The sequence below is a fragment of the Nocardia sp. NPDC004340 genome (assembly GCF_053602575.1).
In genome coordinates, this window is the sequence record NZ_JBSGDW010000007.1 from 56552 (window position 1) to 114222 (window position 57671).

Consider the following 57671-nt stretch of genomic DNA (forward strand, 5'->3'; position numbering starts at 1 on the left):
CGCCTGATCCACCTACCCGAGCACAAGGCCGATATCGAGGCCGCCCGCGGCCGGCTGCGGTTCGACGAGGCGATGGCCCTGCAGCTGGTGCTGGCCGAGCGCCGCCATCAGACCGAGGGCCGCACCGCCAAGCCGTGCCCGCCGCGCACCGACGGCATCGCCGCCGCCTTCGACAAGCGGCTGCCGTTCGAGCTGACCGAGGGCCAGCGCACGGTCATCGACGAGATCTCCGCGGACCTGTCGCGTCCGCACCCCATGCACCGGCTCTTGCAGGGTGAGGTGGGTTCGGGCAAGACCATCGTGGCCCTGCACGCCATGCTGCAGGCGGTGGACAACGGTCAGCAGTGCGCGCTGCTCGCCCCCACGGAAGTCCTTGCCGCCCAGCATTATCGGTCGCTGTCGAAGATGCTCGGCGATCTGGGCACGGCGGGGGAGCTGGGCGCGGACGAGAACGCCACCAAGATCGTGCTGGTGACCGGTTCCATGTCGGCGGGCCAGAAGAAGGCCGCCCTGCTGGACGCGGTGACCGGTGACGCCGGTCTGGTGATCGGCACCCACGCCCTGATCCAGGACAATGTGGAGTTCTTCGACCTGGGCATGGTGGTGGTCGACGAACAGCACCGGTTCGGCGTGGAGCAGCGGGATGCCCTGCGCGCCAAGGCGAAAGGCGCGGCGAGCCCGCACCTGCTGGTGATGACCGCGACCCCGATTCCGCGCACCATCGCCATGACCACCCTGGGTGATCTGGAGACCTCGGTGCTGACCCAGCTGCCGCGTGGCCGGTCGCCGATCACCTCGAAAGTCGTTCCCGCCAAGGTGAAACCGGCGTGGGTGGATCGCGCGTGGGAGCGCATCCACGAAGAGGTGTCGCAGGGGCGGCAGGCGTACGTGGTGTGCTCGCGCATCGGCGACGAGGAGGAGAACGGGAAGGGCAAGGGCCGCAAGGCGAAAGCCGAGGAGGAGAAGGAAGGACCCACCACCCATTCCGCCGTCGACATGTACGAGATGCTCGGGGCGGGCCCGTTCAAGGATCTCCGCGTGGGCCTGTTGCACGGCCGGCTGCCCGCGGACGAGAAGGACCGCGTCATGCGGGATTTCAACGACGCCGAGATCGATGTGCTGGTCTGCACCACGGTGGTCGAGGTCGGTGTCGACGTCCCGAACGCCACCGTCATGGTGATCGTGGACGCGGACCGATTCGGCGTCAGCCAGTTGCATCAGCTGCGCGGCCGGGTCGGTCGTGGCAAGCACGCGGGCTTGTGCCTGCTGATCACCGAGACCAATCCGATGGGGACGGCCATGGCCCGGCTGGAGGCGGTCGCGGGCACCACCGACGGTTTCGAACTCGCGGTCCTGGATCTCAAACAGCGTCGCGAGGGTGACGTGCTCGGGTCGGCCCAGTCCGGAACCGCCCGCAGCCTGCGCCTGCTGTCGCTGCTCGACGACCTCGAAGTCATCACCGCCGCACAGGAAGTGGCGCGCGAGATCGTGTCCTCGGATCCGGGCCTGAAGAACCATCCGGGTCTGGCGGGCATGATGCGCGCGGCGGTGGACGGCGAACGTCTGGAGTATCTGGCCAAGTCCTGACGGACTATTCGGCGGTGGCGTCGTCGGGGGCCAGCCCGGCGAGTTCGCGCCACCGCGCCATCTCCTCCTCGTGCGAGCCGGACAGGGTGGCCTCGGTGACGTCCACCGCGGCGGCGTCGTCACTGTCGCCGTCGCGGGTGAGCAGCATCAGCGGCCAGCTCGGTTCGTCGGTGGCGGCGGGGCCGAACGGCTGCCAGTCCCAGGGTCCGCCGAAGCGCCAGGCGCGGCCGGAGGAGTCGGCGACCTCGTCGCCCGGTTCGAGGAAAGCGTAGGGGCGGAATCGCAATTCGACGGTCCGGGGGATGCCGTCGTCGGGATCGAACACCGGTTCCTGATCGGTTGCTCCGGGCTCGTCGGCGAGTCCGGCACGCAGGTAGGCGATCTCCCGGCGCGGCCGGGGCAACCGGCCGGTGGCGCGCGGCGGTTCGTGCTCGCGCAGCCCGGTCACGCGCACCAGGGTCGGCGGAATCCCGACCCGGCACGGCGCGTCGGCGGCGAGTTCGCCGTCGGCGGGCCGGATTCGGAACAGTTCGTGTTCCCAGCCGGGTGCGCCGGGGCCGGTCGGCACCGTGACGACGCCGTTCCAGCCGTCGCCGTCGGGATCGTCGGCCCACCAGGGCCATTCGACGCGGACCTGGTCCGCCGTCAGCTCGGTGACCCGTGCCGCGGTGAACGGACAGGACAGCTCGAGGATGTCACCGACCCGGTATTCGAACGCCACAGCCACCGAACCTAACCCGTTCGTGGCGTGGACGTCCCATTCGCCGGGCTAAACGGCGGCGGGGAATTCGTCGGCCTTGACGCCCTCGATGAAGGATTCCCACTCGCGCACGGTGAAGAGCAGCACCGCGCCGTTGCTACCCTCCTTGCTGTGGGCGACCACGATGCCGCGGCCGGGCCAGTAGCCGACCTGCACGCAGCTGCCGTTGGCACCGCCGACGGTGCTGGTCCGCATCTGCAGTCCGTCCGGCAGATCTGCCTTGGTAGTCATGAGCGGGTTCCCTTCGTCCTTTCACAGTCGGGTTCGGACGCGAGGCGAAGAAGAGCAGCCGGGGTCCTCGATGCGGGACAACGCCGTCTGGCATCGGCTGACGCGGTTCACACTACCGGCTCGGTGCTGGAAGTGTGCCCGGTATCGGCTGTCAAAATGGTGACCCGTCATGGGGATTCACAATGGTGTTCGCCCGTACGGGGATTCGGCGAATTCGCCCGTACGGGCACCCGGGTTCGGCGCGGAACAGGTCACACCTCGAGGTCTTCCTCGATGCCCTTGAGGCGGTGGCGCGCCATGGCCAGGTTGGCCCGGGCGCGGTCGAGCGCCAGATACAGGAACAGGCCCTTGGATTTCCGTCCGGTCATCGGCCTGATGATGTGATACTGGCTGCTCAGGGTGATGAGGACGTCCTCGATCTCCTCCTTGATGGCGAGCTGGTCGATGGTGCGCATCTTGGCCCGCACCACCTCGGTGTTGCCCGCGGCGGCGACCTGGAGATCCAGCGCCTTGGAGCTGCCGAGCATGCCGAGCGCCATGCCGCTGTTGTAGTCGACCACGGCCGCGCCGATCGCGCCGTCGATCACCATCATGTCCTTCAGTGCGATATCCATGTTGGACATGGGGTTTCCTTTCAATCGGTGTTTCACTTGGGGTTCGAAGTCTGTGTTCCGGGCGGCAGCGCGGCGGCGGGATCGGCGTCGCCGGTGACGGCCGCGAGATGGTCGGCGATGGCCCGGGCGGTGGGCCGCGATTCCAGGTGCACGCGGCCGATATTCGTGCCGGGCCCGGCGAGAACGGTGAGCGAGGCGGTCCAGCCCACGGCGTAGATGACGACGTCGCCGCTCTCGCCGTGCACCACCACCTCGTGGAAGCCGCCGCCGTGTGCGGTCGACGCGAGCCGGTGCGAGAGCGAGAGCTGTGCGGCGGTGAGCGCCGCCATGCCCGCCGGCTCGATGTGCGCGGGCAGATCGTGTGCGATGAGCAGCCCGTCGGTGGACGCCACCAGCGTGCCGGTCAACTGCGGCACCCGGTCCCGCAGCGCCTTCAGCTCCCTGAGTACCTGCGTGTTCGGTTCTGGGCCGGACATCGCCACTTTGGTCAACCTTCCTATCAATTCGCCGAGCCGCCTTCGCCGCGCGGTCACGCGAGCTCCTCCAAGGCCGCCTCCCTATCCGTTCGCGGTCATGCCAGTTCCTCCAGTGCCGCCCGTAGCCGGATGAGGACGTCCCGGTCGGGCGGTTCCCAGCGGTCGGGGACGGCGACCGCCGCGGCCTGCCGCACCCGGCGGCGCAGCGGCGGGGCGGAATTCGTTGCCGCCGCGGAGTTCTCGTCCGGGCCGGCGGATCGTTCGGCCGGTGGCCGGTCCGGCTCGATGGCGGCGCCGATGTGGTCGGCCAGGGCCACCATGACCGGCGCCTCGATCAGCCCCGCCGCGGTGAGTTCGCGCACCGCGAGCAGGCAGCCGTAGGTGGTGCGGCCCAGATCCTCGGCGAGCCCGGTGATGCTGCGGCGGGCGTCGACCGCGGCGAGCACCTCGGCCTGGCCGCCGGTGAGCACCACCCGCCGTCGCTGCACCCGTCGTACCGGGACCACGGCGACGCGATCCACAAGCTCCACCGGCCATACGCCGGCGGTCGGGTCGCCGCGGCGGGCGCATTCGTGGATCAGCGCGCCCGGGGTGATCCGGCAGGCGTGGGCCAGCCAGTGCGCCGGCCCTTCCCGGAACTCCACCCGGGCGGGTGCGGCCAGCAGCAGGTAGGCGGCGTCGAAGACCGACAGCAGCGCAAGGGTTTCCAGCCGCGGGCCGGTCGGTAGCTGGTCGGGGGTTCCGGACCGGGCGCGGCGCCAGCCCTCGGCGTCGGTGAGCCCGGCGGTTATCGCCAGGCGATCGAGTCCGGTGGTGCGCCGGCAATCGGCGGCCACGATCGCGCCCTCGACGAGATGAAATGCGCCATCGCCCACGGTGAGCACGCCGGTGCCGCGTTGCTGTTCCAGTCGCCGCAGTTCGATGACGAGTTCACTGTCCATGATCATCCTCGGAGAATTCGGCGAGAATAATCCGCAGCTGGTATCGGGCCATGGCGAGATTTCCGGTGTCGCCGTCGAAGAGAACGTGCACGAAAAGCCGTCCGTCGAAATCGCCGTCGATCAAATTCAGCAGGTGATATCCGCCGGTTCCGCACACGATGATCTCGGTGATGTCGTCGCCGGGGCGGCCGGTGGCCATGGCCGGGGAGGTGAGCACCGAGCGCACGACATCGGTTGCGGCAGCTGCGTCTTCGTGTTGATCGACGACGTCGTGGCGACCGGCGGCGGCGATGGCCAGCCCGCTCGCGCCGTCCACGAGGGTGACGCTGCACGCACCGGGAATGTCCATGATGCGTTTGAGGCATCCGTCGATACCGATCACTGCCGCCCACCGCTTGTTCCGAGAAATCTTCGAGCGAATCCAGACGCTACACAGGATGCGCGGGAGATGGGGAGCAAACGCCGGATTAATCCGGGTAACTCATGATTTTCCAGGTGCGCGATCAAGAATACTAGACAGTATTAATACCTTTCGGTATTTGATGCAATCGGGCGAAATGGATATCCAAAATGGATGAGGGCAAGCATGATGCAAGCCCCACTTCCGGCTCACCGGCCTCAGTGGGGCAGACGGGGGTACGGCAGATCCGAACTGGTGTGCTCGTCGATCGCCAGCGGCCGCCCGATCTGCGGGAAGGCGCGCTGGGCGCAGGACGGGCGCTCGCACACCTTGCAGCCCGCTCCGATGGGTATCGCCGCGGCGGGATCCTCGATCTCCAGGCCGCGTGAATAGACCAGGCGGTCCGCGTATTCGATATCGCAGCCCAGTCCGATGGCGAATTCGCCTCCGGCGCCGCCGAACCCGCTCGGCGTGGGCGCGGTGGTGCGGGCCACCCACAGGTAGCGCCGCCCGTCGGGCATGGACGCCACCTGCGACAGCATCCGGCCGGGCTGGTCGAACGCCTCGTGCACCACCCACAGCGGGCAGCTGCCGCCCACCCGGGAGAAGTGGAAGGCGGTGGCGGACTGGCGTTTCGAGATATTGCCCGCCCGGTCGCTGCGGATCAGGAAGAACGGCACCCCGCGCTGCCCCTGGCGTTGCAGCGTGGCCAGGCGGTGGCAGACGGTCTCGAATCCGACCTCGAAGCGCAGGCCCAGCAGGTCGATGTCGTAGTGCAGTTCCTCGGCCGAGCGCAGGAACTTGCCGTAGGGCAGGATCAGCGCGCCCGCGAAGTAGTTGGCCAGCCCGATCCGGGCCAGTGTGCGGGATTCGCCGCTGAGGGCGGGGTTTTCGTCGAGCACCTCGTCGAGCAGGGCGCCGTGCAGCAGGAAGGCCAGGGTGGCGGCGATCTGGAAGGCGCGCTGGCCGGGCCGCAGCCGGCGGGCCAGGGTGAGGGTGCGGGTCTCGGGTTCGTAGTGGCGCTTGGGGATGTTCGGGTCGGCCCCGTCGCCGCGGACCAGGACGGTGACGCCCGCGCGTTCCTCGGCCACCCGCGCCAGCTGGCGGTCGAGCGAGCCGATGGTCAGCCCGCTCTCCTCGAACAGCCGCTCGGCGGCCAGATCCAGCTGGGCGATGTGATTGTGGTGGTCGTAGAAGAAGTCGCGCACGTCCTCGTAGGGCATCGCGACGCCGGGTGTGCCGGCGGGGGTGGCCACCTTGGAGGACAGAAGATCCAGCTGGTCGGTCGCGGCCCGTAGTCGGCGATGCATGGCCACAACGATTTTCGCGACCTCGGGCATGCGGGTGGCCAGATCCTCGACCTCGGCCACCGGCGCGGCATTGCCGCCCGCGGCCTCCACCAGGATCTCGTGCAGGTCCGAGACCAGTCGCGCGTCGGAGTCCGCGGCGAAGAACTGCACGTCCAGGTCGAAGGTGGAATTCAGTTTGAGCAGCACGGGAATCGTGAGCGGTCGCTGATCACGCTCGAGCTGGTTGAGGTAGCTGGGCGACAGGTCCAGGGATTTGGCCAAGGCCGCCTGGGTCATCCGCCGTTCCTCGCGCAACCGCCGTAGTCGGGCCCCCGCATACATCTTGCGCACGTGGGGGATGCTACCGATTCGGCTTCGCAAACATCGCAATTTGAGGAGACTCGCGGTGATTTCGCAGACACTGCGTGGTACTTCACCGTGCCGTCCAGCATGCGTAGCATGCGAATTCGAGACTACCGGCGGTTTTACGCGCGAGTGCCCATCGTACGACCAACGCCACGCCGACGGGCTGGAACGGCGGTCGGAATGTGCCCCGAAATCGGCGGGCTCACCCCAGAATCAGGTGAACCTGGAGTTCGCCGACCAGGAATCCGAGCACCGCGCCGATCGCGACCAGCTTCCACTCGTCCTGTTTGAAGGCGGGTCGCAGCAGGCCCTCGTACTCGTCGTCGGACAACTGCTTGGTCTTCTCGATGACCAGACTGCGGACATCGAGGGCCTCGATGGCGTGCTGGTCGAACCCGGAGTGGGCGGCGGCCTTGACGTGGTCGAGGACGAAGGTGACCGCGTCGCGTTCGATGGCGGTGTAGCTGTCGCCGGCGACCATCATGACCAGCGGGCGGGCCGGGCCGGTCTGTAGTTCCAGGAACTCGCTGACGTGGCGGCTCAGCAGGGATGCCAACCGGTCGGCTCGTTCGCCATTGAGGACGGCCTCGAGAATGCGTGCGGGGGTGAGGATCTCGGTGGCGATCAGGTCGCCGTAGTCGGTGCAGACCTGCTCGCGGCGCTTGTGGAACAGGCCCTGCCATTTGAACGGGCCGATACCGACCGGACGGATCGGGCGGAAGATCATCTGCAGCGCCAGCCAGTCGGTGAGCAGGCCGGTGAAACCGCCGAACGCGGGCATGAGCAACGGATTGTGCGTCAGCGACCAGGTGAACATCTGCACGAAACCCAGCACGGTGCCGAAGATCAGCCCGGAGCGCACGATGAAGCGCAGCTCGTTGTTGCCGACCCGGCGCACCATCTCCACCAGCAGCGACTTGTCGTCGACCAGGGCGTTGATGGCCATGCCGCGCAGGTCCATCACCTGGTCGATATTGGTGCGCAGGTCGAAGACGATGTCCTCGATCAATTGCGGCAGATCTCGTTGCGCGCGTTCGATGATGGCGCGTTGCGCGGACTCGGGCATGTTCACCCACAGCCGCGGCTGATGCTTCATCATCATGGCGCGCACCATGTAGTCGACGCCCGCGTCGAGGGGTTCGCGCAGGCGCGTGGTGAGTTCGCCGATGTCGATGCGGGCGATGATGTCCTGCGGATCGATCAGCTTGCCGAACATGAGGTCCACCGCGATGGTGGCCATGCGCGGCGCGGAGCGGGGGATGACGCCCTGCCAGCCCAGCCACGGCGGGATGCCCTTGAACTCGAGCGGTTTCATGAGCATCTGCACGGCGACGATTTTGGTCACCCAGCCGATGAGCGCCGCGACGAGCGGGATGGAACAGTACAGCAGCCAGTGGTCGGCGAAATCCGCGATCACGACCCGCTCGGCCCCTGTGCCCTGGTTGCCATGCCCTGCTCCTCGATGCGACTATTCGTACCCAGCCGTACGGCTATTTGTGCCGCGGCTCAGGCTAGGAGACCGTGGTGCCCACAGGCAAGACCGAGAGTTCGCCCCCCACCCAGCGTGTGGTGGCCATCGTGGAACTGCTCGCCGCCCAACGCGACTCGCTCACCGCCGCCGAGATCGCCGACACCCTCGGCCTGAACCGCTCCACCGCGGGCTCCATCCTGGCCGCCCTGGCCGACCGCGGCTGGGTCCGCCGCCTCCCCGACCTCAGCTACGAACTGGGCGGCCGCCTCGCCGCCATCGGTGCCCGCGCCGCCGCGAGCCGTCACGATCGTGCCTGGTTGGAGCGCGAATTGGAGGAACTGGCTGACCGCGTGAATTGCGGTGCCGCCCTCACCGCGCTCAGCGGCGGCCACCTCAAATTCGTCGCGGTCACCCGCGACCGCCTCACCGTCGGCATGGAATCCGGCGTCCGCATCCCCCTCCTGGCTCCCGCCGGCGCCGCGATCATCGCCCACACCGGCAAGGCCCGCCAACGCGACTGGCTCGACACCCGCGGCACCGAACGACGTGACGAATATCGCGCCGTCCTCGACACCCTCCGCACCGCCGGCTACTGCGCCTGGCGCCTGGAACCCGACAGCCTCCCCGGCCTCCGAGTCCTCTCCGACGTGGCCACCCACCTGGCCGAACACCCCGGCGACAAGGACCTCCGCGGCCGAGTCCTGGCCCAGCTGGCCACTTTCGGCGGCAGCGCCTACGACCAGCCCACCTTCGACTCCGACGCCACCCTCCCCCTCAGCTACATGAGCGCCCCCGTCTTCGACGACAGCGGCCACGCCGTCATGGAACTCCAGATCGGCCCCCTCCGCCCCGACGTCACACGCCAAGAACGCCGCCACTACCTCGCCGAACTCTCCGCCGCCGCCCGCCGCATCGGCGACGGCCTCGAATCCATCCCCTCCCGAACCCACCGATTGCCTTCCTGAACCGCTGGGGCGCGCGGACTACGGCGTCGGGAGCAGGTATCCGTTGCCGGTGCGAGCCATCACGGTGTCGGGCACCAGGACCTCGCGACCGCCCATCTTCAACTGAAGCTTGTCCCCGTACCAGCGCACAGCGTGAACGAACTCCGCCCCGCCGACGCCGTCGTCCTTGGTGAAGATGTAGTAGCCGGACGGCGGTCCCTCACTCGCATTTCCATTCCCGGCCCCGCTGCGCCCGGTCCCCTGCCAGCAGTGCCCGGTCGTGTGAGCCCGCTGGTTGATCTGCTCATCCGTGGAACCCGCCCGCACCTCGGTCAGACGATCCCAGTCATCGGCCCAACCGGCCGACCGGGTGATGTCGATCATCGCCACCGGTTGCCCATCCCGCCCGGCTCCCGCGAGCGCCGCATCGAAACGCCCGCCCGCCTCAGTCTGTTTCGTCGCCTCGACACCGAGCTGATGAGTCACCGTGCACGTCGCCTGCGGAGAACTCCGCGTCTCCGCGCCCCCACATGCCACCGCCAAGGGAAGCGCCACGGCCAGTAGTCCTATGGTTTTCGCCTTCACCGGATCACTTCACCCCCGGCAGTGGAATCTCCGCGCCCGCGGGCGATGTAGTCCGATCCGCCGGGATATTGCTCCAGGCGATCTGCGGTGTTTGTCCGTTTCTGCCGTCGATGACTACCATCTCGCCCCGATCGATCGCGTTTTCGATTTTGATCCTCAACTCCTCTGGCGACGCATCCATATTGGCCAGGCCGATATCCCGGCCCATCTTGTTGTTGTAGATGTCCATAGCCTCTCGGTGGACCGGATTTCCGCCCGATCGTTCGTGGGCATTGGTGAACTTCTCGGTCCACTCCGATCCGAACTCCTGCGTCAGGAGCGCGTTCCAATACGCGTGGCGTAGTGCATCTCCCTGGCCGTCGGCTTCGGTGTCCGGGTTCTGACCTTCCCACTTGGACTGTTCGCCCGCATCCTTGGCCATCTGCTTGATGTCATTGAATTTGTTCAGACCGAGCAGGCCGTGGCTGAGTACCAGCTCGTCGAGCAGGTCCTTCTCTTCCATGGTCATCACGGTCGGCTCGAATTCCGGATTGGCGAGCCGAATCGCGTCGAGTAGGGCTCCGTCCGGGTACAGCTGCACGGGCTGATCCGTTGCCTTCACCTGGTTGGTCTTGAGGATCTCGGCGAGCTTCGGATCCAATGGGACGTTCCGATTGCCGAGTTCGATCTTGACCGGGTCGGCGACCCGTTCTACCAGGAGAGCAACTTCGGCCTGGGCGATCTGATCAATATCCTTGAGGCTCGCCAGTGCATCTTTGAGCTCGCCACTGAGCGAATTCTGATCGGAAGTCTTCTGGAGCACGGCGGACGGATTCCAGGGGTACTGCTTCGCTGTCTCCCAATTCGATTTGTACGAGAAGACATTGCCGTTCTGCTGATAGAAGAAGTCCCACTTGGATTTCTTGATGCGCTCGACGACATCGCGGATGTCCTCGATCTTGTTCTTCATGGAATCCAGTGCTGGAGCGACGATGTCGGCCATCGCCGTATAGATGCCCACCGTTTGCTTCCATCTGATCGAACACGTCAGCATCCTGCCGAGCCTTGTCGGCGAAACCGGTAAGCCTCCCGGCGTGGAGCTTCAACACCTCGTCCAGCGCCTTCAGGGTCTCTTCGACACGAACCGCGGTCTGTGATTCCGGCATCCCGACCGCACCTTCCAAACCTCGCGCCCATACCCGGCTGTGCCCCGCGACAGGCGCGTACCCGCCGAGATCGGTGCCGCACTGCGCGACGACATTGGCCAAGGCTCGAATCTTCCCGGTATCAACGGGGATTGTCATGGGAGTCCTCGGCGATCACGTGTAGAGGTTGGACGACAGGCGGTACGGCTGGCCGTTCTCGTCGTCGGACCATTCGGGTTCCGGCCGGACCGGGGCGGTTGCTTTCGTCTCCTCCCGAACAATGTCCTGATAGACCTTGTTCGCTTGTGTTTCCGCATCCAACCGCGCCAAACGGTACTGTCTGACGATTTCCGCTTCGAGCCGTTCGGTGCCTTCGCTGACCGCATGCGGGGACAACTTGATCTGAGTGATCTGCCCCCACGCGTCCACCTCGATCGCCATGGTGCGGTCTTCGGCCCGCGCTCGCGCCCTCGCCTCCCCGATCGCTTTGTCGATCTTCGCGGCTCGTGCGCCCCCCTCGTCCACGTTGCTGCCCCTACCCTTCATTCAGCTGAATCGTCGGCCAGGCGACCTCCCCCCGGCTGAATCGCAACTCTACCGAACGATTTCATGGCGTCAGTGGGGCGCGCGAACGATGGCGTGCCCGGCGGGCGGACCTTGGAACACCTCGGCGGCTACGCCGCGCAGTGCCGGTAGCGGCGCTGTCGGTGCGTGGCGCTATTGGAGTTCGCGGGTGGTGGCGATCAAGAAGGTGATGGTGTCGCGGACTTTGGCGTCGGTCATCTTGAGGGGGACCGAGCTGGTGGCGGCGATCTTGTCGTCGATCGCGATCATGCCTTCCCAGGTGCCGATGCGGGTGAGGAAGGAGTCGTCGGCGGAGCGCCAGACTTCTTCGTCGAAGCCGTCGAGGCGGTGGTAGCGGCCGCCCTCGGGGTCGGTGTGGTCTGGTTTGCGCATATTGCGGAGGGTCAGCCAGGCCACGTAGGGGGCTCGGGGCTTCAGGTTGAGGTAGCAGGAGCCGTTCATGCCGATGGTGGCGTTGATGGTGCCCTGGCTGAGTTCGGCTACCTGGGCTTCGGGGACGCCCAGGGTGGTGTGGAAGAAGTCGAGCATGCGGGTGCACACGTCACGGTTGGAGTGGGCGGAAGGCGTTGAGCCGGGGTCGGATTGGGAGGCCGGGGACGAACCGCAACCCGTCAGCGCGAATACGACTGCGACCAGCAGGTATCGGAGGATCCCCCACCGTCTTCCGAGCACCACGACCTCCTGTTCGGGGCGGAGCGTAACAGGATGGCGGGGGCCCGCCAACCGGAGTGGCGCAGTTGCGCCTGGACGCCCAACGCTGCGTGAGACGCGGATCACGCTGGCGCGCAGTGACTTCCGGGAAGCGGTATGGAGAGGGGTCAGAGCACCTTGGCGATGGCGGGGACGATCTTCGCTATCGCGACATCCGTGGAATTCGGGGTCCAGGTCTGGAAGGCCTGGGCGGTGGCCGGGTCGTCGACGATGACCAGGCGGGCGTGGGTGAGGCTGGAGGACAGGAAGGAACTCGGCAGGCCACGCAGGCCGCCATTGCCCGCCTGCTTGTCGGTGCGCACGATGATGACCAGGTCGACGTCGGGGACCGTCTCGCCGGACGCGGACAACGGGCGCGGGGACGTCTCGTCGGGCTTGGCGCGGAAGTCGGTGGCGTAGCGGAAGCCGATGTCCTGCAGGAACTTCGCCTGCTCGCTCGAATCCAGGTCGACGGACAGCGAACTGTCGCCGAGGTTGTAGGCGGCCACCGTCTTGTTGAGGAACGACGGATGCGCGGCGCGGACCTGGGCCGGGGAATCACTGGGTGTGGAGGTGGTCTGAGTGACGGTGTCGCCGCCGGAATCCTGGTGTGTGGCCAGGTAGACCGCGGTGCCGGAAACACCCAGCAGCGCAACGGCCGCCGCCACCGCGAGGGCGCGCCAGCGGGTGGTGCGGGAGCCGCGGGTCCCCGAGTGGATCGGCTGTGGCCGGGTGATCCGCTCGGTCGGCCGCTCGCTCTCGACGATCGGCGGCGCGGAGGGCATCCGGCCCTGCAAGGCGAGCGCGGCGTCCTCGGTGAAGTCCCGGCAGGTGGCGTAGCGGTCGTCGGGATCCTTGGCCAGCACCTTCGCGATCACCGCGTCCAGCGCGGGCGGCAGATCGGCGCGCAGCGTGCCCAGCGCGGGCGGCGGATCCTGGAGGTGACCCAGCGTCGCCTGGGCGATGGAATTCACCGGGAACGGCGTGCGCCCGGTGAGCAGCTTCACGAAAGCGCAGCCGAGACTGTAGATATCGCCGCGATGATCCAGCGGCCCGGCGACCAGCCGTTCGGGGGCCGCGTAGGCGAGGGTCGCCATCATGGCGTCGGTGGCGGTGAGTTCGCGGCCGTCGGTCACCGACTTGGCGACGCCGAAGTCGGTGAGCAGCACCCGTTCCTCGCCCGGATGCGCGTCCTCGTCGCGGGAGAGCAGGAAGTTGGCGGGCTTCACATCCCGGTGCAGCAGCCCGCGCCGATGCGCGTAATCCAGGGCCTTGCCCACCTCGGTGACGATGCGCAACGCCCGCTGCGGCGTCATCCCCTCGGGATGCTGTTTCAACTCCACGGAGGCGTCGGTGCCGGGGACGTACTGCATCGCGATCCACAGCCGCCCGTCCTCCTCACCGCGCGCGTACACCGTCACGATGTTCGGATGATCCATTTCCGCAGCGAGATTCGCCTCGCGCGCGAACCGCGCCCGATACACCTCGTCGTGAGATAGGTCGTTGCTGAGCACCTTCAGTGCGTCGAGCCGCCCCGGAAACATGGGATCCTGCACCAGATAGACGGTCCCCATCCCGCCACTGCCCAGCACCCGGATTATCCGATGTCCGCCCACAACAGTGCCGGGCCGCAACGGCATTCGCATCCTCCTAGCGCGCGGCCGGGATTCCGGCCTTGTCGAATGTAGCAACCTTCACGATGCCCGTCCGGGCTCAGATGTGCCCGTACGCGAGCAGCTTGTACTGGGCCGAAAGCCGTTGGCGCAGATCCTGGGACTGGTCGGCGGACACCTCGGCCACGTAGCGCTGGTAGGGCAGGTAGCACATGAACTTCGCGCCGATGGCGTACTTCACGTCCTTCAACTGCAGGCAGCGGGCCGTCGCCAGGCCGGGTGGCGGGTCTACGGGCTTGTAGCGGTCGAGCAATTCGTCGACGAAGGCGGCGATGAAGCGCTGGGCGGCCGCGTCGTCCTTCGTCCGGTAGATATTGCTGAGCGAACTGGCCATCACGTCGATTCCGGCGTCGGCGTACGCGCGGCGGGAGGCGACCGGTCGATCGTCGTGGCTGAGGGCGGCGTGCGGGCCGTACAGTCCCTCGCTCGCCCGGGACTGGCCCTTGCCCGCGGGCAGCACGCGACTGAGCAGGTCGTCGGGGTCGCTGAACAGGCCCGCCAGCTGGTCGGGCGGGGTGGGGCGATAGTCCCGCATCGATTCGATGGCCTTGTCCAGCATCCGCTTCGCCACGTCGATCAGGAAGGCGGGACCGTCAGGCACGGTCAGGTCGTCCTCGACGTACAGCCGGTACAGGTACTCGCCCTGCGGGTACAGGGCCCGCACCGATTCGAGGGAGGTGAGCGCGGCCCGCGCGGCCGGATAGCCGGGGATCTGCACCGGTCCCTTGTCCGGATACTCCGGACTCGCCTGCGAGGCAAGGAAATCCGCGGCCGTCGCGGCCTGCGCGGGTTTGCCGAAGCGCAGCACGGTGATATGCACGCTCAGCCCGAGCGTGGTGTCGTACCGATGCCGTCCCCCGGTCTGCCAGCCCGCGACCAGCCCGGGGGCGCGATCGTTGAAGCCGTCGATCCCCATCGGCGGATAGTCCGCGGTGATCGCCGGCCCGGCGGACCCGTACCCCAGTCGCTCGTCGATCTCCAGCGGCAGCGGGACGTGCTCGCCCAGCCGGATCGCCTCCTGCACCACGTCCGCGACGCTGATGTCGGGCTTCATGGTGGTGATCTGCCGCGGCACCACCGGATAGTTCCCCGGATCCAATTGCGACACATCGACGGTCGCGGCGGGCGACGCGGGCGCGGCGGGGTCGGTCGGGCCGGACCCGCAGCCGCCGGCCAGGACGGCCGCCACCGTCAACGCCAGCAGCCGGGTGCTCGATCGTGCGATCCTCATGGCGCTATCCGCTCCTGGCCAGCATCGAATACTGCGCCGACACCCGCTGCTCGAACGAGGCGGGCGCGCCGCCACTGAACCGGGCCTGCGCCCCGATCACCGCCACATACCGGCCGTAGACCACCGCGCACAGATAGGTGGCGTCGCGGATCGGCTCGGGTTCGTCGAGCCGCACGCAGTGCGCGTCGGTGATGCCCGCGGGGTTCGGGACCTCGTCGTCGTCGCGGCCCAGCCGGGTCAGCGCGGTCTGTAGACCGAAGGCCGCCTTCAGATCCCGGGTGCGGTACACGGTCGCCCCGTTGCGGGCCACCAGATCCACCCCGGCCGCCTCGAACGCGGGCCGCGCCACCGCGGTGTCGCGCTCGAAATGCAGTGCGCCCGCGGGCGTGTAGACCCCGCCCCGACCGCGACCCCCGTATTGGTCGGAGTCGGAGCTGTCGTACTGATTGGGCAGCGTCAGATCCAAAATCTTGTCCGGATTGCCGGGCAGGTCCGGAAGATCCTCGAGCGGTGTGGGTTTCAGGTCCGCCATCGCGGTGAGCTGGGCGCGCAGCATGTCCCGCAGCCGGGTGCCGAGAGCCGCCGGATCGTTCTGCGGGATCACGGCGTGGCCGATGATCACGTACACGCCGCGCGCCGCGACCACCTCGCCCTTCTCGTCGGTGCGGGAGGAGGCCCGCACACTGTCGTGGGTATCGGCGGGCAGATCGGCGGTGTCGATCGGAATCGGGTGCCGCCCAGGGTCGTTCAACGCCTCCCAGTACCCGTCGACGGCCGCGCGGGCGGCCTGCTCGGTCGGGAAGCGCTGGATGGCGAGGGTGATGTGCTTGCGGGCCCGCACACTGTCGTTGTTGCGCCAGATGTAGGCGCCCGCGATGAGCCGATTGCGTTCCGCGACCGGCTGCCAGTTCTTCGGGAACGGCCCGTTGTCGTCGTCGAAGTCGCCGCCGGAGCTGCTCAGCAGCCGTGCCCCGCCCAGATACCGGACGTCGGGATCGATGCGGTCGGGTCCGGCCAGATACGACATCATGCGCCGCGATTCGATCGCGTACGCGTCGGCGACCGTGCCGGAGAACGGCACGAATTCCGCCGGGGCCGACGGATAGGGCCCGACCTTCAGTTTCGGCAGATCGGCTGCGGTCATGCCGGGCACCGCGTGTCCGGACACCGGCCACGACCCGACCGCGTACCCCGCGCCGAGGACCGCCACGGCGGCCGCCGCCAACGCCACTGTCCGCAGTCGTCTCATCCGGTCACCCGCTCGTCAACAGCACGTACTGCGCGGCCGTCTTCTGATATAGCTCGGCCAGGTTGGACGCGCCGACCTGCACGGTGTACTTGTCCACGTGGAAGGTGCACTGGTGGAACATGACCCGCCCGTTCTCCAGATCCGCGAAGCAGCCGATATCGCCCGGGAAACGCGGCGGCGGGTCGATGGCCCGATGCTTGTCGGAGGGTTCGTTGGCCGGATTCCACTTGTCCCACAGGGCGCGTGCCGCCGCGCCGGTGCGGCTGTGGAACACCAGCGCGTCGCCGTAGCCGACCAGATCGACATCGCCGATGGTGAGGAACTCCAGGTCCGTGCCGTCGAGACTCTGCAACGAGCCGCGGCCGGTGTACACCCCGTCCGGGTCCGGGCGCAGCGGCAGTTCCGGATTCGTCGGCAGGGTGCGGCCGAGAATGCCGTCCGGGTCGAGCGGAATGTGCTCGAACTGGTCGGCCGGCGTGGGCTGGAACTTGTCGAGCAGCGGCAGCGCCACGTCGAGCATGCGTTCGGTGCGCGCGCTCAGATCCGCCAGATCCGGCGCGGCGGCCAGCTCGTCCACCAGCTTGATGTACACGACGTAGCGGTCGCGCACCGTCCACGAGCCCAGCGACGCCACGTTCGGCCGCCAATGCGCGGTGCTCGCAGGGTATTTGGCCAGCGTCACCGGTTGATTGCCATTGTTGTAGGTGAAGTCGTCGTGTTCGAGCACCGGACCCACCGCCGCGGCGCGCCCGGCGTCGGGCAGTTCCAGCACCGCGATGCTGAGCCTGCGGTGCTTCTCCTCCCTGCTCTCGCCGGTGCACCAGGTGGTGACCCAGCCACCGCGCAGATCGTGGGCGACCTCGTCGAAGGTGTCGTTGATGACGATATTGCCCAGGCCCTTGTGGTTGGTGACGACGTGCGGGCGGACATTGTTCGAGCACTCGTAGGTGTAGTCGTGGTCGGCTTCGAACGGCAGCGCCACGTAGTCCGACAGCCGCTGCGACTCCCGGATCCGGGATTGCTTGCCGGTCTTGGCATTTCCCACCGTGCGCGGCGTGGTCTGGTAGTTGCCGACCTCCAGGCTCGCGGGGTCGGTCGGCTGCCGCACCGGGTGGCCGGGAACGCTGCTCGCGCAGCCGGTTCCGGCCGCGAGCGTCATCGTGAGGCCCATCAACGCCGCGAACAGTCTCACCGTCCCCTCCTCCCGGGGCGGATTTTACCGTCGCTCAAGACTTCTCGCGCGCCTTCGGACGCGCCGGGTGTGGTCTCGGACACGATCGCGCGGCAATCCGGGCACCGTGACGTCTCGGTCCGCGCGCCCCGCCCGGCCGCTTCCGGGCCGGTCTCCGTTAGCACGGCGGCGAATTCCGTGGTCGGAGGCGCGTAGCCCTCACCGGCAGGCATGTATCGCGGTGATTAACACAAATTCGCAAGCGGAGAGTCCGGCCTGTGAAGATTGCACCGAACGGGACTTCGATGCCCGATCCGTATCCCCGGGCAGGTACCTTCTACGCATGTTCTCCAAAGTCCTGGTCGCCAACCGCGGCGAGATCGCCATTCGCGCCTTCCGCGCGGCCTACGAACTCGGCATCGGTACCGTCGCGGTTTTTCCGTACGAGGACCGCAACTCCGTGCACCGGCTCAAGGCCGACGAGGCGTACCAGATCGGTGAGCCCGGTCACCCGGTCCGCGCGTACCTGTCGGTCGAGGGCATCATCGAGGCCGCCAAGAGCGCGGGCGCGGACGCCATCTACCCCGGGTACGGCTTCCTGTCGGAGAACCCGGACCTGGCCGCCGCCTGTGCCCGTGAGGGGATCACCTTCATCGGCCCGGCCGCCTCGGTCCTCGAACTGACCGGCAACAAGGCCCGCGCCATCGCCGCGGCCAAGGCCGCCGGACTGCCGGTGCTGCGGTCCAGCGAACCGTCCGCCGACGTGGACGCGCTGATGACGGCCGCGGAGTCGATGGAGTTCCCGCTGTTCGTGAAGGCCGTCGCCGGTGGCGGCGGTCGCGGTATGCGCCGCGTCGCGGACCCGGCCCAGCTGCGCGAGTCCATCGAGGCCGCCGCGCGCGAGGCCGAATCCGCGTTCGGCGACGCGACCGTGTTCCTCGAGCAGGCGGTGGTCAACCCCCGCCACATCGAGGTGCAGATCCTCGCCGACCAGCAGGGCAATGTCATCCACCTCTACGAGCGCGACTGCTCGCTGCAGCGTCGCCACCAGAAGGTGATCGAGCTCGCGCCCGCCCCGAACCTGGATCCCGCACTGCGCGACCGCATTTGCGCCGACGCCGTGGCCTTCGCCAAGCAGATCGGCTACTCCTGCGCGGGCACCGTGGAGTTCCTGCTCGACGAGCGCGGCAACCACGTGTTCATCGAGATGAACCCGCGCATCCAGGTCGAGCACACGGTGACCGAGGAGATCACCGACGTCGACCTGGTGCAGTCGCAGCTGCGCATCGCGGCGGGGGAGAGCCTCGCGGATCTCGGCCTGAGCCAGGACGCCATCCACATTCGCGGCGCCGCCCTGCAGTGCCGCATCACCACCGAGGACCCGGCCAACGGGTTCCGCCCCGACACCGGCCGCATCACCGGCTACCGCTCCCCGGGCGGCGCGGGCGTGCGCCTCGACGGTGGCGCGAACGTCGGCGCGGAGGTCGGCGCCTACTTCGACTCCATGCTGGTCAAGCTGACCTGCCGCGGCCGCGACTTCAACGCCGCGGTGGCGCGGGCCCGCCGCGCGGTCGCCGAATTCCGCATCCGCGGCGTAACGACCAACATCCCGTTCCTGATGGCGGTGCTCGACGACCCGGACTTCCGGGCGGGCCGGGTCACCACCTCGTTCATCGACGAGCGGCCGCAGCTGCTCACGCTGAAGAGCTCCGCCGACCGCGGCACCAAGATCCTCAACTACCTGGCCGACATCACCGTGAACAAGCCGCACGGCTCACGGCCGACCAAGGTGTACCCGCACGACAAGCTGCCCGCCCTCGACCTGACCGTGCCGCCGCCGGCGGGCTCGCGGCAGCGGCTGCTCGAGCTCGGCCCCGAAGGCTTCTCGCAGTGGCTGCGCAACCGGGAGGGCGTGGCCGTCACCGACACCACCTTCCGTGACGCGCACCAGTCGCTGCTCGCCACCCGCGTGCGCACCAACGGCCTGCTCGACGTGGCCGGGCACGTGGCGCGCATGACGCCCGAGCTGCTGTCCATCGAATGCTGGGGCGGCGCGACCTACGACGTGGCGCTGCGCTTCCTCTACGAGGACCCGTGGGAGCGGCTCGCTGCGCTGCGCGAGGCCGTGCCGAACATCAACCTGCAGATGCTGCTGCGCGGCCGCAACACCGTCGGGTACACGCCGTACCCCGAAAAGGTCACGCGCGCTTTCGTTTCCGAGGCCACCGCCACCGGCATCGACATCTTCCGCATCTTCGACGCGCTCAACAATGTCGACCAGATGCGCCCGGCCATCGACGCCGTCCGCGAAACCGGCACGGCCCTGGCCGAAGTCGCGCTGTCCTACACCGGCGACCTGTCCAACCCGAACGAGGACCTTTACACCCTCGACTACTACCTCAAGCTCGCCGAGCAGATCGTCGAGGCCGGGGCGCACGTCATCGGCATCAAGGACATGGCCGGCCTGCTGCGCGCACCCGCCGCGTCCACCCTGGTCACGGCGCTGCGCCGGGAGTTCGACCTGCCGGTGCACGTGCACACGCACGACACCCCGGGCGGCCAGCTGGCCACCTACCTCGCCGCCTGGCAGGCCGGGGCCGACGCCGTGGACGGCGCGTCCGCGCCGATGGCGGGCACCACCTCGCAGCCCGCGCTCTCGGCCATCGTCGCCGCGGCCGCGAACTCGCCCTACGACACCGGGCTGAACCTGCAGAACGTGTGCGACCTCGAACCGTACTGGGAAGCGCTGCGAAAGGTGTACGCGCCCTTCGAGTCCGGGCTGCCGGGCCCGACGGGCCGCGTCTACCACCACGAGATCCCCGGCGGGCAGCTGTCGAACCTGCGCCAGCAGGCCATCGCGCTGGGCCTGGGCGACCAGTTCGAGGAGGTCGAGGCGAAATACGCCGCGGCGGACCGGATGCTGGGCCGCCTGGTCAAGGTCACCCCGTCCTCCAAGGTGGTCGGTGACCTGGCGCTGGCGCTGGTCGGCAGCGGCGTCGACGTCGACGACTTCGCCGCCGATCCGGCCCGCTACGACATCCCGGACTCGGTGATCGGTTTCCTGCGTGGCGAACTCGGCACCCCGGCCGGTGGCTGGCCCGAGCCGTTCCGCAGCCGCGCCCTCGAGGGCCGCGGTCCCGCCAAGCCGGAAACTCAGCTCACCGTCGCCGACGAGGCCGGACTGAACGGAACCTCCGCCGAACGCCGCGCCACCCTCAACCGGCTGCTGTTCCCCGGACCCACCGCCGAATTCATCGCCCACCGCGAGAAGTACGGCGACACCACCGGGCTCTCGGCCAACCAGTTCTTCTACGGCCTGCGCCACGACGAGGAACACCACGTCCAGCTGGACAAGGGCGTCACCCTGCTCATCGGCCTGGAAGCCATCTCCGAGCCCGACGAGCGCGGCATGCGCTCGGTCATGTGCATCCTCAACGGGCAGCTGCGCCCCATCCAGGTGCGCGACCGCTCCATCGCCAGCGAGATCCCGGCGGCGGAGAAGGCCGACCGGAACAACGCCGGCCACATCGCCGCCCCGTTCGCCGGTGTGGTGACCCTGGCCGTCTCCGAAGGCGATTCGGTGTCCGCGGGTGACACCATCGGCACCATCGAGGCCATGAAGATGGAAGCCGCCATCACCGCCCCGCGCGGCGGCGTGGTGCGCCGCGTCGCCATCGCCAAGGTCCAGCAGGTGGAGGGCGGCGACCTGCTCGTCGACGTGAACCTGAACGAGACCGCCGCCGAATGACCCGCATCGTGGCAGGTACCGCCGGGGGCCGACGCCTACGCGTCCCCCCGGCGGGCACCCGCCCCACCTCCGACCGCGTGCGCGAGGCCCTCTTCAGCTTCCTGCACGCCCGCATGGATTTCGACGGCCTGCACGTCCTCGACCTCTACGCGGGCTCGGGGGCCCTGGCCCTGGAAGCCCTGTCCCGCGGCGCTTCCCACGCCCTGCTGATCGAAGCGGACCGCAAGGCCGCCGCCATCATCCGCGGCAATATCGGCGACCTCGGCCTCCCCGGCGCCGACCTCCGCCAGAACAGCGTCGGCTCGGTGCTTTCGGGTGCCGCCCCCGAACGCTACGACCTGGTCTTCTCGGACCCGCCGTACGACCTCGACGTCGCCGACGTGCAATCCGACCTCCGCTCGCTGGCCGAGAACGGGTGGTTGCACAACGAGGCGCTCATCGTCGTGGAACGCTCCACCCGCTCACCCGAAGTGGTCTGGCCCGACGGGTTCGAACCCCTGAAGTCGCGCACCTACGGCGAGACCCGCCTCGACTTCGCCGAGTTCGCCGGAGCCAACTGACACACGGGCTTTCGCTGTTTCGGCGGGTGTGCCCCGGTCGCGGTCGATAGAATCATCTCGGGGTGAGCGATCGCGGTGAGGGGGTTCGAGCGGTGCACACAGGACGCGTCGCCGTCATCGGCCTCGGGGCCGCGGGCCTGTCCGCGTGCGTGGCTGCAGCGGAAACCGGGTGGTCGGTCATCGGATTCGATCGGAGCACCATCGGCGCGGACGCCGCGGCCTCCGCGGGCCGGTCGAAGATCATCAGGTTCGGATATTCGGACCCGTTCTACGCCGAGCTGATGCGCGATACCCGGCCACGCTGGGAGCGGCTCGAGCACGACACCGGAATGCCGTTGATCGATCTGTGCGGGATGCTGCACTTCGGGATCGGCGGGGAATCGGGGACCGACGCGGTCATCGAATCGCTCGAACGGTCGGGTCAGGACCGCGAAATCCTCACCGGCGGTGAGTCGGCCGCGCGGACCGGATTGCACCTGCGGGCCGGGGAAATCGGCGTCTACGAACGCAATGCCGGGATGATGACCCCGGCATCGGTGCTGCGCGCGCTCGCGGTCCGGGCGAATGCGCTCGGCGTGACCCTGCGCGAGAAGGCCGCCGTGTCGGCGATCGACGAGACGGGCGGCTCCGTCACCGTGGTGACATCGGACGGGCCCGTACCCGTGGATCGCGTAATCATCGCCGCTGGTGGACAATTCGGGCGATTCGCGCTTGCTGCCGCCGCTCGAATCACGGTTACCCGCCAATATCAGATCGTCTGCGAATCGACCGAGCCCATCGCGGGCGGTCACGGGTGCAGCTGGATGGACGTCACGGCCGACGAGTGGTACGGGATGGTCAACGCGGGCAACGGTTTACAGATCATGGGCGTCCACGAGCCCGCGACCATCGTGGACGCCGACCAGCCGATCGAGGACGCGGAACTGAAGGCATCGGTCGACCTGCAACTCGAGTACCTGAGGGAACGGCTGGCGCTGAACTCCCGGCAACTCACCCTTCGCGAAGTCCGGACCTGCCACTACACCAATACGGCGGCCAAGGATTTCGTGATCGACCGCTTGCCGGGCCGCTCGGCCGTGCTGCTCAGCGCCTGCTCTGGGCACGGCTTCAAATTCACCATCACCAGCGGCTACCTGGCCGCGCAGCTCGCCTGCACCGACGCGGCGCCGGTTCCCCGCTTCCAGCTGTCCGCCACCTCCACCGGGGCGCAGCCATGACCACCCCGACTCCGCAGCCTCCACCGGAACTGCCGGTGAGCAGCAATACCGCCGCCAAAGTCACGCTGATCATCGGAATCCTCGTCACCGTCCTGGGCTCGATGTGGGGCATCATCTCGAGTTCCGGCGGCAAGGTCGTCGCTCCGATCGACACCATCATCGCCGGGGCGCTCACCGCGGTGGGTGGCGGCATCGTCGGCGCGTCGATGCAGGATCTGTTCTCCCGCACCAACGTCGAACGCGGCCTCAGCGCGGTCTCGCGCATGATGTCCGATGTGGTCGCCGAGAACTCGCGGGTTCTGACGGCCATCACCGAGCGGATGACCGATGTCGCCGACGGGATCGGCGGCTCCGCCCGGGCATCCCACGACACCATCCGCAATACCTTGGCCGGTTCCCTGTCCGCGCGGTTCGTGTCCGACGAACAGCAGCTCGCCCCGCTGCGAAAAACGTGGCATCACTATCACGTCACCCAAGCCGGACGTGAATTGCGCTGGTTGTATTCGATATTCCCCTTGGACACGGGCACCAGCCCCTCGACGATCACCACGCCCATCGTCCTGGTCGATCTCGCAAGCGTCGCGCATGTCTACAACGCCGAGGTCGGCATGCGAACGAATCGACTGTTCGTCAACTTCACCCGCGCCGACGGCACCGAGCCGAGCTGCTCGGAGATCTTCCCGCACATGCAGACCTTCCGCGACATCCACGCCGGCTTCGGCATCCGCCAGACCTGGGACGGCTCCCACCTGCTCGGCCGCGCCATCATGAGCGAACGCCCCGTCATCCCCGACGCCGAACCCGGCATGATCCCCGCCGAGCACAACACCACCCTCGACGACGTCTGGCTCACCGGCTTCATCCAGAACCGCATCCACCTCGACGACCTCCCGGTACCCCAGTCCTGAGGGTCGACCGACCTGTTTGTGAAATTTCGGGCTGACACCCGACGGATTTCTCGCCGCCCGCTGGTCTGAATACCTGACAGGAACAGACCGGAGTTGGGAGTGAGTGATGACGGATTCGAAGCAGACCGCGGTGGTCACGGGTGCGAGCCGGGGATTCGGGCGGGGGATCGCCGCCGCGCTCGTCGCCTCGGGGATGAGGGTCATCGGGATCGCCCGTGACGGGCAGGCGCTGGGGGAGGTAGCGGGCGAGCTCGGTGCGGCGTTCGTGCCCGTCACCGGTGATGCCACCGAGGAAGCGCTGGCGCAGCGGGTGATTCGCGAGTTCCGGCCGGAGGTGTTGGTGCTCAACGCCGGGGCGACGCCGCCGCTGGCACCGATACACGAGCAGAGCTGGGAGAGCTTCAGCCGCAACTGGGAGACCGATACGAAGCACGCGTTCGTGTGGACCGGAGCCGCACTGCGGGAACCCTTGGCGCCGGGCAGTGTGGTGATCGCCGTGTCGAGCGGGGCCGCGCTGAACGGGTCGCCGTTGAGCGGCGGATACGCCGGGGCCAAGTCGGCGATCCGGTTCATTCGGACCTATGCGGCGGAGGAGTCGGAGCGGGCGGGGCTCGGGATTCGGTTCACGGCCCTGCTGCCGCGGCTGACCCCGGCCACCGGGCTCGGTGCGATGGCGGTCGCGGGGTACGCCGCTCGGCAGGGCATCGACGTCGATACCTATCTCGCGGAGATGGGGCCCGCGCTCACACCCGAACAGGTGGGAAAAGCCGTGCTCGAACTTGCCGGGGATCCGGGGAGCTCGGCGGAATACTTGGTGAGCGGCGCCGGGCTGCGGCAGATCGGCTGAGGTGGCGCGACCATGACCATCAGCGCACCGGCAGGAGTAGTGGACATGCCCGCCGAGACCGAACGAGCCGCCGAGACCGAACGCCCGGCCGAGCGTGAATTCGGTTCTCTCACCGAGAGATTCCGGCCCGAACTGCTCGCGCACTGCTACCGGATGCTCGGATCGGTGCAGGACGCCGAGGACCTGGTACAGGAGACCTACCTGCGGGCCTGGCGAGGCTACGGCGGGTTCGAGGGCCGGTCCTCGGTGCGGCACTGGCTGTACAAGATAGCCACCATGGCGTGCCTGACCGCGTTGGAAGGCCGGGCGCGCAGACCGCTGCCGTCCGGGCTCGGCGCGCCCGAGGACGATCACCGGGTGGCGGTCGCCGCCCGCGAGCCCACGGTGCCGTGGCTGCAACCCGCACCCGACGCGGTATTCGGATTCGACGACCCGGCCGCCATCGTGACCGGCCGCGAAGGCATCCGCCTGGCCTTCATCGCGGCCCTGCAACTGCTGCCCGCCCGCCAGCGCGCCGTGCTCACCCTCCGCGACGTCCTCGCCTTCCGATCCACCGAAGTCGCCGCCATCCTCGACACCACCCCGACCGCCGTCGACAGCGCCCTGCGTCGCGCCAGATCTCGCCTGGCCCAGGCCGGCCCGGTCGCCACCGACCTGGCCGAACCCGACGAACGCGTGCGACGCCGCCTGCTCGACGACTATGTCACCGCTTTCACCAGCGCCGACCACGCCGCCCTGGTCGCCCTGCTGCGCGCCGACGTCGAAATGGAAATGCCGCCCACCCCAACCTGGTTCACCGGCCGCGACGCGGTAGCGGGCTTCCTCACCGCCCGCATCCTGACTCCGGGCCTGTGGCGCATGCTCCCGACCCGCGCGAACGGGCAGCCCGCCTTCGTCGTCTACAAACGCGCCCCCACGGGCCGCTACGACGCGTACGGCATCCAGGTGCTCACCCTGATCGGCTCACGCGTCGCTCGCATCACCGCCTTCAACGACCCGTCCCTGGTCCCGGCCTTCGGCTTCCCGGTCGCGGTCGAAACCTGAATCGGCGCAGGGTATGTGGTTCAGCTCAGCGCGTACGGAGGTGCGAGGTGGAAACGGCGGCAGTCGGCGCAACGCCGGCTCATGTCCTGCGTACCGGTGTGATGGAGGATGGCGTGGGTCGGGATGACGTCCAAGGTGTGGTCGCGCAGGACCGCGTGGCCGTCGATGATCAGCACGTGGCCATCGGGCTCGACCGGTGGCCAGAGCAGGGTCACCGCGGGGTGGGTCGAGATGTTGCGGCAGGTCGCGGGTCCGGGTGCGGTGATCTGGAAGCGGTTGACGTTGAGGATCGGATGCTGGGGCGTGGTGTGCGGTCCCAGATCCCCGATGCTGACCAGGAAAGCGAGTTCGTATCGGCCGACGATCGCGGCCAGCTCGGGAGGGAAATCCTGCTCGCTCATTCGTCCAGGGTAGTCGAGATTTCGGGACGATCGGGCGGATTGTTCCGTGAATGAGTGACTTCCGGGCGGTGATCTCCGTAGATGAGGTTGTTCGTCAGTACACGTCGCGGACGTACCGCTTCTCGGCCGCGAGCTTCTTGACGTAGGCGTCGGCGTCATCGGTGTCCAGGTTGCCGTGATGGGCGATGATCTCCCGCAAGGCGAGATCGACGTCCTTGGCCATGCGGGAGGCGTCGCCGCAGACGTAGAAGTGGGCGCCGGAATCGATCCAATGCCACAGTCGCGCACCGTGTTCGCGCATGCGGTCCTGGACGTACACCTTGGCGCGCTGGTCGCGGGAGAAGGCGAGATCGAGGTGGGTCAGGACGCCTTGCCGCTGGAGCTGTTCGAGCTCGTCGCGATAGTAGAAGTCGGTGGCGTGGTGCTGTTCACCGAAGAAGAGCCAGTTGGGGGCGTGGTCGCCGCGCGCCCGCCGGTGTTCGAGAAAGCCGACGAACGGCGCGACGCCGGTGCCGGGGCCGATCATGATGGCGGCCACGGCCGGATCGTCGGGCGGGCGGAAGTGCGGCGAACGCTGGACGTGCAGCGCCAGGGGCTGATCCTGCTCGGCGTCGGCGAGATACGCCGAGCAGAGCCCGCCCCGAGGTCGGCCCGTCGGACCGGGATAGCGGATGACCGAGACGGTGGTGCGCACGATTGCCGGGTCCGCCAACGGGCTCGACGAGATCGAATACAGGCGCGGTTGAATGCGTTTGAACATGTCGGCCCACCGTTGCGGGTCGGCGGGCACCGGATAGTCGGCGGCGATGTCGACCGGCTGCCGACCCCACAGCCATTTGGCCAACTCGCCCTTGTTGTCCTGGCGCAGCAAGGTGCGCAGATAGGGATCGGCCGTGCATTCGGCCAGGTACTTCAGCAGGTCCGGCGTCACCTTGGTCAGGTCGAGATGTTCCTCCAGCGCGATGGACAGCGGCACCGGGCCGACCTTCGGCACCTCGACCACGGCGGCGGGATCGAGTCCGGTGACCGCCAGGAACTCCCACACCAGCCCCAGATCGTTGAACGGCCGCACGCCGAGGGCATCACCGACGTCGTAGCTCAGATCGGTGCCGGTCAGGTCGAAGCTGAACTGGCGGACCTCCTTCTGCGCGCCGGGCAGGCTCAGCAGCCGATTGCCCACCAGCCGGCCGGATGGTCCGCCGGATTCCGGGCGGGCGTTGACGGTCGGCGCGGGAGCCGGCGCCGCGGTCGTCGCGCCGCCGGTGGGAACGGTGAGGGCCGGGAGGAGCTGTTCGAGCCAGGTCGCGGCGGAGTCGTCGAAGTCCGGTTCACAGTCGACGCGGGGGATCAGCCGCTCGGCGCCGAGTTCGGCCAACCGATCGTCGAGACGTCTGCCGTGGCCGCAGAACGCGTCGTAGTTCGAGTCCCCGAAGGCCAGCACCGCGAATCGTGTTCCGGCGAAGGCGGATTCGGACAGTGCGGTGAGGGAATCCCAGAATCCCGCTCCATTGTCCGGGGCGTCGCCATCGCCGAAGGTACTGCTCACGACGATGATGTCGGCCGCGCGAGGCAGATCGGCGGCGGAGATCGCATCCATGGCGTGTACGACCGGGGTCAGCTCGCGCGCGGTCAGCGTGTCGGTGAGAGTTCCGGTGGCGAAATCCTCCGCATTGCCGGTCTGCGAGGCCCACAGGATCAGCAGTGGGCGGGTCGGTGTGGCGGCTTCCGGCGTCGCCGGTTCGGCAGACCGGGCAGTCGCGGGTGCGATCGTCGCGAGCGAACCCGCCGGGCTGATGCGGGCGTGCGGTGTGAACATGCCCGCGAGCAGGCCGTCGACCCAGGCCGTGACGGTGGGGCGCAGCGGATTCGCCGCCGGGACGGCGGGCATCACCTCGGCGTCCCCGGTCTGCCGCACCCCCGCGAGAAACCCTGACAGATAAGAGGATTCGAGGTCTGTCAGGACAGGCGCGCCGAGGTCGGCGATTCCGAGCACCGCGGCCGCGGCCAGCGCCCGATCATCGGTTCGCACCGACACGAGCGCAGCGGGTGCGGTCGGCGCGGTCACCACGGGTTCGGGGGTCGCGGCGGGTTCGGGCCGGATCGGGGCGGCGACCTTGGCCAGGGTGACCGCGCAGACCTTGAACTCCGGTTGGAACGAGATCGGGTCCACGGCGTCGTTGGTGACGGCGTTGACGGTCAGGTACTCGCCGAACAGGTCGTTCCAGTGGAACGGGGCGAAGGTGGTGCCGACCCGCACGCGATCGGTGACCACGGCCGGCAAGACGGCGCGACCGCGCCGTGAAGCCACTTCGACCCAATCACCCTCGGCGACGGTGAGTTTCGCCGCGTCCTCGGGGTGGATCTCGAGGAATGGCCCGGGATTGAGCTTGTTGAGCTTGGCGACGCGGCCCGTCTTGGTCAGGGTGTGCCACTGGTGCTGGACTCGGCCGGTATTGAGCACGAACGGGTAGTCGTCGTCGGGCAGTTCGGCGGCGGGCAGGTGGGGGCGGGGGAAGAACACCGCACGGCCGGAGGCGGTCGGAAACCACAGGCGCGGCGTGGCGCCGTCCTCACGAACCTGTTGCGGCCGGCTGATGCCGTCATTGCGGTAGCGAATCGGGTTGCGCGCCGGTCCGTCCGGCGCGATCGGCCATTGCAGCGGGCCCTCGCGCAGCCGATCGTAGGTGGCTCCGCGCAGGTCGTATTCGGTCTTCGGGTTCCAGGTGCGCTTGATCTCCTCGAAGATCTCCTCCGAGTCGCCGTAGGTGAAGGCGTCGGAATACCCCATGGCACAGGCGATGCGGGCGATGAGCTGCCAGTCCGGGAGCGCCTCTCCCCGCGCCGGAATCGATTTCCGGACCAGGGTGAGGTTGCGCTCGGAGTTGATCATCACGCCTTCACCTTCGACCCACAGGGTGGCGGGCAGGATGACGTCGGCGTAGGCGTTGGTCTCGGTCTCGGCGAAGACGTCCTGGGTGATCACCAGTTCCGCGGCTTCCAGCCCCGCCAGGACGGTCTTCCGATTGGCCACGGTGGCAACGGGATTGGTGCAGATGATCCAGCAGGCCTTGATCTCACCGGCCGCCATCCTGGTGAACATGTCGATGGTGCCCGTGCCGACATCGGTGCGCAGCGTGCCCGGCGGGCGTTGCCACAGTTGCTCGATGAACTCCCGGTCCTGGTCGACCAGAACCGAGCGCTGCCCGGGCAGCCCCGGTCCCATGTAGCCCATCTCCCGGCCGCCCATCGCATTGGGCTGGCCGGTGAGCGAGAACGGGCCGCTGCCGATGCGGCAGATGGCCCCGGTCGCCAGGTGCAGGTTGACCAGGGCGTTGGTGTTCCAGGTGCCGTGGGTGGACTGGTTGAGGCCCATCGTCCAGCAGCTCATCCACTCACCGGCCGTGCCGATCAGTTCGGCGGCGCGGCGGATGTCGTCGGCGGGGAGCCCGGTGATCTCGGCGACGGCGGCGGGCGGGTAGTCGCGCGCGAAATCCGTCATCGCCTCCCAGCCCTCGGTGAACTCGGCGATGAAGTCCGGGTCGGTGTGGCCGTTCTCGATCAGCAGGTGCAGCAGCCCGTTCAGGAGAGCCAGATCGGTGCCCGGCTTGATCTGCAGGAACAGATCGGCCTTGTCGGCGGTGGCATTGCGGCGCGGATCGACCACGATCAATTTCGCGCCGGCCTTGACCCGATCCATCATGCGCAGGAACAGGATCGGGTGGCAGTCGGCCATGTTCGCGCCGATGACGAAGAACACGTCCGCGTGGTCGAAATCGTCGTAGGAACCCGGCGGACCGTCCGCGCCGAGGGAGAGTTTGTAGCCGCTGCCCGCACTGGCCATGCACAGTCGCGAGTTGGATTCGATCTGATTGGTTCCGATGAACCCCTTGGCCAGCTTGTTCGCCAAATACTGTGCCTCCAGGGTCATTTGACCCGACACGTAGAAGGCGACCGCGTCCGGGCCGTGTTCGTCGATCAGGGCGCGCAGGCGAGCGGCGGTCGCGGTGATCGCGGTGTCGAGAGGAGTCGGCTCCGGCGGCATCCCGCGCTCGGCGCGCACGAGCGCGGTGGTCATCCTGCCGTCGGCCGCCATCAGGTCGGCATGACTGCCGCCCTTGGTGCACAGCCGGCCCGCGTTGGCCGGATGTGCCTTGTCCCCGGCGGCTTTTCGGATCCGGTTGCCGTCCGGTCCGGTGTCGAGTTCGAGTGCGATCCCGCATCCCACGCCGCAGTACGAGCACACCGTGCGCACCGTGCCTGTCGCCGCTCCGGAATCGGTTGCCGCCACCGCAGTTCTCCCCTTCGCCTCGCCCTGCTCTCGGTCCGTGTTCTTCACGCTAGGAACGGGCTGTTACCGCCCGGTCACGTGAGTGGTTACGTTCGCCTCTCCGCGGCGCGGGCCCGTCTGTGCGTTCTTCCGGCCCGCACAGCCAACCGCGAATGAGGGTGAGAAGGCGGCAACAGACAAGCAACTACGGAGCAAGACAGGTGAAATCTCCGTAATTGAGGATTATGAAAAAGTCGCCGACATGTGAAGGGCGGATGCGTGAGCACCCTGCGATCCCGATCCATCGAGCCAGTCAGCGGATCCGCTGTGACCGTGGACGGGATCGATGCCGTGTTGCGTTCGGCGCTGACCGCGATTCCGTCGCGATACGCCGTCCTGGCGGATGCCGTGGGTGCGACACTGGCCGAGCCGTTGGCCGCGACGGCGGCATTGCCGGCGGCCGACACCGCGGCCATGGACGGGTTCGCCGTGGGTGGCCGCGGGCCGCGCTGGCGACTGCTGATCGGGACCTGCATCGCCGGGCGGCGATCCCGGATCGCACTCGCCGACGGTGAGGCCGTTCGCATCTCGACCGGCGCGCTGACGCCCGTCGGCGCCACGGCGGTGGTGCGGTCGGAGCACGCGCACATCGAGCGGATCGGGGGACAGGCCACGGTCGTGCTCGCACCGGGCGTGCCGCATCGCAACGACATGCGGCTGCGCGGCGAATCCTGGTCCGACGGTGACGAATTGACGCCGGCGCGGGTCCGGGTGGACGCCGCGGTGATCTCGGTGGCGCAGAGCGCCGAAACCCCGATCGCCATGGTGCGCGGTCCATTGCGCGCCGATGTGCTCATCACGGGAGACGAGATTCGAGGCTCGGGGGAGCTCGCGCCCGGGCAGGTCCGTGACGCGCTCGGTGCGGTGCTGCCGCTCTATCTGCGGCACTGTGACATCGGCATGGGCCGCCTGACCCGGCTGCCCGACGACCGCGCGCTGCTGCGCACCTGGTTCGAGCTCGACACCGACGCCGAACTCGCCGTCACGGTCGGAGCGACCGGGCGTGGCGTCGCCGATCACCTGCGCGAGGTCCTGGCCGAGATCGGCGCCCACGTCATCTTCGACGGGGCGCGCATGCGCCCGGGCGGTTCTCATCTGGTGGCCCGGCTACCCGATGGCCGTACCCTGCTCGCCCTGCCGGGCAATCCACTCGCCGCGATCGCGGCCACCCTGGTGACCGGTCCCGCGCTGGTACGCGCGCTGACCGACCGGCGGGACTCCCCGGCGCTGTGGGGCCGGATCGCCGATGCCGCGGCCCCCGCCGACCTCCTTCGCATCGTCCCCGCACGCCAGGTCGAGGGCGGCGTGTGGCGTGCCAACGGCGTAGCCGGAACCGCGCATCTGGCGAATCTGCTGCACGCCGACGCCCTGGCTCTGCTGCCGCCGGGAGCCGGGCGCGGCGCCCTGGTCGAATTGTTGCCGTTGCCCCGGTGATACCGCTTGCGTCCCGCAGATTCGGCAATATGCTGCCTATCGTGACGAACTTGCGGATCAGTGAAGCCGCCGCGCTGATGAGTGTCAGTGATGACACCGTGCGCCGCTGGATCGACCAGGGACGGCTGCAGTCGGTCCGGCTCGACAACGGCCGGCTGGGCGTGCGCGGACAGGATCTGGCGGAGTTGCTGCGCAGCATGTCCGCGGAAACTCCGGAGCCGGGCGTCACCGTCGCGGTCTCGGCGCGCAACCGGATGCGGGGGATCGTGACCCGCATCGTCAAGGACACGGTGATGGCCCAGGTCGAGATGCAGGCCGGGCCGTTCCGGCTGGTATCGCTGCTGAGCCGGGAATCGGTCGACGAACTCGGACTCGAGGTCGGCAGCGTCGCCGTCGCCTCGGTGAAATCGACCCACGTCGTGGTCGAAATACCAGAAAGTTGATGAGGATGAAGACATTCCGTCGCCTCGGCGCGGTCGCCGCCGTGCTCGCAGTCACCGCCGGTCTGGCCGGTTGTGGCTCCGACGACAAGAAGGACACCCCGGCCGGATCGGATCAGGTCACCGGCACGGTGACCGTGTTCGCGGCGGCGTCGCTGACCGAGACGTTCACCAAGCTGGGCAAGGATTTCGAGGCCGCGCACCAGGGTGTCAAGGTGGTCTACAGCTTCGGGGCCAGCTCCGCGCTGGCCGAGCAGATCAAGCAGGGGGCGCCCGCCGACGTGTTCGCCTCGGCCGCACCCGCCAACATGCAGCAGGTCGTCGACGCCGGTGACGTCACCGGCACGCCCGCCACCTTCGTCAGCAACCGCTTGGAAATCGCCGTGCCCAAGGGCAATCCGGGCCACATCACCGGGCTCGCCGACTTCGGCAAGTCCGAGCCCAAGCTGGCGCTGTGCGCCGAGCAGGTGCCCTGCGGCGCGGCCGCCAAGAAGGTCTTCGAAGCCGCCGGCATCACCCCGCAGCCCGACACCCGGGAGCAGGACGTGAAGGCGGTGCTCACCAAGGTCACCCTCGGCGAGGTGGACGGCGCACTCGTGTACCGCACCGATGTGAAGGCCGCGGGCGACAAGGTCGAGGGCATCGACTTCCCGGAGTCGGCCAAGGCCGTCAACGCCTATCCGATCGCGCCGCTGGCCAAGGCCCCCAACGCGGCCGCCGCCGCGGCGTTCGTCGACTACATCAAGTCGGCCCAGGCCAAGCAGGTCTTCGCCGCCGCCGGATTCGAAACCCCGTGAGGCGTCCCCTCACCCGTTCCGGGTCGCGTCGGTGACGCGAGCCGGAACGCGTCGGCGGGCAGCACGAGGGCGACGTCCGCTCGCCCTCGTGCTGCCCGCCGTGTGCGCGCTGGCCTTCCTGATCGCACCGCTGATCGGGCTGCTGGTGCGCGCTCCCTGGCCGACGCTGACCACACGGCTCTTCAGCGCCGAAGTCGCTCGGGCACTACGGCTCTCACTGCTGTGCGCGAGCCTGGCGACGGTGATCTGTCTCGTGCTGGGGATCCCGCTGGCCTGGCTGCTGGCCCGCGGGAACGTGCCGGGACGCGGGCTGATCCGGGCGCTGGTGACCGTTCCGCTGGTGCTGCCCCCGGTGGTCGGCGGTGTCGCGCTGCTGCTGGTCTTCGGCCGCAGAGGGCTGTTCGGGCAATACGTGTACGACTGGTTCGGGGTGTCGCTGCCGTTCACCACGCCGGGGGTCGTCGTCGCGGAGGCGTTCGTGGCCATGCCCTTTCTGGTGATCTCGGTCGAAGGCGCGCTGCGGGCCGCCGATACCCGGTATGAGGAGGCGGCCGCCACTCTGGGTGCGTCCCCCTGGTACACCTTCCGTCGTGTCACCTTGCCCGCGGTACTGCCGGGGGTGATCGCGGGCGGTGTCCTGTGCTGGGCCCGGGCGCTCGGCGAGTTCGGCGCGACCATCACCTTCGCGGGCAACTTCCCCGGGAAGACGACGACCATGCCGCTCGCGGTCTATCTCGCGCTGGAGACCGATCCGGACGCCGCGATCGTGCTCAGCCTGGTGCTACTCGTGGTGTCGGTCGGTGTGCTGGTCGCGCTGCGGGAACGCTGGATTCGAGGTGCGGTGTGACACTGCACGCCGAACTCCGTGTCGAGCGGGACCGATTCCGCCTCGACGTCGACCTGACCGTCGAACCCGGTGAGGTCGTCGCGCTGCTGGGTCCCAACGGGGCCGGGAAGACCACCGCGCTGCGGGCACTGGCCGGTCTGCTGCCGCTCACCGGCGGCCGGATCGCGGTGGCCGACCGGGTCTGGGATGCGCCGCCCGCGATCTTCCTGCCCGCCGAACGGCGCGAAGTGGGCGTCGTCTTCCAGGATTATCTGCTGTTCCAGCACCTTTCGGCTCGGGAGAACGTGGCCTTCGGTCTCCGCGCGCGGGGTGTGCGTCGTTCCGAGGCCCGCGCTCGCGCCGAGACATGGCTGGACCGGGTCGGCCTCGCCGACCACGCGCACAGCACGCCCCGAGCGCTCTCGGGCGGTCAGGCCCAACGGGTGGCGTTGGCCCGCGCCTTGGCCACCGACCCCCAATTGCTGCTGCTCGACGAGCCGCTCGCGGCGCTGGACGCCAGCACCCGGCTGCAGGTACGCAGCGATCTCGCCCACCATCTGCGTGACTATCCCGGGCACACGGTGCTGGTCACCCACGATCCGCTCGATGCCATGGTGCTGGCCGACCGGCTCGTGATCCTCGAGCGCGGTGCGGTGGTCCAACAGGGCGCACCGGTCGAGATCGCCCGCCGTCCGCGTTCGGACTATGTCGCGAACCTGGTCGGCCTCAACCTGTTTCGCGGCACCGCCGACAACGGTTCGGTGTCTGTCGAGGGCGGGGGCGTGCTCGCCGTCGCCGACCCGGCCTCGGGCCCGGTATTCCTGGCCTTCCCACCGACCGCGGTCAGCCTGCACCTCGAACAGCCGTCCGGCAGTCCCCGCAATACGTGGCAGGTCACCGTGGCGGGCGTGGAACAACACGCCAACACGACCCGCGTCCGACTCGACGGAACGCCATCGGTGCTCGCCGATGTCACACCCGCGGCCGTCGCCGAGCTGCGCCTGCAACCCGGTCTGCGGCTGTGGGCCGCGGTGAAAGCCACCGAGATCCACAGCTATCCGGCCTGACCGTCACCGGTACGGCGGTCCGGTCCACGCGGTGCCTGGGGAGAACTGGGCGTTGCCCGTCGTGCACCGCACGACGGGCAACGCGAATGCGTAAGAGTCAGGCTGCGAACATGTCTCGCAGCGATCCAGAGGTCTTCGGGGAACAGGTGTTGGCCAGGCAGCCCAGGTGCCACATCTGCTCGATGGTGGCCAGGACCGAGTAGTGGTCGATCACGTCGGCGGACGAGTGGTGCGGGCCCTCCTTGGAGTTGATGACCAGCAGCGGGGCGTCACCGCCGCCGAGCACGGTGCCGTTCTTGCCGACCGGGCTGCCCGGGCCGCCGGAGAAGCCGGAGTAGTCGTTCTCGTCCCACGCGATCACGATGGAGGAGTTGGAGGTCTTCCAGGTGTTCGAGTTCATGATCTTGGTGACGGTCGCCTTCAGGTAGTCGTCACCGAGGTGGATCGGGCCGTGCGACACACCGGAATCCGGGTAGGCGCAGGTCGGCTTGTTGATGATCGCGGCGGCCGCCGGGGACAGGCCGTGCATGTCATCGCACTGGTCGGGGCTGATCCAGGTGAAGTTCGGCACCTTGCCGCTCGCCAGATCGGCGTCGAAGTTGTTCTCGAACGGCACCACCTTCTGCAGGCGGGCGTTGCCGGGGGAGTTGATGCCCGAGAAGTACATGAACGGGTTGTGCTTCTCGGCGTACAGCTTCACCGTGGTGCCGTTGACATTGCCGGGCGCGAACTCGCCCTGGAAACCGGCCTGCGGCATGGCGCCCATGTAGGCCTTCCAGGACAGGCCCTTGTCCTCGAGCTCGTCGACCAGGGTGCGGCCGCCGAACATGTGCGGCTTGGCGCTCGCACTGGCGATCTGCTCCGGGGTCAGCGAGGCGCCGGAGGTGCCGTCGCCGGAGTCGGACACGAATTCCTCAGGGGCGCACTTGACGTCGGCGCCGGCCTTGCAGTCGTCCCAGATGCCCTGGAAGTCGCCGGACAACATGGACAGGTAGTTCGGCAGCGAGGGGTGGGTGACGCCGTGGAAACCGGTGGACACGTTGTAGCGCGCGGCCAGCTGGTTGATGTACGGAGCGTCGGCGGTATTGCCGAGAATCTGGGCGTCGCCCTCGTTCTCCATCATGATGTAGAAGATATGGTCCGGCTTGGCGCCCGGATCAGCCGATGCGGTCGCCCCGATCACGCCGCTCACGGCCGTCACCGCGCTCACCGCCGCAGCCACGGTGACTGCGATTTTCCGACCCAACGATGCCCTTGACATTTTACTGCTTTCTGTAACGAACGAGATTGCCGATGCAGCTTCGCAATTGGTTTCGCAAACGATCAACGCGAGCAAACCGAACAGTTCTCGAACGGGAGGCGAGCAGTTTCCGGGTTGCAAAACCATAGCTGACCAGGCATGTCCGTTTTGTGAAGTTTGGGGCGGACACGGATGCTACCCCGGAATGCGGTAGCGTGCGGCCATGGCTGGAGCACTGTGCCCCGGGTCCTTCGACCCGGTGACCAACGGACATCTCGACGTGATCGCCCGCGCCGCCGAGCAATTCGACGAGGTGGTCGTGACCGTGGTGGTGAACCCCAACAAGCAGGGGATGTTCACCGTCGAGGAACGCATGGAGCTGATCCGCGAGGTGACCGCCCACCTGCCCAACGTGCGTGTGGAATCCTGGCGCGGACTGCTGGTGGACTTCGCCAAGCAGGAAGGCATCACCGCGATCGTCAAGGGCCTGCGCGACGCCACCGACTACGGCTACGAAGTCCAGATGGCGCAGATGAACCGCAAGCTCACCGGGGTCGACACCTACTTCATCGCCACCAACCCCGCCTACAGCTTCGTCTCCAGCTCCCTGGTCAAGGAAGTGGCGACGCTCGGCGGCGACATCGCCGACCTGCTGCCCCCGGCCGTCCACAAGCGCCTCATGGCCCGCATCGCCGAACGCAAAGCCAACGCCTGACGAAACCCCGCATCCCCCTGGGCCGCAACCCCATACGGCCCAGCGGGTGCGTGCCCGCGTCACAACGCGCGGATCGAGGCCGGACGGGCAGGTATTGCGGGGGCGGGCTCGATTCGGCCGTCGGGGCGGGGTCGGGAGCGGGACAGGGCGGCGCGCAGGCGGCGGGCCGCACGGTCACGGATGAGGTCGTCCCAGGTCCAGCGGACCACCTCGAAACCCAGGGCGCGCAGGTAGGTTTCGCGGATTCGCTCGCGGTGGATGGTGGCCGCGAAGTCCTGGCCTGGGCGGAGTAGGCGGCCGTATTCGGTGGGGCCGTCGAACTCGCACAGCACGCCCGCGGACTCGTAGTAGAAGTCGACGCGCGCCACGAAACGGCCGTCCGGGGTCAAGACATTGCCCTGGGAACTCGGCAGCGGCAGCGCGTGCCGTTCGATCATGGTGCGGCTGAGCGATTCCCCGATGCTCTGGCTGCGGCCGTCGAGCAGGGCGATCACCTCTTTCGCCTGGCCGATGCCGTAGCGGCCCTTGGCCTTCGCGATCTCCTCGCCGAGTTCGGCCGTGGTCAGTCCGAACCTGCCGGCCAGCGCGTCACCGGCGACGACCGCCGCCTCGAACGGCAGCGTCAGCGCCAGATCCACCACGGTCCGCGCCGGGGTGGTGGCCGGCAGTCCGTCGACCTCGACCGCGCGATCCACCGGCGAGCCATGGACCTTCGCGAACGGCCGGGTCCGCCCGCCGCCCTTGCGATTGCGGGTCACGCACACCCGATCCAGCGGCGTCCGCCACAAGGTGGTCCCGTACAGCACAGCCGCCGACTGATGACTCACCACACTGCCCACGGCCATCTCCGGCAGCAGGGCCCCGATCAATCGCCGATGCTGCTCGCGCCGGTCGAGCGCGGTCGGCATCGGTTCGTGCACCCGCTGCCCGGACCTGCCCCGCGGTCCGGCACCCGATTGCCGTCCCACACCCCGCTGCGCGCCACACCCCGCGAGCAGCGCCTTCCGGGATTCCCGTGCCCCGCAATGTCGTCCACCGTCGACCCTCGCCCGTGCCCGGCCGGTGGCCTCGGTCGATCCGGTCACCGGGAATGCGGCCGAGCCGGTCGCCGTGGCGTCGCCGACGGTCGCATCGGTGGCGGTGGTCGTCGCGATGGTGGTCATCAGCCCTCCTGCCGGGGCGGCCGCGGACGCCGGTGCCGCACGCACGATCGGCACCCCCGTCCCGGGGGTCGCTGGGGCCGTGGTCCGCTCGTATCCCGCCGTCCCCCAAGGCATCCGCGCCCACGGTCCATGTCGGAACCCCTTTCGTCGTCGATACTGGCTTGGACGCCGACGCGGCGAAAGAGGTTCCCGCGTTCGCGGAGAACATATGGGGGAGTGGGGCTCAGAACACCCAGAGCCGCAGGGTGAGGAAGCGCATGGTGCCGACCACGGCTGTAATGCCCAGGACGGCAACGGCTTCGGCGATATCACCCATGCCGGGTGCGGTGACCTCGAGAATCGCCAGACCCGCCGAGGTGATGGCGAGCCCGGCCAGCGCCAGCGCCCCGCCCTCGATCTGCGCGGTGTACCAGCGCACCCGGTCCGCGGCCTGGAAGGTGAGCCGCCGGTGCATCTCGTTGGCGAGCGCGGTGCTCACGATGGATCCGGCCAGATTGGCCACCTGCGCGCCGCCGCCGTAGAGGGCGAGGAACAGCAGGATGTAGCCGACATTGCTGAGGCCGCCGACGAGGGCGAAGCGAATCAATTGCGCGAAGGCGGCGCCGCCGCGCAGCCAGGCCCCGATCCGGGCCGACCAGCGGACGCCGGTCGCGCGCAGGGTGTCGGTGCTCTGGGCGAGCGCCTCGGAGCCGTAGGCGAAGGCTTCGGAACCGAGGGTATAGGTGTGCACCAGACCGGGCACGGGCATCGTCGCCCGCTCCGGAATCTCGTGGACAGCCATCGTCTACCCCATCCGAACACGCCATTACTTGTCTTGCTCCTCAACGGTAAACCAAGTGGAGCTATTTCCTCCACTTGTTTTCCCTGCCGGATCTGTGAAACAGGCCATGTTGCGGAAAACCCGCGACACGCCGTGTCGGACCTTGTTGACAGCGCGGAGATTGGCAGACTGGCTGAAGCGGAGAGTCTCGCCGTGAGTCCTGGCAGGAGAGTGGGGTAGCACATGTACCGGGTATTCGAAGCGCTCGACGAACTGGTGGCCATCATCGAAGAGGCCCGCGGCATCCCGCCGACCCGAAACTGCATCGTGCCGCGCGGCGAGGTGCTGGAGCTACTCGATGACGTCCGCGAGGCGCTGCCCGGCGAGCTCGACGACGCCCAGGACGTGCTCGATCACCGCGACAAGATCGTCACCGACGCCCGCACCGGCGCCGAGACCACGGTCAAGACCGCCAACGACCAGGCCCACCACACCGTGTCGTCCGCCCGCGAGGAGGCCGACCGCATCCTGGCCGACGCCAAGGCGCACGCCGACCGCATGGTCGCCGAGGCCCGCGCCCACGCCGACCACCTGGTCGCCTCGGCCGAGGAGGAGGCCGAGCGCACGGTGTCCGACGGTCAGAAGGAGTACGACTCCCTCACCGGCCGGGCCCGCGCCGAGGCCGACCGGCTCGCCGCCGCCGGTCAGGCCTCCTACGACCGCTCGGTCGCCGACGGCAAGGCCGAACAGGATCGCCTGGTCTCCCAGACCGAGGTGGTCCGCGCCGCCCACACCGAATCGGCCCGGCTCATCGACACCGCCCAGGCCGACTCCGACCGCCTGCGCTCCGAATGCGACGACTACGTCGACGGCAAGCTCGCCGACTTCGAGGAGACCCTGCACAACACCCTGCGCATCATCGGCCGCGGCCGCCACCAGGTGCGTTCGGACTCGTCCGTGCCGGACTACGCCTCCGAGTTCCGCACCGAGTCGCCCGGCTTCCGTCGCTGATAGACGGCCCGATCGCCCCGCCTCGGCCCATTTGGGCCGCGAGCGGGGCTTTCGGTATTGTGGGGTGGTTGCCCATTCCCAGCCAGTGTGAAGGTGAGTTCAGAAGATGTCGGCCGATTCCGGTAATGGTTCGCGTCATCGTCACAAGTTGACGGACGCGGGCTTCGTGCTGGACGTACGCAGTCTCGGACGCGCCCCCGGATCCATGCGCGAGCTGCGCCGCACCGTGACGATCGCGGAGAAGATCGGCCTCGATCTCGTCGCGATCCCGGCCGGCGCCGAGGTCGAGCTGGATCTCACGCTGCAGTCGGTGTCCGAGGGCGTCCTCGTCACCGGCACGGTCACCGCTCCCATCGAGGGCGAATGCTCGCGGTGCCTCGACTCGTTCACCGACGAGCTCGAACTGCACCTCACCGAACTGTTCGCCTACCCGGACAGCGCGACCGAGCAGACCACCGAGGAAGACGAGATCCCGCGTCTGGTGGACGATTTCATCGACCTCGAGCCGGTGATCGTCGACGGCGCCGGCATGGAGCTGCCGCTGCAGCCGCTGTGCGAGCCGGACTGCGCGGGTTTGTGCCCGGAATGCGGGGTCAAGATGGCGATTGCGGGTTCCGGCCACGGTCATGAGATACTTGACCCTCGCTGGGCCGGGCTCGCGAATTTCACCGCTGAGTCCACCGACGCAGACACTGCGTCGGACCCATCAACCGATTCCACCCTTGCGGGACACAACGGTGCCGCAAGTAAGACAGAGGAGAGCTAGTCGTGGCCGTTCCGAAGCGCCGGATGTCCCGTGCCAACACCCACGCGCGTCGCAGCCAGTGGAAGGCCACCGCGCCGACCCTGATCACCTGCCCGAACCGCGCCTGCGGTCAGCAGACCCTGCCGCATATCGCTTGCCCGAGCTGCGGCACCTACAAGGGCCGTCAGGTCACCTCCGCGATCTGATTCGCGTATAGCCCACCGTGACCGCCAGCAAGGACGCGGCGGATATTCCCGCCGTAGGTGATGCCGCCGACCATGCCAGTCTGCTCGAGGCGCTCGGCGTAGACGTACAGCCGGAGCTGTTGCGCCTCGCGCTCACGCACCGGTCGTACGCCTACGAGAACGGTGGCCTGCCGACCAACGAGCGCCTGGAATTCCTGGGCGATTCGGTGCTCGGCCTGAGCATTACCGAGCGCCTGTATCTGGAGCACCCGGACAAGTCCGAGGGCGAACTGGCGAAGCTGCGTGCGAGCGTTGTCAACATGCACGCGCTCGCCGAGGTCGCTCGCGGCCTGGGCGCCGGCGGTCTCGGCCGCCACCTGCTGCTCGGTAAGGGCGAGGAGCTCACCGGCGGCCGGGACAAGCCCAGCATTCTCGCCGATGGCATGGAGTCGTTGCTGGGTGCGGTGCACCTGCAGCACGGCATCGATGTCGCGCGGGAAGTGGTGCTGCGCCTGTTCGCCGCTCTGCTCGAGCGCGGTCCCCGCATGGGGGCCGGGCTCGACTGGAAGACGAGCCTGCAGGAGCTGACCGCCGAGCGCGGCATCGGCGTGCCCAGTTACGAGATCACCTCCACCGGACCCGACCACGACAAGGAGTTCACCGCCACCGCGGTGATCGGCGGGAAGGGTTACGGCCAGGGGGTGGGCCGCTCCAAGAAGGAAGCGGAGCAGAAGGCCGCGGGCGCGGCCTACCGGTCGTTGAACGCCGATAACGCGCCCGAGGGTTCGGCCGACGGCTCGCAGAGCTAGATGCCCGAACTTCCCGAGGTCGAAGTCGTCCGGCGCGGACTCACCGAGCATGTGGTGGGCCGCGTCCTGGACAGCGTCACCGTCAAGCACCCGCGTTCGGTGCGGCGGCACGCGTTCGGTGGGGACGACCTCGCCGCCCGGTTGACGGGTCTGCGCGTCGACGCCGCGCACCGGCGGGGCAAATTCCTGTGGCTCACCTTCGACGAGCCCGACACCTCCCTGGTCGTGCATCTCGGCATGTCCGGGCAGATGCTGGTCCAGCCCGCGTCCGCGCCGCTCGAGAAGCACGCGCACATCATCGCCACCCTCGACGACGGCCATGAACTCCGTTTCGTCGACCAGCGCACCTTCGGTGGCTGGCAGCTCTCCGACCTGGTCGAGGTGGACGGCACCTGGGTGCCGGAATCCGCGGCCCACATCGCCCGCGACCCCCTGGACGAGCGTTTCGACGCCGATGCCGTGGTGAAGACCTTGCGCGGCAAGCAATCCGAGATCAAGCGCCTGCTGCTGGACCAGACCGTGGTCTCCGGCGTCGGCAACATCTACGCCGATGAGGCGTTGTGGCGAGCCGAGATCCACGGCGAGCGCCCCGCAGCCACGCTGACCCGCCACGCTCTGCACACCCTGCTCGCCGAGACCCGCACCGTCATGGACGAGGCCCTCCGCGCGGGCGGCACCTCCTTCGACGCCCTCTACGTCAATGTGAACGGTCAGTCCGGCTACTTCGAGCGCTCCCTCAACGCCTACGGCCGCGAGGACGAGCCCTGCCGCCGCTGCGGCGCCCTCATGCGCCGCGAGAAGTTCATGAACCGCTCCTCGTTCTCCTGCCCCCGCTGCCAGCCCCGCCCCCGCGGCTGAGGATCGTGGAGTGGACGACGGGGAAAGTTCACGCAGCGTTCGATTAGCGTGAGATGCCGCCGTCCAGGGCGCTTCCGCGCCTGAGACCAGCAGGTTTTCTTCCGAGCCGGGCAATCCGACTATCTCGGACCCGGCCTATCGCTCAGGTTCAGGCGCTACCTTTTCAGTAGCGGCACGCGTGGTGCCGGCTGGAGGAAGCACATGCGCAAACTGACTTACTACGTCGCGGCCACCATCGACGGATTCATCGCCACCGATGACGGCTCGGTCGACTTCTTCCCGGTCGGGGGTGATCACGGGCCCGCGATCATGGCGCAGTATCCAGAGACGCTGCCGACCAAGGTTCGTGAGGTGATCGGCGTCGACAAACCGTGCCAGAACTTCGACACCGTGATCATGGGCCGCAAGACCCACGACTTCGGCGTGCGGACCGGCACGTCCAGCCCGTACTCGCATCTGCGGCAGTTCGTGGTGTCCACGACGCTGCCGGAGAGCCCCGCGGCCGGGGTGGACCTGATCTCGGAGGATCCGCTCACCCGGGTGCGGGAGCTCAAGCGGGAGAAGGGACTCGGCATCTGGCTGTGCGGCGGCGGCGAGCTCGCCCAGACCCTGCTGCCGGAGATCGATCAGGTGTTCCTGAAGCTGTACCCGATCGTGCTGGGGCACGGGCGGCCGCTGTTCGGAGCCGCCGGACGGCTGCCCGAACCGGCCAAGTTCCGGGTGCTCACCAGCCGGATCTTCGAGGACGGCGTGGCCTTCATCAAGTACAGCCGGGTCCGCTGACCGGTCAGAGGATCGCGAACGCGACCACCAGGCCGATCGCGAACTGAGCGGCCGCCACCACCAGGGACTCGGTGCTGAATTCCGGCTTCTTCAGCAGTTCGCCGATATCGATGCCGATCACGAATTCGAGCACGCGCACCGAGATCACCTGGGCCACGATGCCGACCAGGCCGTAGACGGTGGCGGCCAGCAGCCCCTCGGACAGCTTGCCCGCCTGCGCGTAGATGGCCAGCACCACGATCAGCGCCATGCTGATCATGGCCGACGCGCTGATCACGACGGCATTGGGCAGACCGCGCGCCACCATGGTGCGCAGCGGGCCCGGAGTGGTCACGTCCACGGCCTGGAAGCCGATCAGCATGAGCACCAGGCCGAGCAGGGCATAGGCCAGGATGGCGCCTACGCCGCGGCCGAGTGAATGCCAGTACCCGGCTTCGAGGGCGAGAGCGGTGGTCATCGGTGGTCCTCCGAGGTGTGGTTACTGCGGGATGCGGTGCGGGACGAAGGTGGAGCTGTCATCGGTGATGAGGCCGACGGTCTCCCGGATGCCCAGCCCCGCGGACGTGTCGCCCACGATCCAAGCACCGAGTACCGGTCGCATACCGTCGAATTCGGGCAGCGGGTCCAGCAATTGGTAGACGTAGCCCTCGTCGCCGTAGACGCCGCCGGTGGCGGTTTCCAGGCCCGCGCCGACGATGGTCATGTTCGCGCCCTCGCGGCCCAGTTTGGGCTTGCGAATGTACTCGGTGAGCTCGTGCGGATCGTCGAGGTAGGTGGGCAGCAGATTGGGGTGGCCGGGGTACATCTCCCACAGCACCGCCAGGATCGCCTTGTTCGACAGCAGCGTCTTCCACAGCGGTTCGATCCACATGGTCTCCGGCAGCGACTCCACCACGCGGCGGCCGAAGTCGTCGTCCAGGGCCCATTCCCACGGGTACAGCTTGAAGATCGCCTCGATCGGGGCCTCGGCCAGATCCACGAAACGGTCCAGCTCCGTGTCGAATCCGACTTCCTCGATGGGCAGGGCGATGGTGTCGAACCCGGCCTCGGCGGCCGTCTCCTGCATGTACGCGGTGGTGACGTTGTCCTCGCCGGAACCGTCCGAACCCGACCAGGTGAAGTGCAGCTGACTGCCCGGCAGGTTCTCGCGCAACTCACCCCAGCGCTCGACCAGCTTCTCGTGCAGGGAATTCCACTGATCGTCGTCGGGGTGGGTGTCGGTCAGCCAGTGCCACTGCACGATCGCCGCCTCCAGCAGGGAGGTGGGCGTATCGGCGTTGTACTCCAGTAGTTTCGCCGGGCCGCGGCCGTCGTAGCGCAGGTCGAAGCGCCCGTAGACGTGTGGGTCGGAGCGGTGCCAGGACTTGGTGATGTGCTCCCAGCTCCATTGCGGCAGACCGAAATCGGCGAAACGCTCCATGAGGACGACCTGTTCGACCGCGTGCAGGCACATCGAGTGCAGCACCTCGACCTGCGCCTCCATGGCGAGGATCTCGTCCATGTCGAACTCGTAGTGCACCGATTCGTCCCAGTAGGGCCGCGGCTGACCGTCGGCGTACTGCCCGGGAGAGCCGTAGACCAGACCCTGACCTTCGATGATCCGCTGCCAGCCCGGCCGCGGAGTGCTGCGAACCCGCCGCACTAGGAACCTCCACCGATCTTCGCTCCGAGGCCGCCACGCTGAATCGTGCTGCCGCTCTTGGTCTTCACTGTCGCGCCCTTGGGGGCCACCGTGGTGCCACCGGTGGGCGCGCGCCCGATGGTGGTGTTGCCGCCGTAGTAGTAGCGGTAGGAGTGGCCCAGGTAGATGAACGTGCTCGTGTGCGTTCCGGGGTGCCCGCTGGACGTGGCGCTCGAGCAGTAGTTGTCGGGGACCACGATCTCCTGGTTGTCGCGGTCGGCGGTCACGGTCTGCCCGTTGCCGATCGGCACGATCTCGCCCTTGTCGGCGACCACCGTGCAGGACGCGGTCACGTCGGGTCCGCTCCAGGCCGAGGCCACCAGGTAGCCGCCGCCGACCAGCGCCGCGATGCCCGCCACGGCGGCGCCGCCGATCAGGACCCGCTTCTTCTTGCGCTGCTTGGCTTCCGCGGCCTCCGCCTCGGCCTGCTGCTGCTCTTCGGCCCGTTTGCGCGCCTTCTCCCGGGCTCGCACCTCGGCCACCGTCGGCGGGCGCGGCTGCGTGATCCCCGCTTCCTGCGAGATGATGCTCCCGCGCCGCGGCGGTTCCGGAACCGCGGGCACCGGCGGGGCGTCGGGTTCCAGTGACGGCATCGGCAGCGTGAACGGCGGCTCGACGCCGGGCGGCGGGGTGACCGCGCCGAGCGGTGCCGCGCCGGGACTGCCGAAAGCGCCCGCGCCGCCGTGGGATTCACCGGCGAGCGGATGGGTCGGGTGAGGTTCGCCCGCATCGGGCGGGTTCGCGGATGTGCCGGATAGTGGCAGCGTCGGCTGACTCCCGCCGGGCTCCGGAGCGGGGAATCGGAGCGTCGGGGTGGGAGCGTCCGGCGTCGGCTCGGCCGGATTGCCGGATTTGCCAGAATCGGCGGATTCGCTTGGCGGACTGGGGCGTTCGGACGGGTGCGCGGGGTCGGGGGTGGGACGGTCCGGGTTGTCCGGACCGCCGGGACGATCAGTGGCCATTCGTCGACTCCGTGGGCTCGCCGCGCGTTAGCGTTCTTCGAATCCTGTCATTCCGCCCGCGGCGGGACCCCAGTCTTCCACCACCAGGTTTACCCGACCTGGTGTATTACCGGAACGTAGCAGGCCGAGCAGCGATTCGCAGGCATCGCGGGGTCCTTCGGCGATGACGTGCACGCGGCCGTCGCGATGATTGCGGGCGTAACCGGTCAGGCCCAGCTCCAGGGCGCGTGACCGGGTCCACCAACGGAAGCCGACCCCCTGGACCTGGCCGTGTACCCAGGCGCTGAGCCGGACCGGGGCATCGCTCATGCGTCGACGCGGAAGGTCAGGTTGACCGTGGTGCCCGCCTTGAGGGTCCGGCCGACGGTGCACACCTTGTCGATGGCGCGCTGCGCGGCGACCAGCAGCCGCTGCCGCGACTCCTCATCGAGTTCGCTGAGGTCGAGCTCGACCTCCTCGTTCAGCTCGGGGTAGAGCTCGTTCTCGCGGTCGGCGTCGCCGGAGACGTGGACGGTGGCGTCGAAGGTATCGCCCAGGCGGCGCGCGAGGGTGAAGTCGGAGCTCAGGCCGGTGCAGCCGGCGAGCGCGATCTTCAGCAGCTCACCCGGGGTGAAGGCGCCGGGCACGCCCGCGGACGCGATCAGGACCTCGCCGCCGCGGTTGTTACGGCCGGTGTAGGCGCGGGTGCCGGTGCGTTCGGCCCACAGCTTGACCGGTTCGGCCGCCGGATCGGTGGCGGGGGTTTGCGGTGCGGCGGTCTGTTCGGACATAGGTCAAATCCTCCCATTGGGTCACCCGGGACGACCATGTGGTCGCCGATCGTTCGGAACACCGAGGTGGTCAGCGGAATTCCGATACGAGTTCGGGTGTGACCTGCGTCAGGTCGTCGGCGACGTAGGCGGCCGCGGCGAGGGCGTCGGCGGCGGGCGGATATTTGGGGTGCGGGACCGCGATCACCGTCATCCCGGCGGCGTGCGCGGCGCGCAGGCCGTTGCTGGAATCCTCGATCGCCACGCAGACGCCCGGGTCCAGGCCGAGGCGGGCGGCGGCCTCGAGGTAGCCGTCGGGGGCGGGCTTGCCGCGCTCGACCTCCTCGGTGGACACCGTGGCCGCGAACAGGTCGGTGACGCCCATGTGGTCGAGCACCACGTCGATGAGCCGGCGCGGGGAGGAGCTGGCCAGGCCGAGGGTGTAGCTCGCGGCCAGGCGGCGCACGGTGGCGACGGCGTCGGGCATGAGCGGGAGGTGGTCGGCGTAGCGGGCGGCCATGCGGGAGACGACGTCCTCGGCGACCTCGTCGGGGGTGCGGCGGCCGTCGAGCAGGTCCTCGCTCAGGTACCGCGACCATTCCGCGGTGCTCATCCCCATGAACCGGTCCTGGGTGTCGGGCAGCCAGCGCCCGCGCATCTCGTCGATGTACTCGCGCCGCACCTCCTCCCAGATGGGTTCGGTGTCGATGAGCACACCGTCCATGTCGAACACGATCGCGGCAACAGACATGGCGTCCATGGTGGTTCATGGCGGTCCACTGACTGGGACCGCCCTCCGGAACCGCGCCGCCGGGTCGCGTCCGGGATTAGCGTCCGAAGCGAAACAGGCATACCCGCAAGTGAATACCGAGGTGGACCGTGGGCACGGTCAGCGACATCTATGACCCCGAGCTGTATGTGGCGGGACCGATCCACGAGATCTTCGCCGAGCTGCGGCGCACCGATCCCGTGCACTGGCAGGAGATGCCGGGCGAGCCCGGGTACTGGGCGATCCTCAAGCACGCGGACGTGGCGCACGTGGCCCGCAATCCGGAGTTGTTCTCCGCCGAGATCGAGGGCGTGATCCTGGAGAACCAGCCGCCCGAACGGCTCGAGCAGACCCGCAACATGCTGCTCATGATGGATCCGCCGCGGCACACCGAATACCGCAAGCCGCTGGCCGAGCATTTCAAGGCGCGGGTGGTCGGCGATATGGAGGACCGCGTCCGCGAGCTCACCGCCGCCCTGCTCGACAGTGTCGACGGCGATGTGGAATTCGTGCACGACGTGGCGGGCGTGCTGCCCAGCCAGGTGGTCGGCGGGCTGTTCGGGATTCCGGCGGAGGACTGGCCGAGCCTGCGCCGCTGGGCCGAACAGTCGGTCAGCCAACAGGATCCGGATCTGGTCGGCGACTTCGACGTCACCGCCGAGCTCACCAATATGGCCATCTACGCCATCCAGTTCTCCATGGCGCGGCGCGCCGAGCCGCCGAAGGAGGACCTGACCTCGCTCATCCTGGCCGGTTCCTTCGGCGGGAACGCCATGTCGGACCTGGAGTTCGGCAGCTTCTTCACCCAGCTGGTGACCGCGGGCAACGACACCACCAAGACCATGCTGTCCTCCGGGCTGCAACTGCTGATGCAGCACCCCGAGCAGCTGGCCGCGATGCGCGAGGATCCGTCGCTGATTCCCGGTGCGGTGGAGGAGATCCTGCGTTTCGCCAACCCGCTGCACTACTTCCGCCGCACCGCGACCGCCGACACCGAGATCCGCGGTGTCCCGATCAAGGCGGGCGACAAGGTGGCCATGTGGTACACCTCGGCCAATCGCGACGAGGACGTGTTCGCCGATTCCGGCCGCTTCGACATCCGCCGCAACCCCAACCCGCACTTGTCCTTCGGTCTGGCCCAGCACTTCTGCCTGGGCGTGCACCTGGCACGGCTGGAGGGCCGGGTGTTCTTCGAGGAGCTGCTGGCGCGTTTCCCGAAGCTGGAGCAGACCGGCGACGCCCGCCGCATCCGTTCGAACCTCAATAACGGCCTCAAGTCGTTGCCGGTGCGCATGACCCGGTGAGCGCCACGCCGCCGACGCGCTGAACACGCGACATTCATCGCGAATGCCCGGCCACTGTTCGCGCGCCCATCACCGCGCGGACGCCCGGCCGTCACCCGCTCCGGCGAATCTGGCCGCACCCCGGGGAATTCGCCGTCGTGACCCGAACCCATGCCGGCCCTGCCGATCCCCGGGGCGGCGAACAGGATCAGGGAGCTCCCGGGGAGCTCCCTGATCTGCTACGGCTGGAAGCGGTAGCCCATGCCCGCCTCGGTGAGCAGGTGCTTGGGCTGCGAGGGGTCGTCCTCGAGTTTGCGCCGCAGTTGGGCGAGATAGACACGCAGGTAATGGGTTTCGGTGGCGTAGGACGGCCCCCAGACCTCGCGCAGCAGTTCCCGGCGGCCGACCAGTTTGCCCTGGTGGCGGACCAGCATCTCCAGGACGCCCCATTCGGTGGGGGTCAGGTGGACGTCGCGGCCGTGGCGGGTGACCTTCTTGGCCGCCAGATCGACGGTGAAGGAGGCGGTTTCGATGACCGGTTCCGGGGTGTCGGCGGTGACGGCCGAGCGGCGCACGGCCGCCCGCAGGCGGGCCAGCAGTTCGTCCATGCCGAACGGCTTGGTGACGTAGTCGTCGGCGCCCGCGTCGAGGGCCTCCACCTTGTCGGAGGAATCGGTGCGGGCCGACAGCACGATGACCGGGGTGGTGGTCCAGCCGCGCAGGCCGCCCAGCACCTCGATGCCGTCCATATCGGGCAGGCCGAGGTCGAGAATGATGACCTCGGGGTGCTTCTCGGCGGCGGCGCGCAGGGCGGCGGCGCCGGTGGAGGCGGTGGTCACCTCGTAGCCGCGGACCGACAGATTGATGCGCAGCGCGCGCAGGATCTGTGGTTCGTCGTCGACCACCAGCACTTTGATCGGCGCTGCCGCCGCGTCGGTCACCTGTCCTCCTCGGTCGTGTCCGCGGGGTCGTCGCCCCCGGGTAGATCTATCACCATGGTCAGGCCGCCACCCGGGGTGGGCTCGGCGTGCACCGTGCCGCCCATGGCGTCGACGAATCCGCGCACCACCGACAGGCCGAGGCCGACGCCGGTGGAGGTGTCGCGATCGCCGAGCCGTTGGAAGGGCTCGAAAAGCTGATCCTCCAGGCCGGTCGGTACGCCGGGCCCGGTGTCCACCACCGTGATCGCGACCCGCTTGCCGACCTGCTCGGCCGCGACCCGCACCATCGAATCCCTGGGGGAGTAGCGGGCGGCATTGTCGATCAGGTTGGCCAGGACCCGTTCCAGCAGACCGGAATCCGCGTGCACCGCGATGGCGCCGACATCCACCTTGACCCGGTCCATGGTGGTGCGGCGCATGCCGCGGGTGCCCATGCCCATGAGCGCGTGATGCACCACCTCGTCGAGGTAGACCTTGCGCATCTGCGGCTTGATCACTCCGACCGCCAGGCGCGAGGAGTCCAGCAGATTGCCGACCAGGGCGGTCAGCTGATCCACCGATTCCTCGATGGTCTCCAGCAATTCGGAGGTGTCCTCGGGGGAGAACTCCACGTCGTCGCTGCGCAGGCTCGACACCGCCGCCTTGGCCGCGGCCAGCGGGGTGCGCAGGTCGTGGCTGACCGCCGACAGCAGCGCGCGGCGCAGCTTGTCGGCCTCCATGACCGCCTGGGCGGCGCTGGCCTCGGCGCGCAGCTGTTTCTGCTGCACCAGTCCCGCCGCCTGATTCGCGACCGCGCCCAGCACCATTCGGTCCCCGGAGGTCACGGCTCGTCCTCGCAAGAGCAGCCAATGCATGTCATCGCCCGCCTCCACAGCGGTCTCGGCGTCGCCGACCTTGGTCGGCGGCTGATCTCCCACCGACGCGATCACCTCGTCGTCGGTGACGAGGCTGACCGCGTCCTGGCCGTAGGTCTCCCGTGCGCGTTCGAGCAGATCCTGCAGGTTCGCGCCGTGCAGCACCGAGCCCGCGAACAGGGTCAGCAGCTCGGCCTGGCGAGAGGCCTTGCGCGCCTCGAAGGTTCGCTTGGCCGCCACATCCACCAGGGCCGCCACCGCGACCGCCACCAGCAGCAACACCACGATGGTGAGGAAGTTGTCGAGCTGGTCGATGGTGAGGCTGTAGCGGGGCTGGGTGAAGAACCAGTTCAGCAGCACACCGGACAGCAAGGCGGACAACGCCGCCGGAGCGACGCCGCCCAGCAGTGCCACCGCGATGACGCCGATGAAGAACAGGGCGCTCTCGCCGCTGAGATCCAGCAGTTGGTCGAACCAGAAGTAGATGACCGCGCAGATCAGTGACGGCACGAGGACCGCCGCCGACCAGGAGCCCAGTTTGCGTTCGCCCCGGGTCAGCGCGGACCAGCGGAAGCCCTTGTTGGATTCCTCGTGGGTCACCATGTGGACGTCGATCTTGCCGGACTCCTGCACCACGGTGGCGCCGATGCCCTCGTCGATCATGCGCGCCCAGCGCGACCGCCGGGAGGTGCCCAGCACCAGCTGGGTGGCATTGACCTGCCGGGCGAAATCCAGCAGCGCGGTGGGGACGTCCTCGCCGGTGACGGTGTGCAATTCGGCGTCGAGTCCGGTGGCCAGATCGCGCAGACGGTGGAGACGTTGCGTCGAGACTCCGGCCAGTCCGTCGCCGCGCACGATGTGCAGCACGATCAGCTCGGCGCTGGATTTGGCGGCGATGCGGCTGGCGCGCCGCACGATGGTCTCCGACTCCGGGCCGCCGGTCACCGCCACGACGACGCGTTCGCGCGCCTCCCAGGTGGTGGTGATCTGGTGGTCGGCCCGGTATTTGGCGAGCGCGGCGTCGACCTGGTCGGCCAGCCACAGCAGCGCGAGTTCGCGCAGCGCGGTCAGGTTGCCGGGCCGGAAGTAGTTGCGCAGGGCCGCGTCGACCTTCTCGGCGGCGTACACATTGCCGTGGGACATTCTGCGCCGCAGCGCTTCCGGGGTGATGTCGACCAACTCGACCTGGTCGGCGGCGCGAACCACCCAGTCCGGCACGGTTTCTCGCTGCACCACGCCGGTGATCTGCTCGACCACGTCGTTGAGGCTCTCGAGGTGCTGCACATTGACCGTGGACACCACGTCGATGCCCGCGTCCAGCAGGTCCTGCACGTCCTGCCAGCGCTTCTCGTGCTTGCCGCCGGGAATGTTGGTGTGCGCCAGCTCGTCCACCAGCACCACGGCGGGCTGCCGCCGCAGCACCGCGTCCACGTCCAGTTCGGGCAGGGTCGCGCCGCGGTACTCGACCAGCTTCGGCGGGATGCGCTCGAGTCCGGCGAGCAGTTCGGCGGTCTTGCTGCGGCCGTGGGTCTCCACGACGGCGGCCACCACATCGCGGCCGCGTTCCAGCCGTCGATGGGCTTCGGCCAGCATCGAGTAGGTCTTGCCTACGCCGGGCGCGGCCCCGAGGTAGATGCGTAGTTGGCCGCGTTTCACTCGTCCATCATCGCGCGGGGTGCGCGGATGTCCTGCGGTGCCATGCGGACGGGTTCGCGGGCGGCTTCGGCGTTGGCCATGGCGCGCAGTATGAGCGCGCAGCCGATGAACCCGAAGATCACCATCAGGGTGACGGCGACGTGCGGCACGGTTTCTCCTTGGATGTGTACGGCGATCGCCCCGGCCGTGGCCGGGCTCCCCACTTCATACCTCCGATGCTGGTCAAGTCACCGATCCTGACGGTTTCTTTACGGGGGTGTGTCGGGTTGTTGACGTCATCCGAGCGAGTACGTCCGCCGTGGCCGCTCCCTACTTGTGCCGCCCGTGCGCTCGTTTCGGAGCGATACCCTTGAACAGGAGGTCTGGTGGAAAGGTGACGATGTGGGGCTACTGCGGTACGAGGTCGCATCGCGCGTAGCCGCCGTGTGATCGCCTGGGGCTGATCTGGAGCTGCCGATGCACGAGCCGATCGATCTGGTCGATTCAGCTGAACGAACCCGCACAGCGCTCGCCACTGTCGTGGCACTGTTTTCAGAGGCGTGGGCATCCGGGTTCCCGCCCGATCTGTCGGCATATCTACCCGGTGAACCGGTTGATCGGCGGACGATATTGATCGAACTGATCAAGATCGACCTCGAATACCGCTGGCTTCGTCATCACTTTCCCAAACGACTGACCGAATACCGTGCGGAATTCGCGGAGCTGCGGAATGGTCCGCTGCCGGCCGAGCTGGTCTACGAGGAATACCACGCCATGCGCCGCGGTTCCGCCGCCGTCGATGCGACTGCCACGCGTGCCGAGGCCACTGCCATGGCCGACCCTGAACCGGCATGGCTCACGAGTGATTACTACAGCACGATGATTGCTCGTCCCAGTGCCCAAGTAGTTCTCGACGCCATCGATGTCGGCGACCATATCGACGATTTCGACCTCCTGATGAGGATCGGATCCGGTGCCTTCGCCCAGGTGTATCTCGCTCGGCAGCAATCGATGCAGCGACTGGTCGCGGTCAAGATTTCCCACAATCACGGCATCGAGCCGCAGACCCTCGCCCAACTGGACCACGACTACATCGTGCGCATCTACGACCAGCGGCTGATCGCCGATGGCGAGCTGAAGCTGCTCTACATGCAGTACCTACCCGGAGGAACACTGCTCGATGTGCTGCGCTTTCAGCGCGCGAGACCCACGGAACACCGCAGTGGGCAGCTGCTGCTCGATGCCATCGACGAGGTACTCGCGGCGAAGGGCGAGGTTCGGCCCACCGAATCCGCCGTTCGGACCCGGACCGCGGCACTGACATGGCCGGAGACCGTCGCCTGGCTGGGCCGCCGACTTGCGGACGCGCTGCAGCATGCGGCCGAACGCGGGGTGTTGCATCGAGACATCAAACCCGCGAACGTGCTGCTGAGTGCCGAGGGAATCCCCAAGTTGGCCGACTTCAATGTCAGCTCCAGCAACCGCATCAAGGGCACGAGCCCCCTGGCTTACTTCGGCGGTTCACTGGCGTACATGTCGCCCGAACAGCTCGAGGCCTGCCATCCGGACTTGCCGGCGACCGCCGCCGACCTCGACACTCGAAGCGACATCTTCGCGCTGGGTGTCATGCTGTGGGAGCTCCTCACGGGCCGCCGCCCATTCGCGGACGAAGCGTCGGCCGGCGAGTCGGAGACATCGCTGGCCCGCATGCTCGAGCTGCGGCGCAAACCCGTCGAGCCGGAGTTCCTGTCGGAGCTTCCGCCGGATTGCCCGATGGCGCTGCGCCGAGTGCTGTTGAAGTGTCTGTCGCCCAACCGCGAAGACCGCTACTCGTGCGGCACGGAATTGGCTCAGCAGCTCGACTTGTGCCTCGAGGACAGGGCCCGTGACCTGGTCTACCCACCGCCGAACAGTTGGCGGGCACGACTTTCCCGACAGCCCACCCTCATCCTGTGGTCATCGTCGCTGGTCGGCGTCAGCCTGGCTCATATCTATGGGGGCGTGCACATGCGGGCACTGCTCGCCGACCACCTGACCGATGCCACCATCATGCAGCTCCTCAGGGGCGTCATCGTTTTCGAGCTCTGTGCCCTGCCCTTGTCCGTCCTCGTCTACGTGTACATGTCGCGTGATCTGCTCGCGGTTCCGCGCGGCATGCGCCATGGCAGACGCTACGACGAGGTAATGCTCGCGCGGGTGCGGTCGCGAACACTGTTCTGGGGCGACCTGTGTGCGATGAACACTCTGCTGTTCGCGGTTCTCGGGACCGCGATGGGGGTGGTGCTGCTCATCCGGTTCACCGACCTCCCGGCGCGGATGGTGGTCCACGCGGTGACGACCGTTCTGGTGATGGGCACCGTCTCGGTTGCCTACACGTTCTTCCTTTCGACGTTCTACGTCGTCCGCTGTGTTTATCCCATCTACTTGCGCCGCGGCCGTACCACGGCGGATGACTCCGTCGATCTTCGCGCGCTGCGTCGCAGAACCACGGCCTATCTCGCGGTGACGGCATCAGTGCCGCTGGTCGGGGTGCTGGCCGGATTCACCACCCTCGAACCGGAGGAGCTTCCGCTCGTGCGCGATTCGGTTCTGGGGTTGTGCGCGGCCTCCGGGCTCGCATTCGTCGCCGTCTACTGGTTGTTCCGCAAGCTGCACGCAGACCTGCGCGCGCTCGAGCGGGTGGTCTAGCAAATCAGCCACGGCCTGCCCGAGGTGCGGCCGTGTCCCGTGTTGTAGACAGGATCCGCGCGCGGGATTCGCGACAGGCCATGGCGTTCAGCCGGAAATAGCTACTGATCAGCTATCGTTCGTGACGCACGTGTCCATCACCGGTAGTCAGGGGAGCGTTTCCAAGTCGAATCCAGCGAGAGGGTGGTCGAATGGCTCGTCGGTATGGAGGATCCCGGACCCGCGCGTCGCGACGCGCCCTGGTGCCGATCGTCGGCGCGATACCACTGGCCATCGCCGTGACCTGCTCCATCGCCACCGCCGAGGCCGCGGCGCAACCCGCTGACCCGGCTCCCGCGCTCATCGAGCAGCTTCAGCTCGTCCCGGCGCTGCCCGGCGTGCCGACGATTCCCGCCGCCATCCTCGACCCGGCGAAGACCGCCGCGGCCCCCATCGGCTACTCGGACAACGCGACCCAGCTCATCGTGAACAGTGGCGCCGCCGGTCTCATCATCGGCGCGGTCGTGGGGACGGTGTCGGGCGCGGTGATCGGGGCGGTGCCGGGAGCGCTCGTCGGGGCCGCGGTCGGTGCGGCCGTCGGCGGGGTCGCGGGTGGTCTCGCCATGGGTGTTCCGACCCTGGGAGTGGGTGCGCCCATCGGGATCGGGGGTGGCGCTCTCGCGGGGGCCGGCATCGGCGCCGTGATCGGCGCCGTGCTCAGCGCGATCGTGGCCGGTGTCACCATCGGCGCCATCGGCGCGGCTGTCGGTTACGAGCTCGGCGCCGGCACCGGGATCGGCAACGCTCAGCAGGGCGGCTGAGCGAGCGACCGGCCGTGTTGCCGGGGATCCGGGTGACCGGAAAGGACCAACCGGTACCAGATCTCGCGTAGGCAGTGTGGGAACCCTAAGCTGACGTCCGTGAATTCCGGGCGGTCAATGGTCGACGGGCGTTTCGAGTTGATCGAACCACTCGGCAGCGGTGGCATGGGCACGGTGTGGCGCGCGTACGACGTGGCCCTGCACCGCGAGGTGGCGCTGAAGGAAGTGAAGGCGGAGGGCGAGGCCACCGCCGCCGAGGTCCAGCGCGAACGCGTGCTGCGCGAAGCCCGTGCCCTGGCCCGCATCACCCACCCCAATGTGGTTGCCATCCACCACATCGTGGACACGCCCGCCGAGCAGCATCCGTGGATCGTCATGGAGCTCGTCGCGGGCGGCTCGCTCGCCGACCGGCTCGGCGACGGGCCCATGACGCCCGCGCACGCCGCCCTGGTCGGGCGCGGCATCCTCGCGGGTCTGCGCGCCGCCCACGCCGTGGGCGTCCTGCACCGCGACGTGAAACCGCCGAACGTGTTGCTGCGCACCGACGGTTCGCCCGTCCTCACCGATTTCGGCATCGCCGCCGTCAACGACCTGACAGGGCTCACCTCCACCGGCAGCGTCGTCGGCTCCCTGCCCTACGTCGCCCCCGAACGCCTCCAGGGCCACGAGGGCAACCCCGCCTCCGACCTGTGGTCCCTGGGCCTGGTGCTGTTCGCGGCCGTCGAGGGCTATCAGCCCATGCGCCGCGACACCGACGTCGCGACCCTCGCCGCCGTCCTCATGGGCTCGGTCCCGGCGCCGCGGCAGGCCGGACCGCTCACCCCGGTCCTGCAGGCCCTCCTGGTCCCCAATCCGGGCCACCGCCCGCCCGCCGACCAGATCGACCGGATGCTCTCCCAGGTGATCGCCACCGGCGACACCGCCCCGGAACAGGTTGCGCACCACCAGTTCTCGGGCTCGCACGGCACGGTCACCTCCCCCCAGGATCTGACCCCGCCACCCCAGGCGTTCCAGACGTTTCCGGTGACCCCGCAGCCCCAGGCCTACGCGACGGTGGCTCAGCCCCCGCCGTTCGCGACGGCGGCCCAGCCGCAGCCGTTCCCGACGACGCCGCCGCCGGGATTTGCGACGACCATCCCGCACCCGGGCGGCTACACTGCTCCGCAGGCGTTCGTTCCGATGCCGCCGAACCCCACACCGGTTGCGCCGCAACGCAATGCGCGACCGTGGATCTTCGCCGGTGTCGCCGTCGGCCTGGTGGTCGCCGTGGCCGCCGCCATCGCCCTGTGGCCCTCGTCCGACAGCCAGGGCGGGTCGAGCCTGCCGCCCGGCCAGGCCGATCCCACCGACATCATCCTGAGCAGCGGGGTCGCGCAGCCCACGATCATCGCGCCCACCACCGCCAAGGGCGCCCCCGCCGTCGATCTGCTGACTCCGGACGGAGTCCGCAAGGCCATCGCGGCACTGGAGAAGGTCACCGGCGGAAAGCAATTCACCGAAACCACCATCTATCCCGAACGCGTGTCCTCCGGCGCACCCGTCGCGACCGAGCCCAACCACTACGACACGTTCAGCTACAGCAACGGCGCCGCCAAACGCGACGGCGTGGGCGGCCAACTCACCGGCAAAACGCTCGATCTGAGCTCTATCAACTGGGATATCCTCCCGGGCCTGCTGGCCGAGGCAACTCAGAAACTGAAGGTCTCCAACCCGACGACTCGCTACATCATCGTCGACACCGACGGGACTTTCAGTGACGGGCGGCAGGTCCTTCGCGTCTACATCGACAACGTGTACAGCGACGGCGGCTATGTCTCCGCGAGCCTGGACGGAACCATCCTCAGGGTGCTCGGGCGCTAGGTCATCGGGCTGTCCGAGGCCTGAGACAGCAGGTCCTGACAGTTCTTTGATGGAACTGGCCGGTATGTGGACGACATCCGTACGGCACCCGGAGCGACGCTGTAAGTGGAGCGTCAATGCGACCGGGCGGTCCGCTAAGAAGGCGTAAAGGCCCTCGGAATCGGGGCTGACGGGCGC

General features: G+C 68.4%; 54 protein-coding genes (1 of these 54 cut by a window edge). 24 read left to right on the top strand and 30 right to left on the bottom strand.

Annotated elements, in window-relative coordinates:
• Nucleotides 1–1587: the 3' portion of an ATP-dependent DNA helicase RecG gene (gene recG / locus ACWEOI_RS25690; protein ID WP_433671935.1), read on the top strand. 681 nt of this gene lie to the left of the window's left edge; 1587 of the gene's 2268 nt are visible here — the last part of the coding sequence; its start codon lies off the left edge, out of view; its stop codon occupies nt 1585–1587.
• 4 nt (nt 1588–1591) lie between these two features.
• Here recG and ACWEOI_RS25695 read toward each other — a convergent pair whose 3' ends face one another.
• The 8 genes from ACWEOI_RS25695 to ACWEOI_RS25730 all read right to left on the bottom strand — a co-directional run bounded on the left by ACWEOI_RS25695 (nt 1592) and on the right by ACWEOI_RS25730 (nt 8081).
• Nucleotides 1592–2308: a hypothetical protein gene (locus ACWEOI_RS25695; protein ID WP_452361259.1), complete on the bottom strand. Its 717-nt coding sequence runs from the start codon at nt 2306–2308 to the stop codon at nt 1592–1594.
• A 48-nt stretch (nt 2309–2356) separates the two neighbouring features.
• Nucleotides 2357–2578 carry a DUF397 domain-containing protein gene (locus ACWEOI_RS25700; RefSeq protein WP_357097547.1) on the bottom strand — a complete coding sequence of 74 codons (222 nt, stop codon included), beginning with the start codon at nt 2576–2578 and terminating at the stop codon, nt 2357–2359.
• A gap of 251 nt (nt 2579–2829) precedes the next feature.
• Nucleotides 2830–3201 (bottom strand): hypothetical protein, encoded by a 372-nt coding sequence (locus ACWEOI_RS25705; RefSeq protein ID WP_357097545.1) that lies wholly within the window; start codon nt 3199–3201, stop codon nt 2830–2832.
• 23 nt (nt 3202–3224) lie between these two features.
• Nucleotides 3225–3668, bottom strand: a complete 444-nt coding sequence (locus ACWEOI_RS25710) for a roadblock/LC7 domain-containing protein (RefSeq protein ID WP_452361260.1) — start codon at nt 3666–3668, stop codon at nt 3225–3227.
• Nucleotides 3669–3763: 95 nt separating this feature from the next.
• Nucleotides 3764–4609: a hypothetical protein gene (locus tag ACWEOI_RS25715; protein WP_452361261.1), complete on the bottom strand. Its 846-nt coding sequence runs from the start codon at nt 4607–4609 to the stop codon at nt 3764–3766.
• Nucleotides 4599–4991: a hypothetical protein gene (locus tag ACWEOI_RS25720; protein WP_357097539.1), complete on the bottom strand. Its 393-nt coding sequence runs from the start codon at nt 4989–4991 to the stop codon at nt 4599–4601. Before ACWEOI_RS25720 ends, ACWEOI_RS25715 begins: the two co-directional genes overlap by 11 nt.
• A gap of 236 nt (nt 4992–5227) precedes the next feature.
• Nucleotides 5228–6649: a short-chain fatty acyl-CoA regulator family protein gene (locus ACWEOI_RS25725; RefSeq protein WP_433671939.1), complete on the bottom strand. Its 1422-nt coding sequence runs from the start codon at nt 6647–6649 to the stop codon at nt 5228–5230.
• 217 nt (nt 6650–6866) lie between these two features.
• Nucleotides 6867–8081, bottom strand: a complete 1215-nt coding sequence (locus tag ACWEOI_RS25730) for a DUF445 domain-containing protein (protein ID WP_433671940.1) — start codon at nt 8079–8081, stop codon at nt 6867–6869.
• A 107-nt stretch (nt 8082–8188) separates the two neighbouring features.
• Here ACWEOI_RS25730 and ACWEOI_RS25735 point away from each other — a divergent pair, with 107 nt between their 5' ends.
• Nucleotides 8189–9100, top strand: a complete 912-nt coding sequence (locus ACWEOI_RS25735) for a helix-turn-helix domain-containing protein (RefSeq protein ID WP_433671941.1) — start codon at nt 8189–8191, stop codon at nt 9098–9100.
• Nucleotides 9101–9118: 18 nt separating this feature from the next.
• On the opposite strand, the gene ACWEOI_RS25740 is transcribed toward ACWEOI_RS25735, so the two are convergent.
• From ACWEOI_RS25740 to ACWEOI_RS25775, 8 genes are all read right to left on the bottom strand, one after another.
• The gene (locus tag ACWEOI_RS25740; protein WP_452361262.1) at nt 9119–9565 is read right to left on the bottom strand and encodes a hypothetical protein; all 447 of its coding nucleotides are present in this window, start codon (nt 9563–9565) and stop codon (nt 9119–9121) included.
• Nucleotides 9566–9668: 103 nt separating this feature from the next.
• Nucleotides 9669–10664: a DUF6973 domain-containing protein gene (locus ACWEOI_RS25745; RefSeq protein WP_452361263.1), complete on the bottom strand. Its 996-nt coding sequence runs from the start codon at nt 10662–10664 to the stop codon at nt 9669–9671.
• Between the two features lie 298 nt (nt 10665–10962).
• A complete protein-coding gene (locus ACWEOI_RS25750) occupies nt 10963–11313 on the bottom strand; it encodes a YbaB/EbfC family nucleoid-associated protein (RefSeq protein ID WP_452361264.1) in 351 nt (116 codons plus the stop codon).
• Between the two features lie 192 nt (nt 11314–11505).
• On the bottom strand, nt 11506–12045 hold the full coding sequence (locus tag ACWEOI_RS25755; RefSeq protein ID WP_452361265.1) for a hypothetical protein: 540 nt from the start codon (nt 12043–12045) through the stop codon (nt 11506–11508).
• A 146-nt stretch (nt 12046–12191) separates the two neighbouring features.
• A complete protein-coding gene (locus tag ACWEOI_RS25760; protein WP_452361266.1) occupies nt 12192–13703 on the bottom strand; it encodes a serine/threonine-protein kinase in 1512 nt (503 codons plus the stop codon).
• A 73-nt stretch (nt 13704–13776) separates the two neighbouring features.
• Entirely contained in the window at nt 13777–14967 is a 1191-nt protein-coding gene (locus tag ACWEOI_RS25765; protein WP_452361267.1) for a DUF7373 family lipoprotein, read from the bottom strand.
• Between the two features lie 4 nt (nt 14968–14971).
• The gene (locus ACWEOI_RS25770; RefSeq protein ID WP_452361268.1) at nt 14972–16216 is read right to left on the bottom strand and encodes a DUF7373 family lipoprotein; all 1245 of its coding nucleotides are present in this window, start codon (nt 16214–16216) and stop codon (nt 14972–14974) included.
• A gap of 4 nt (nt 16217–16220) precedes the next feature.
• A complete protein-coding gene (locus tag ACWEOI_RS25775; protein WP_452361269.1) occupies nt 16221–17408 on the bottom strand; it encodes a DUF7373 family lipoprotein in 1188 nt (395 codons plus the stop codon).
• A 322-nt stretch (nt 17409–17730) separates the two neighbouring features.
• Here ACWEOI_RS25775 and ACWEOI_RS25780 point away from each other — a divergent pair, with 322 nt between their 5' ends.
• From ACWEOI_RS25780 to ACWEOI_RS25805, 6 genes are all read left to right on the top strand, one after another.
• Complete coding sequence (locus ACWEOI_RS25780) at nt 17731–21135, top strand: pyruvate carboxylase (RefSeq protein WP_433671949.1); 3405 nt, start codon at nt 17731–17733, stop codon at nt 21133–21135.
• Nucleotides 21132–21695: a 16S rRNA (guanine(966)-N(2))-methyltransferase RsmD gene (gene rsmD / locus ACWEOI_RS25785; RefSeq protein ID WP_433671950.1), complete on the top strand. Its 564-nt coding sequence runs from the start codon at nt 21132–21134 to the stop codon at nt 21693–21695. Before ACWEOI_RS25780 ends, rsmD begins: the two co-directional genes overlap by 4 nt.
• A 92-nt stretch (nt 21696–21787) precedes the next feature.
• Complete coding sequence (locus ACWEOI_RS25790; protein WP_452361270.1) at nt 21788–22912, top strand: FAD-dependent oxidoreductase; 1125 nt, start codon at nt 21788–21790, stop codon at nt 22910–22912.
• Nucleotides 22909–23820 carry a hypothetical protein gene (locus tag ACWEOI_RS25795; protein ID WP_433671952.1) on the top strand — a complete coding sequence of 304 codons (912 nt, stop codon included), beginning with the start codon at nt 22909–22911 and terminating at the stop codon, nt 23818–23820. Before ACWEOI_RS25790 ends, ACWEOI_RS25795 begins: the two co-directional genes overlap by 4 nt.
• 106 nt (nt 23821–23926) lie before the next feature.
• Entirely contained in the window at nt 23927–24667 is a 741-nt protein-coding gene (locus ACWEOI_RS25800) for an SDR family oxidoreductase (RefSeq protein ID WP_452361271.1), read from the top strand.
• Nucleotides 24668–24679: 12 nt separating this feature from the next.
• Nucleotides 24680–25711, top strand: a complete 1032-nt coding sequence (locus ACWEOI_RS25805) for a sigma-70 family RNA polymerase sigma factor (protein ID WP_452361272.1) — start codon at nt 24680–24682, stop codon at nt 25709–25711.
• A 20-nt stretch (nt 25712–25731) separates the two neighbouring features.
• Here the strand turns inward: ACWEOI_RS25805 and ACWEOI_RS25810 are convergent, their stop codons facing one another.
• The gene (locus ACWEOI_RS25810) at nt 25732–26112 is read right to left on the bottom strand and encodes a pyridoxamine 5'-phosphate oxidase family protein (protein ID WP_452361273.1); all 381 of its coding nucleotides are present in this window, start codon (nt 26110–26112) and stop codon (nt 25732–25734) included.
• 94 nt (nt 26113–26206) lie between these two features.
• On the bottom strand, nt 26207–30400 hold the full coding sequence (locus ACWEOI_RS25815; RefSeq protein WP_452361274.1) for a molybdopterin-dependent oxidoreductase: 4194 nt from the start codon (nt 30398–30400) through the stop codon (nt 26207–26209).
• A 306-nt stretch (nt 30401–30706) separates the two neighbouring features.
• Here ACWEOI_RS25815 and ACWEOI_RS25820 point away from each other — a divergent pair, with 306 nt between their 5' ends.
• From ACWEOI_RS25820 to ACWEOI_RS25840, 5 genes are all read left to right on the top strand, one after another.
• Nucleotides 30707–31873, top strand: a complete 1167-nt coding sequence (locus ACWEOI_RS25820; RefSeq protein ID WP_452361275.1) for a molybdopterin-binding protein — start codon at nt 30707–30709, stop codon at nt 31871–31873.
• 41 nt (nt 31874–31914) lie between these two features.
• The gene (locus ACWEOI_RS25825; protein ID WP_357097507.1) at nt 31915–32316 is read left to right on the top strand and encodes a TOBE domain-containing protein; all 402 of its coding nucleotides are present in this window, start codon (nt 31915–31917) and stop codon (nt 32314–32316) included.
• On the top strand, nt 32316–33110 hold the full coding sequence (gene modA, locus ACWEOI_RS25830; RefSeq protein ID WP_452361276.1) for a molybdate ABC transporter substrate-binding protein: 795 nt from the start codon (nt 32316–32318) through the stop codon (nt 33108–33110). The genes ACWEOI_RS25825 and modA overlap by 1 nt, the downstream gene beginning before the upstream one ends.
• An 88-nt stretch (nt 33111–33198) precedes the next feature.
• Nucleotides 33199–33957, top strand: coding sequence for a molybdate ABC transporter permease subunit (gene modB, locus ACWEOI_RS25835; RefSeq protein ID WP_452361277.1), 759 nt, complete (start codon nt 33199–33201; stop codon nt 33955–33957).
• On the top strand, nt 33954–35003 hold the full coding sequence (locus ACWEOI_RS25840) for an ABC transporter ATP-binding protein (RefSeq protein ID WP_452361278.1): 1050 nt from the start codon (nt 33954–33956) through the stop codon (nt 35001–35003). The genes modB and ACWEOI_RS25840 overlap by 4 nt, the downstream gene beginning before the upstream one ends.
• Before the next feature lie 97 nt (nt 35004–35100).
• Here the strand turns inward: ACWEOI_RS25840 and ACWEOI_RS25845 are convergent, their stop codons facing one another.
• Nucleotides 35101–36225, bottom strand: coding sequence for an alkaline phosphatase family protein (locus tag ACWEOI_RS25845; RefSeq protein ID WP_452361279.1), 1125 nt, complete (start codon nt 36223–36225; stop codon nt 35101–35103).
• Between the two features lie 241 nt (nt 36226–36466).
• Here ACWEOI_RS25845 and coaD point away from each other — a divergent pair, with 241 nt between their 5' ends.
• A complete protein-coding gene (coaD, locus tag ACWEOI_RS25850) occupies nt 36467–36958 on the top strand; it encodes a pantetheine-phosphate adenylyltransferase (RefSeq protein ID WP_433671962.1) in 492 nt (163 codons plus the stop codon).
• A 59-nt stretch (nt 36959–37017) separates the two neighbouring features.
• On the opposite strand, the gene ACWEOI_RS25855 is transcribed toward coaD, so the two are convergent.
• A complete protein-coding gene (locus tag ACWEOI_RS25855) occupies nt 37018–38121 on the bottom strand; it encodes a hypothetical protein (RefSeq protein WP_452361280.1) in 1104 nt (367 codons plus the stop codon).
• Nucleotides 38122–38344: 223 nt separating this feature from the next.
• On the bottom strand, nt 38345–38902 hold the full coding sequence (locus ACWEOI_RS25860; protein WP_433671964.1) for a GtrA family protein: 558 nt from the start codon (nt 38900–38902) through the stop codon (nt 38345–38347).
• Nucleotides 38903–39124: 222 nt separating this feature from the next.
• Here ACWEOI_RS25860 and ACWEOI_RS25865 point away from each other — a divergent pair, with 222 nt between their 5' ends.
• From ACWEOI_RS25865 to ACWEOI_RS25890, 6 genes are all read left to right on the top strand, one after another.
• A complete protein-coding gene (locus tag ACWEOI_RS25865; protein ID WP_452361281.1) occupies nt 39125–39892 on the top strand; it encodes a DivIVA domain-containing protein in 768 nt (255 codons plus the stop codon).
• 106 nt (nt 39893–39998) lie between these two features.
• Nucleotides 39999–40658, top strand: coding sequence for a YceD family protein (locus ACWEOI_RS25870; RefSeq protein WP_433671966.1), 660 nt, complete (start codon nt 39999–40001; stop codon nt 40656–40658).
• A gap of 2 nt (nt 40659–40660) precedes the next feature.
• Complete coding sequence (rpmF, locus tag ACWEOI_RS25875) at nt 40661–40843, top strand: 50S ribosomal protein L32 (RefSeq protein WP_033088742.1); 183 nt, start codon at nt 40661–40663, stop codon at nt 40841–40843.
• Between the two features lie 17 nt (nt 40844–40860).
• Nucleotides 40861–41631 (top strand): ribonuclease III, encoded by a 771-nt coding sequence (gene rnc / locus ACWEOI_RS25880; RefSeq protein WP_433671967.1) that lies wholly within the window; start codon nt 40861–40863, stop codon nt 41629–41631.
• Nucleotides 41632–42489, top strand: coding sequence for a bifunctional DNA-formamidopyrimidine glycosylase/DNA-(apurinic or apyrimidinic site) lyase (mutM, locus tag ACWEOI_RS25885; RefSeq protein ID WP_452361282.1), 858 nt, complete (start codon nt 41632–41634; stop codon nt 42487–42489).
• Nucleotides 42490–42690: 201 nt separating this feature from the next.
• The gene (locus tag ACWEOI_RS25890) at nt 42691–43272 is read left to right on the top strand and encodes a dihydrofolate reductase family protein (protein WP_433671969.1); all 582 of its coding nucleotides are present in this window, start codon (nt 42691–42693) and stop codon (nt 43270–43272) included.
• Between the two features lie 4 nt (nt 43273–43276).
• Here ACWEOI_RS25890 and ACWEOI_RS25895 read toward each other — a convergent pair whose 3' ends face one another.
• From ACWEOI_RS25895 to ACWEOI_RS25920, 6 genes are all read right to left on the bottom strand, one after another.
• Nucleotides 43277–43729 (bottom strand): DUF350 domain-containing protein, encoded by a 453-nt coding sequence (locus tag ACWEOI_RS25895; protein ID WP_452361283.1) that lies wholly within the window; start codon nt 43727–43729, stop codon nt 43277–43279.
• 21 nt (nt 43730–43750) lie between these two features.
• Entirely contained in the window at nt 43751–44914 is a 1164-nt protein-coding gene (locus ACWEOI_RS25900) for a glutathionylspermidine synthase family protein (protein WP_433671971.1), read from the bottom strand.
• Nucleotides 44914–45915: a hypothetical protein gene (locus ACWEOI_RS25905; RefSeq protein ID WP_452361284.1), complete on the bottom strand. Its 1002-nt coding sequence runs from the start codon at nt 45913–45915 to the stop codon at nt 44914–44916. Before ACWEOI_RS25905 ends, ACWEOI_RS25900 begins: the two co-directional genes overlap by 1 nt.
• A gap of 27 nt (nt 45916–45942) precedes the next feature.
• Complete coding sequence (locus ACWEOI_RS25910; RefSeq protein WP_433671973.1) at nt 45943–46224, bottom strand: acylphosphatase; 282 nt, start codon at nt 46222–46224, stop codon at nt 45943–45945.
• Nucleotides 46221–46685, bottom strand: coding sequence for an OsmC family protein (locus ACWEOI_RS25915; RefSeq protein ID WP_433671974.1), 465 nt, complete (start codon nt 46683–46685; stop codon nt 46221–46223). Before ACWEOI_RS25915 ends, ACWEOI_RS25910 begins: the two co-directional genes overlap by 4 nt.
• Nucleotides 46686–46755: 70 nt before the next feature.
• Nucleotides 46756–47415: an HAD family hydrolase gene (locus ACWEOI_RS25920; RefSeq protein ID WP_452361285.1), complete on the bottom strand. Its 660-nt coding sequence runs from the start codon at nt 47413–47415 to the stop codon at nt 46756–46758.
• A 128-nt stretch (nt 47416–47543) separates the two neighbouring features.
• On the opposite strand from ACWEOI_RS25920, the gene ACWEOI_RS25925 reads away from it, so the two are divergent.
• Nucleotides 47544–48737, top strand: coding sequence for a cytochrome P450 (locus tag ACWEOI_RS25925; RefSeq protein ID WP_452361286.1), 1194 nt, complete (start codon nt 47544–47546; stop codon nt 48735–48737).
• A gap of 218 nt (nt 48738–48955) precedes the next feature.
• On the opposite strand, the gene ACWEOI_RS25930 is transcribed toward ACWEOI_RS25925, so the two are convergent.
• Genes ACWEOI_RS25930 through ACWEOI_RS25940 form a run of 3 tightly spaced genes read right to left on the bottom strand, consistent with a single transcriptional unit; the run spans nt 48956 to nt 52316 of the window.
• Entirely contained in the window at nt 48956–49657 is a 702-nt protein-coding gene (locus ACWEOI_RS25930; RefSeq protein WP_452361287.1) for a response regulator, read from the bottom strand.
• Nucleotides 49654–52167, bottom strand: a complete 2514-nt coding sequence (locus ACWEOI_RS25935) for an ATP-binding protein (RefSeq protein ID WP_433671978.1) — start codon at nt 52165–52167, stop codon at nt 49654–49656. The genes ACWEOI_RS25930 and ACWEOI_RS25935 overlap by 4 nt, the downstream gene beginning before the upstream one ends.
• Nucleotides 52164–52316, bottom strand: a complete 153-nt coding sequence (locus ACWEOI_RS25940; RefSeq protein WP_379101804.1) for a hypothetical protein — start codon at nt 52314–52316, stop codon at nt 52164–52166. The genes ACWEOI_RS25935 and ACWEOI_RS25940 overlap by 4 nt, the downstream gene beginning before the upstream one ends.
• A 307-nt stretch (nt 52317–52623) precedes the next feature.
• Between ACWEOI_RS25940 and ACWEOI_RS25945 the strand changes: the two genes are divergently transcribed.
• The 3 genes from ACWEOI_RS25945 to ACWEOI_RS25955 all read left to right on the top strand — a co-directional run bounded on the left by ACWEOI_RS25945 (nt 52624) and on the right by ACWEOI_RS25955 (nt 57494).
• Nucleotides 52624–54834, top strand: coding sequence for a protein kinase domain-containing protein (locus ACWEOI_RS25945; RefSeq protein WP_452361288.1), 2211 nt, complete (start codon nt 52624–52626; stop codon nt 54832–54834).
• A 191-nt stretch (nt 54835–55025) separates the two neighbouring features.
• Entirely contained in the window at nt 55026–55634 is a 609-nt protein-coding gene (locus ACWEOI_RS25950) for a hypothetical protein (protein WP_452361289.1), read from the top strand.
• A gap of 99 nt (nt 55635–55733) precedes the next feature.
• Nucleotides 55734–57494, top strand: coding sequence for a serine/threonine-protein kinase (locus ACWEOI_RS25955; protein ID WP_452361290.1), 1761 nt, complete (start codon nt 55734–55736; stop codon nt 57492–57494).
• Nucleotides 57495–57671: the final 177 nt, after the last annotated feature.

What these genes read in the sequence shown, in the direction of transcription:
- ACWEOI_RS25915 (WP_433671974.1), bottom strand. Translation starts at nt 46,685, where the DNA reads ATGTCCGAACAGACCGCCGCACCGCAAACCCCCGCCACCGATCCGGCG.
- ACWEOI_RS25765 (WP_452361267.1), bottom strand. Translation starts at nt 14,967, where the DNA reads ATGAGGATCGCACGATCGAGCACCCGGCTGCTGGCGTTGACGGTGGCG.
- modA (WP_452361276.1), top strand. Translation starts at nt 32,316, where the DNA reads ATGAGGATGAAGACATTCCGTCGCCTCGGCGCGGTCGCCGCCGTGCTC.
- ACWEOI_RS25760 (WP_452361266.1), bottom strand. Translation starts at nt 13,703, where the DNA reads ATGCCGTTGCGGCCCGGCACTGTTGTGGGCGGACATCGGATAATCCGG.
- ACWEOI_RS25950 (WP_452361289.1), top strand. Translation starts at nt 55,026, where the DNA reads ATGGCTCGTCGGTATGGAGGATCCCGGACCCGCGCGTCGCGACGCGCC.
- ACWEOI_RS25710 (WP_452361260.1), bottom strand. Translation starts at nt 3,668, where the DNA reads ATGTCCGGCCCAGAACCGAACACGCAGGTACTCAGGGAGCTGAAGGCG.
- rsmD (WP_433671950.1), top strand. Translation starts at nt 21,132, where the DNA reads ATGACCCGCATCGTGGCAGGTACCGCCGGGGGCCGACGCCTACGCGTC.
- ACWEOI_RS25910 (WP_433671973.1), bottom strand. Translation starts at nt 46,224, where the DNA reads ATGAGCGATGCCCCGGTCCGGCTCAGCGCCTGGGTACACGGCCAGGTC.
- ACWEOI_RS25715 (WP_452361261.1), bottom strand. Translation starts at nt 4,609, where the DNA reads ATGGACAGTGAACTCGTCATCGAACTGCGGCGACTGGAACAGCAACGC.
- ACWEOI_RS25905 (WP_452361284.1), bottom strand. Translation starts at nt 45,915, where the DNA reads ATGGCCACTGATCGTCCCGGCGGTCCGGACAACCCGGACCGTCCCACC.
- ACWEOI_RS25945 (WP_452361288.1), top strand. Translation starts at nt 52,624, where the DNA reads ATGCACGAGCCGATCGATCTGGTCGATTCAGCTGAACGAACCCGCACA.
- ACWEOI_RS25800 (WP_452361271.1), top strand. Translation starts at nt 23,927, where the DNA reads ATGACGGATTCGAAGCAGACCGCGGTGGTCACGGGTGCGAGCCGGGGA.
- ACWEOI_RS25855 (WP_452361280.1), bottom strand. Translation starts at nt 38,121, where the DNA reads ATGACCACCATCGCGACGACCACCGCCACCGATGCGACCGTCGGCGAC.
- ACWEOI_RS25890 (WP_433671969.1), top strand. Translation starts at nt 42,691, where the DNA reads ATGCGCAAACTGACTTACTACGTCGCGGCCACCATCGACGGATTCATC.
- ACWEOI_RS25700 (WP_357097547.1), bottom strand. Translation starts at nt 2,578, where the DNA reads ATGACTACCAAGGCAGATCTGCCGGACGGACTGCAGATGCGGACCAGC.
- ACWEOI_RS25805 (WP_452361272.1), top strand. Translation starts at nt 24,680, where the DNA reads ATGACCATCAGCGCACCGGCAGGAGTAGTGGACATGCCCGCCGAGACC.
- ACWEOI_RS25870 (WP_433671966.1), top strand. Translation starts at nt 39,999, where the DNA reads ATGTCGGCCGATTCCGGTAATGGTTCGCGTCATCGTCACAAGTTGACG.
- mutM (WP_452361282.1), top strand. Translation starts at nt 41,632, where the DNA reads ATGCCCGAACTTCCCGAGGTCGAAGTCGTCCGGCGCGGACTCACCGAG.
- ACWEOI_RS25810 (WP_452361273.1), bottom strand. Translation starts at nt 26,112, where the DNA reads ATGAGCGAGCAGGATTTCCCTCCCGAGCTGGCCGCGATCGTCGGCCGA.
- ACWEOI_RS25795 (WP_433671952.1), top strand. Translation starts at nt 22,909, where the DNA reads ATGACCACCCCGACTCCGCAGCCTCCACCGGAACTGCCGGTGAGCAGC.
- ACWEOI_RS25865 (WP_452361281.1), top strand. Translation starts at nt 39,125, where the DNA reads ATGTACCGGGTATTCGAAGCGCTCGACGAACTGGTGGCCATCATCGAA.
- ACWEOI_RS25920 (WP_452361285.1), bottom strand. Translation starts at nt 47,415, where the DNA reads ATGTCTGTTGCCGCGATCGTGTTCGACATGGACGGTGTGCTCATCGAC.
- ACWEOI_RS25860 (WP_433671964.1), bottom strand. Translation starts at nt 38,902, where the DNA reads ATGGCTGTCCACGAGATTCCGGAGCGGGCGACGATGCCCGTGCCCGGT.
- ACWEOI_RS25780 (WP_433671949.1), top strand. Translation starts at nt 17,731, where the DNA reads ATGTTCTCCAAAGTCCTGGTCGCCAACCGCGGCGAGATCGCCATTCGC.
- ACWEOI_RS25770 (WP_452361268.1), bottom strand. Translation starts at nt 16,216, where the DNA reads ATGAGACGACTGCGGACAGTGGCGTTGGCGGCGGCCGCCGTGGCGGTC.
- coaD (WP_433671962.1), top strand. Translation starts at nt 36,467, where the DNA reads ATGGCTGGAGCACTGTGCCCCGGGTCCTTCGACCCGGTGACCAACGGA.
- ACWEOI_RS25895 (WP_452361283.1), bottom strand. Translation starts at nt 43,729, where the DNA reads ATGACCACCGCTCTCGCCCTCGAAGCCGGGTACTGGCATTCACTCGGC.
- ACWEOI_RS25705 (WP_357097545.1), bottom strand. Translation starts at nt 3,201, where the DNA reads ATGTCCAACATGGATATCGCACTGAAGGACATGATGGTGATCGACGGC.